General features: G+C 74.0%; 21 protein-coding genes and 1 pseudogene. 7 read left to right on the forward strand and 15 right to left on the reverse strand.

Annotation, left to right across the window (positions count from 1 at the left end; translation table 11 throughout):
- The 6 genes from RV986_RS54030 to RV986_RS54055 form a co-directional block, all read right to left on the reverse strand.
- A partial coding sequence (locus tag RV986_RS54030; protein WP_475925014.1) for a type I polyketide synthase occupies positions 1–3,840 on the reverse strand: 3,840 nt, incomplete at its 3' end.
- A gap of 319 nt (positions 3,841–4,159) precedes the next feature.
- Complete coding sequence (locus RV986_RS54035; RefSeq protein ID WP_475925015.1) at positions 4,160–4,906, reverse strand: futalosine hydrolase; 747 nt, start codon at positions 4,904–4,906, stop codon at positions 4,160–4,162.
- Positions 4,903–5,970 (reverse strand): glucose-1-phosphate thymidylyltransferase, encoded by a 1,068-nt coding sequence (locus tag RV986_RS54040; RefSeq protein ID WP_475925016.1) that lies wholly within the window; start codon positions 5,968–5,970, stop codon positions 4,903–4,905. Before RV986_RS54040 ends, RV986_RS54035 begins: the two co-directional genes overlap by 4 nt.
- Positions 5,971–6,078: 108 nt before the next feature.
- On the reverse strand, positions 6,079–13,944 hold the full coding sequence (locus RV986_RS54045) for an SDR family NAD(P)-dependent oxidoreductase (RefSeq protein ID WP_475925050.1): 7,866 nt from the start codon (positions 13,942–13,944) through the stop codon (positions 6,079–6,081).
- A complete protein-coding gene (locus RV986_RS54050; protein ID WP_475925017.1) occupies positions 13,853–21,142 on the reverse strand; it encodes a type I polyketide synthase in 7,290 nt (2,429 codons plus the stop codon). The genes RV986_RS54045 and RV986_RS54050 overlap by 92 nt, the downstream gene beginning before the upstream one ends.
- 46 nt (positions 21,143–21,188) lie before the next feature.
- The gene (locus RV986_RS54055; protein WP_475925018.1) at positions 21,189–33,635 is read right to left on the reverse strand and encodes a type I polyketide synthase; all 12,447 of its coding nucleotides are present in this window, start codon (positions 33,633–33,635) and stop codon (positions 21,189–21,191) included.
- 331 nt (positions 33,636–33,966) lie between these two features.
- Here RV986_RS54055 and RV986_RS54060 point away from each other — a divergent pair, with 331 nt between their 5' ends.
- The 5 genes and pseudogenes from RV986_RS54060 (at position 33,967) to RV986_RS54080 (ending at position 42,694) form a co-directional block, all read left to right on the forward strand.
- Positions 33,967–35,349: an NDP-hexose 2,3-dehydratase family protein gene (locus RV986_RS54060; protein WP_475925019.1), complete on the forward strand. Its 1,383-nt coding sequence runs from the start codon at positions 33,967–33,969 to the stop codon at positions 35,347–35,349.
- Complete coding sequence (locus tag RV986_RS54065; protein WP_475925020.1) at positions 35,346–36,413, forward strand: Gfo/Idh/MocA family protein; 1,068 nt, start codon at positions 35,346–35,348, stop codon at positions 36,411–36,413. The genes RV986_RS54060 and RV986_RS54065 overlap by 4 nt, the downstream gene beginning before the upstream one ends.
- Positions 36,414–36,779: 366 nt before the next feature.
- Positions 36,780–37,487: a VC0807 family protein gene (locus tag RV986_RS54070; RefSeq protein WP_475925021.1), complete on the forward strand. Its 708-nt coding sequence runs from the start codon at positions 36,780–36,782 to the stop codon at positions 37,485–37,487.
- Positions 37,488–38,137: 650 nt separating this feature from the next.
- Positions 38,138–39,372, forward strand: a pseudogene (locus tag RV986_RS54075) (RNA-guided endonuclease InsQ/TnpB family protein).
- Between the two features lie 1,042 nt (positions 39,373–40,414).
- Positions 40,415–42,694: a helix-turn-helix transcriptional regulator gene (locus tag RV986_RS54080; RefSeq protein WP_475925022.1), complete on the forward strand. Its 2,280-nt coding sequence runs from the start codon at positions 40,415–40,417 to the stop codon at positions 42,692–42,694.
- A gap of 1,138 nt (positions 42,695–43,832) precedes the next feature.
- Here RV986_RS54080 and RV986_RS54085 read toward each other — a convergent pair.
- Complete coding sequence (locus RV986_RS54085; protein ID WP_475925023.1) at positions 43,833–43,997, reverse strand: hypothetical protein; 165 nt, start codon at positions 43,995–43,997, stop codon at positions 43,833–43,835.
- 159 nt (positions 43,998–44,156) lie between these two features.
- Here RV986_RS54085 and RV986_RS54090 point away from each other — a divergent pair, with 159 nt between their 5' ends.
- Together RV986_RS54090 and RV986_RS54095 are read left to right on the forward strand one after the other, a co-directional pair.
- Positions 44,157–45,176, forward strand: coding sequence for a hypothetical protein (locus RV986_RS54090; protein ID WP_475925024.1), 1,020 nt, complete (start codon positions 44,157–44,159; stop codon positions 45,174–45,176).
- Between the two features lie 128 nt (positions 45,177–45,304).
- Positions 45,305–46,294, forward strand: coding sequence for an AfsA-related hotdog domain-containing protein (locus tag RV986_RS54095; RefSeq protein ID WP_475925025.1), 990 nt, complete (start codon positions 45,305–45,307; stop codon positions 46,292–46,294).
- On the opposite strand, the gene RV986_RS54100 is transcribed toward RV986_RS54095, so the two are convergent.
- The 8 genes from RV986_RS54100 to RV986_RS54135 are packed head-to-tail and all read right to left on the reverse strand — an operon-like array spanning position 46,274 to position 57,254.
- Complete coding sequence (locus tag RV986_RS54100) at positions 46,274–47,134, reverse strand: 4'-phosphopantetheinyl transferase family protein (protein ID WP_475925026.1); 861 nt, start codon at positions 47,132–47,134, stop codon at positions 46,274–46,276. The genes RV986_RS54095 and RV986_RS54100 overlap by 21 nt on opposite strands.
- The gene (locus RV986_RS54105) at positions 47,131–47,388 is read right to left on the reverse strand and encodes a phosphopantetheine-binding protein (RefSeq protein ID WP_475925027.1); all 258 of its coding nucleotides are present in this window, start codon (positions 47,386–47,388) and stop codon (positions 47,131–47,133) included. The genes RV986_RS54100 and RV986_RS54105 overlap by 4 nt, the downstream gene beginning before the upstream one ends.
- Positions 47,378–49,285, reverse strand: coding sequence for an HAD-IIIC family phosphatase (locus RV986_RS54110; RefSeq protein WP_475925028.1), 1,908 nt, complete (start codon positions 49,283–49,285; stop codon positions 47,378–47,380). The genes RV986_RS54105 and RV986_RS54110 overlap by 11 nt, the downstream gene beginning before the upstream one ends.
- On the reverse strand, positions 49,282–50,340 hold the full coding sequence (locus RV986_RS54115; protein ID WP_475925029.1) for a 3-oxoacyl-[acyl-carrier-protein] synthase III C-terminal domain-containing protein: 1,059 nt from the start codon (positions 50,338–50,340) through the stop codon (positions 49,282–49,284). Before RV986_RS54115 ends, RV986_RS54110 begins: the two co-directional genes overlap by 4 nt.
- The gene (locus tag RV986_RS54120) at positions 50,337–53,342 is read right to left on the reverse strand and encodes a type I polyketide synthase (RefSeq protein WP_475925030.1); all 3,006 of its coding nucleotides are present in this window, start codon (positions 53,340–53,342) and stop codon (positions 50,337–50,339) included. Before RV986_RS54120 ends, RV986_RS54115 begins: the two co-directional genes overlap by 4 nt.
- Positions 53,330–53,611, reverse strand: coding sequence for an acyl carrier protein (locus tag RV986_RS54125; protein ID WP_475925031.1), 282 nt, complete (start codon positions 53,609–53,611; stop codon positions 53,330–53,332). The genes RV986_RS54120 and RV986_RS54125 overlap by 13 nt, the downstream gene beginning before the upstream one ends.
- 53 nt (positions 53,612–53,664) lie before the next feature.
- On the reverse strand, positions 53,665–55,437 hold the full coding sequence (locus tag RV986_RS54130; protein WP_475925032.1) for an acyl-CoA dehydrogenase: 1,773 nt from the start codon (positions 55,435–55,437) through the stop codon (positions 53,665–53,667).
- Entirely contained in the window at positions 55,434–57,254 is a 1,821-nt protein-coding gene (locus RV986_RS54135; RefSeq protein WP_475925033.1) for a fatty acyl-AMP ligase, read from the reverse strand. Before RV986_RS54135 ends, RV986_RS54130 begins: the two co-directional genes overlap by 4 nt.
- Positions 57,255–57,671: the final 417 nt, after the last annotated feature.

The raw sequence follows: 57,671 nt of genomic DNA on the forward strand, positions 1-57,671 counted from the left end.
GGAGAAGAGGACGAACGCCGTCAGGTCGCGGTCCCGGGTCAGCTCGTCCAGGTGGCGGGCGGCGTCGACCTTGGAGCGGACGACCGTGTCGAACTGTTCGGGGGTGAGGCTGTCGAGGACGCCGTCGCCGAGGACACCGGCGGTGTGGACGACGGCGTCCACCGGGTGGTTCTCCAGCAGCTGGGTCACGGCCGTACGGTCCGTCATGTCGCAGGCGACCAGGGAGACTCGGGCGCCCAGGGCCGAGAGGTCGGCCTGCAGTTCGGCGGCGCCGGGTGCCTGTGCTCCGCGCCTGCTGGTGAGGACGAGGTGGCCGGCGCCGCGTTCGGCGGCCCAGCGGGCGACGTGGGCGCCGAGCGCGCCGGTGCCGCCGGTGATGAGGACCGTGCCGCTGGGCGTCCAGGGGGCGTCGGGTTCCTGGGTGAGGGGAACCAGGCGGCGGGCGAGGATGCCGCCGGTGCGGACGGCGACCTGGTCCTCGTCGGTGTCGGTGGCGGACAGCAGGGCGGCCAGCCGGGAGGCGGCGCGGCGGTCGAGTTCTTCCGGGAGGTCGATGAGACCGCCCCAGCGGTCGGGGTGTTCGAGTGCCGCCACCCGGCCCAGGCCCCAGACGGCGGCCTGGTCGAGGTGCGGCGGCGGGTCGGTGCGGCCCGCGGTGACCGCTTGCCGGGTGAGGGTCCACAGGGGTGCGGTGATGCCGGTGTCGCCGAGGGCCTGGACGAGGAGGGCGGTGGCCAGGGCGCCTTCGGGGGTTGCCGCGCGCTGTCCCGGGGCCAGGGCCAGGGTCGACACCACGCCGTTGACGGGGGCGTCTTCGGCGGCGGAGGCCAGCAGGCCGGCCAGTGTCGCGCGGTCGGCGCCGCTGGTGTGGGGCACGGTGACGAGGTCGGCGCCGCGTGCGGTCAGGGCCTCGGTCAGGGCGCCGTTCCAGCCGTCGTCGTCGAGGGCGGCCGGGGTGACGAGCAGCCAGCGGCCGGTCAGTCGTGCCTCGCCGGGCAGGCCGGCCACGGGGCGCCAGGTGACCTGGTAGTGGTGGCCGCCTTCGGCGGCGGCCGGTGCGGAGCCGTCGGCCCGGTAGGAGCGTTCGAGCCAGTAGCGGTCGCGCCGGAAGGCGTAGGTGGGCAGGTCGAGGGGCCGGGCGCCGGGGAGGAGGGCCGGCCACTCGGGTGTCCGGCCGTGTATGTGGAGGCGGCCGACGGCGGAGGTCAGGGCTTCGGCCTCGTCGCGGTCCTTGCGCAGGGCGGGGACGAAGAGCGTCTCGTCGCCGCCCGGGACGGCGGACTGGGCCAGCGCGGTGAGGGTGCCGTCCGGGCCGATCTCCACGAACCGTGTGACTCCGTGCCCGGCCAGCCAGTCGATGCCGTCGGCGAACCGTACGGCCTGCCGGACGTGGCGCACCCAGTACTCCGGGGACTCCAACTCCCCCGCGGCGGCCGCCTGTCCGGTCACGTTCGAGACGACCGCGATACGCGGCTCGCCGTAGGTGACGCTCTCGGCGACCGTGCGGAAATCGTCGAGCATCGGTTCCATCAGCGGGGAGTGGAAGGCGTGGCTGACGCGCAGGCGTGAGGTGCGGCGGCCGGACGCGGACAGTTCCTCCGCGACCGCTTCGGCCACGGCCTCGGCACCCGAGATCACCACTGAGCGGGGTCCGTTGACCGCCGCGATGGACACCTCGGACTCGTGGCCCTCCAGCAGCGGCGTGACCTCGTCCTCGGAGGCCTCGACGGCGAACATCGCACCGCCGGAGGGCAGTTGCTGCATCAGGCGCCCGCGTGCCGACACCAGACGGCACGCGTCTTCGAGCGACAGCACCCCGGCCACATGGGCGGCGGCCAGTTCGCCGATGGAGTGCCCGACCAGGAAGTCGGGGCGTACCCCCCACGACTCGACGAGGCGGAACAGGGCCACCTCGATGGCGAACAGGGCGGGCTGCGCCCACTCCGTCCGGTTCAGCGCCTCCGCATCCGTACCGGAAACCACACCCGTCAGATCGCCGTCCAGGTGTGCGCAGACGGCGTCGAAGGCCTCGGCGAACGCGGGGAAGGACTCGTACAGTTCACGGCCCATGCCGAGGCGCTGGGCGCCCTGGCCGGAGAAGAGGAAGGCGAGTTTGCCCTCGCCCTTCGCCGGGCCGGTGAGGACGCGGTCGGTGGCCCTGCCCTCGGCGAGTGCGGCGAGGCCGGTCAGCAGGTCCGTGCGGTCGGTGCCGAGGAGTGCGGCGCGCTGCGGGAGCGCGGTGCGGGTGGTGGCGAGGGAGAAGGCGAGGTCGTAGAGGTCCGTGTCGGGGTGGTCGGTGAGGTGGGTGGCGAGGCGTGCGGCCTGTTCGCGCAGGGCGTCCTCGTCGCGGCCCGAGAGCACCCAGGGCAGCAGGGGCAGTTCGGCGCGGGCGGGGGCGGGGGTCTCGGCGGCCGGTTCGGTGGCGGGGCTCTGCTCGCCGTCGGGGTTCTGCTCGCCGTCGGCGGCCTCGGTGGCGGGGGCCTGCTCGATGACGGCGTGGGCGTTGGTGCCGGAGACGCCGAAGGCGGAGACGGCGGCGCGGCGGGGGCGGTCGGTCTGCGGCCAGTCGACGGACTCGGCCAGCAGCTGGACGTTGCCGGCGGTCCAGTCGACGTGGGAGGACGGCCGTTCGACGTGCAGGGTGGGCGGCAGGACGCCGTGCCGCAGTGCCAGGACGGTCTTGATGACGCCGACGACGCCGGCGGCGGCCTGGGTGTGGCCGATGTTGGACTTGGCGGAGCCGAGCCACAGGGGGCGGTCGGCGTCGCGGCCCTGGCCGTAGGTGGCCAGCAGGGCCTGGGCCTCGATGGGGTCGCCGAGCGCGGTGCCGGTGCCGTGGGCCTCGACGGCGTCGACCTCGGTGGCGGGGACGCCGGCGTTGGCGAGGGCGGCGAGGATGACGCGTTGCTGGGAGGGGCCGTTGGGGGCGGTGAGGCCGTTGGAGGCGCCGTCCTGGTTGACCGCGCTGCCGCGGACGACGGCGAGGACCTGGTGGCCGTTGCGGCGGGCGTCGGAGAGGCGCTCGACGACGATCATGCCGACGCCCTCGGACCAGCCGGTGCCGTCCGCGTCCTCGGAGAAGGCCTTGCAGCGGCCGTCGGAGGCCAGGCCGCCCTGGTGGCCGAACTCGATGAAGGCGCCGGGGCTCGACATGACGGTGACGCCGCCGACGACGGCGAGCTCGCACTCGCCGGAGCGCAGCGACTGTGCGGCCAGGTGGAGGGCGACGAGGGAGGAGGAGCAGGCGGTGTCGACGGTGACGGCGGGGCCTTCGAGCCCCAGCGCGTAGGCGACGCGGCCGGAGACGACGGACATGGAGTTGCCGGTCAGCAGGTGGCCGCGGACGTCGTCGGGGACTTCGCGCAGTCCGCTGCTGTAGCCCTGGTCGCTGCATCCGACGAAGACGCCGGAGCGGCTGCCGCGCAGGGTGGCGGGGTCGATGCCCGCGCGTTCGAAGGCCTCCCAGGTCGCTTCCAGCAGCAGGCGCTGCTGGGGGTCCATGGCGAGGGCCTCGCGGGGCGAGATGCCGAAGAAGGCGGGGTCGAAGCGGTCGGCGTCGAAGACGAAGCCGCCCTGGCGGCGGTCGCCGCCGGTGGCCGTGTCGGCGGCGAGGTCCCAGCCGCGGTCGGCGGGCCAGTCCGTCACCGCGTCGGCTCCGGACAGGAGCAGGTCCCAGAAGTCCTCGGGCGAGCGGACACCTCCGGGCAGGCGGCAGCTCATGCCGACGACGGCGATGGGCTCGTTGTCCCTGGACTCCAACTGGCGCAGCCTGCGCCGGGTTTCGTGCAGGTCGACGGTGAGCCGCTTGAGGTAGTCCCGAAGCCGCGCTTCATTCGTCATGGACGCCCCATGCTGTTGTGGTGACGGAACGGTCGCACCGCGAGGGGGCCCGTGCCGGTGGCCGGGAGAGCCGGCGGGCACCTGGCCCTGTGCTGTTTCACCTCGTGCGGCTTGGACAGCATGTCGCGCGGCCGGGCCGTTTTCCGGCCCTGGCCGGGTTGTCTGGGGAAACCCTTGGAAATCATCACCGCAGGCCCGGGACGTGGTCGCGGGCCGTCGCCGCGGGCGCCGGGCGGGTGGGGCGGTGAAGGCCAAAAGGCCGCCCACAGGGCGGCCTTCGGGGGTGGTGACGGGGGTCGGTGCGGGGGGCGGCGGGGGCTCAGTTGTACGGCGGTGGGGCGCCCTTCTCCAGGACGGTGCGCAGGGCGGCGAAGGCCTCCTGCAGGGCGGTGAGCGCCTCGCCGATGCGCCAGGCCGAGCGGTCCCGGGGGCCGACGGTGTTGGAGACGGTGCGGATCTCCAGTACGGGGGTGTCGTGGGCGGCGGCGGCCTCGGCGACGCCGAAGCCCTCCATGGCCTCGGCCCCGGCGCCGGGGTGTGCCTGGGCCAGGGCGTGGGCGCGCTCGGCGGTACCGGTCGCGGTGGAGACGGTCAGCACGGGCGCGTGGGCGGCGCCCAGGGCGCGGGCCACGGCCGTGGCGAGGTGGGGCGGGCAGGGGTGGACGCTTCGGCCGAAGCCGAGGGTGTCGACGGGAAGGAAGCCCTCCGGGGAGTCGGCGCCGAGGTCGGCGGCGACGATGCGGTCGGCGACGACGACGGCGCCGACGGGTGCGTGCGGTCCGAAGCCGCCGCCGATGCCGGCGGCGACGACGAGGTGGTAGGGATCGCCGTGCAGGGCCGCGGCGGTCAGGGCCGCGCCGGTGGCGGCCGCGGCGGCGGCCGGTCCGACGCCCGCGGCGAGCAGGTCGGCGCGCAGCGGCCCGGGGGCGAAGCCGTCGCCGGTGCGTTTGAGGACATGGCCGGGCAGGGTGTGTTCGGTGGTGGCCGCGGCGGGGTCCAGTCCGCGGGCGGCGGCCTCGCGTTCCGCGGTGACGGCGGTCACCACGAGCAGCCGGACGGGGGTCATGAGGAGATCTGTACGCGGCCGTGGTCGCCGATGACGAACCGGTGGGTGGCGGGCAGGCGCGGGGCGAGGGTCACCTGGACGTTGCGTCCGATGAGGGAGGCCTCGACGCGGCGGATGCGGTCGAAGGAGGAGTCCCGCAGCACGATGGAGAACTCGATCTCGCTGCCGGTGATGCGGCAGTTCTCGGCGACGGAGGTGGAGGGGCCGATGTAGGAGTCGGTGATGACGCTGCCGGCGCCGATGACGGCGGGACCGACGATGCGCGAGCGGCGGACCTCGGTGCCGGCCTCGATGCGGACGCGTCCGATGATTTCGCTGGCCTCGTCGACGTAGCCGTCGATGCAGGTCTCCAGGCGTTCCAGGAGCGTGCGGTTGACCTCCAGCATGTCGGTGACGTTGCCGGTGTCCTTCCAGTAGCCGGTGATCACGGTGGAGCGGACGGTGAGCTGCTGCTCGACCAGCCACCGCAGGGCGTCGGTGATCTCCAGTTCGCCGCGCGCGGAGGGCTTGATGGCGCGGACGGCGTCGTGGACGCGGGGGGTGAAGAGGTAGACGCCGGCGACGGCGAGGTCGCTGCGGGGGTGCTGGGGCTTCTCCTCCAGGTCGAGGACGTTGCCGTGGTCGTCGATGACGGCGACGCCGAAGGCGGTGGGGTCGGGGACGCGGGTGAGCAGGATCTGCGCGTCGCAGCGGTCCTTGCGGAACTCGTCGACGACGTCGGTGATCCCGTCCAGGACGAAGTTGTCGCCGAGGTACATGACGAAGTCGTCGTCGCCGAGGAAGGGCCGGGCGATGAGGACGGCGTGGGCGAGCCCGAGGGGTTCGCTCTGCGGGATGTAGGTGACGTGCAGGCCGAAGGCGGAGCCGTCGCCGACGGCGGCCCTGATCTCCTCGGCGGTGTCTCCGACGATGATGCCGACGTCCGTGATGCCGGCCGCGGCGATGGCTTCGAGGCCGTAGAAGAGGATCGGTTTGTTGGCGACAGGGACCAGTTGCTTGCTGGACGTGTGGGTGATCGGCCGCAGTCGCGTACCGGATCCCCCCGCGAGCACGAGAGCCTTCACAGTTCCATCCAGGTGACGAGGGTTGGCCGGCCGAGTGGCCGCCGGGGCGTCCACTGGGCCGTGTGGGTGGGCGGGCGGCCGGCGTCCGTGGCGCCGGCCGCCCGCCGGTCAGGCGCCGCCGAGTTCGCTCTCCAGGAAGCGGCGCAGTTCGTCGTCCGACACTTCGTCCGGGTGGCCGGCGCCGGCCGCCTCCCGTACGGAGGGTGCGGCGGCGTCGAGCTGTTCGAGCAGCCGCTGGAGCCGGCCGCGGAGTCCGTCGTGCAGTGCGGCGTCGGCCGGCAGCTGCTGGAACTCTCCTTCCATCTGGTCGAGCCGGGCCAGAACGGTTCCGCCGGCGGCGGGGTGCGTGCCGGGTGCGGTGTCGGGTGCGGGGGCCATCTTGGCCAGCAGGTGGTCGGCGAGTCCGGTGGGGGTCGGGTAGTCGAACAGCAGGGTGGCCGGGAGGCGGACACCGGTGAGGGAGCCGAGCCGGTTGCGCAGTTCGACGGCGGTCAGCGAGTCGTATCCGAGCTGCAGGAAGCCCTGTTCGGGGTCGATGGTGTCGGCCGTGTCGTAGCCCAGGACGAGGGCCGCCTGGGCGAGCACCGTGTCCAGGACGGCGCCGGCGCGCTCGTGTTCCGGCAGGGCCGCGAGGCGGTCGCGCAGGCTGTCGCCGGATTCCGGTGCCGTGCCGGCGGCGGCCGGGTGGCCGGCGCGGGCCACCCGCGGGGTGCGGGTGGTGAGGAGGTCGCGCAGCAGGTGCGGCGCTTCTCCGTCGGGGGCGCGCAGGGCGGCCGGGTTGAGGGCGGCCGGGGCGAGGAAGGCGTCCGGCGCGGCGAGTGCGGCGTCGAGCAGGGCGAGGGCGTCGGCGCTGTCCATGGGCTGGACGCCGCCGCGTTCGACCCGGCGCAGATCGGCCGTGCCGAGTTTTCCGGTCATGCCGCTGCGTTCGGCCCACAGGCCCCAGGCGAGGGACTGTGCCGGGTGTCCCTCGGCGCTGCGGCGGGCGGCGAGGGCGTCGAGGAAGGCGTTGGCCGCCGAGTAGTTGCCCTGTCCGACGCCGCCGAAGGTGCCGGCGAGCGAGGAGAACAGGACGAACGCGGCGAGGCCGCTGTCGCGGGTGAGTTCGTCGAGGTGCAGTGCGGAGTCGGCCTTGGCCCGCAGCACGGTGTCCAGCCGGTCGGGGGTGAGCGCCTCGACGATGCCGTCGTCGAGGACACCGGCGGTGTGCACGACGGCGCTCAGCGGGCGGTCGGCGGGGACGGCGGCGAGGAGCGCGGCGAGGGCGTCGCGGTCGGCGACGTCGCAGGCGGCGACCGTCACCTCGGCGCCGTGGCCGCGCAGTTCCTCGGTGAGTGCGTCCATGCCCTCGGCGTCGGCTCCGCGGCGGCTGACCAGGAGCAGGGAGCGGACCTCGTGCGCGGTGACGAGGTGGCGGGCCACCTGCCGGGCGAGCACTCCGGACGCCCCGGTGACCAGGACCGTGCCGGGGCCGGCGAGGCCGGTGAAGTCCCCGGCGGACACGTCCTGGGCGCGGGTCAGGCGCGGGGCGAGGGCGGCGGCGCCGCGCAGGGCGGTCTCCGGTTCGCCGCCGGCCAGCACCGCGGGCAGCAGGTCGAGGGAGGCGGCGAGGCCGTCGTGGTCGAGGAGGCCGAAGCGGCCCGGGTTCTCGGCCCCGGCCGCGCGGATCAGGCCCCATACGGCGGCCTGCGCCGGGTCGGTGGCCGCGGCGTCGGCCGGGCCGGTGGCCACGGCGTGGCGGGTGGCGAACACCAGCCGGGCCGGGGCGAACGTCTCCTCCCGCAGCCAGGCGACGGCCAGTTCGAGGGCCCGGTGGGTGGTGTGCCGGACGGCTTCGGCGCGGTCGGCGGCGCCGGCGGTCGCGGGCAGGGCGACCACCACCGTCGGCGGCATCGGCATGCCGACGGCGACGACGGCGCGCAGGGCGTCGAGGCTGTCGTGGCGGCTCACCCGGCCGGCGTCGGCGCCGGCCCGGGCCGCCAGGGTGTCGTCGGCGCCGACCAGGGCCACTGCCGGGGTGGTGCCGGACCGTGTCTGGGCGGGCGCCCACCGCACGCGGTAGAGGTCGCCCGCGCCGGCGGCGGGTGCCAGCCGGCTGCTGTCGACGGGGCGCAGGGCAAGTCCGGCGATGTCGGCGACGGGGGTGCCGGTGGCGTCGGCGACCTGGACGGCGTAGTGCTGGTTTCCCTGCGGGGCGAGGCGCACCCGCAGGGCGGCGGGCCCGGCCGCGGTCACCGACACGCCGGTGAAGGTGAACGGCAGGAGTGTGGGTCCGTCGGCGTCGGCGACGAGTGCCACGGTGTGCAGGGCGGCGTCCAGGAGCGCGGGGTGGACGGTGAAGTCCTCGGTGCGTTCGGGCTGTGCGCCGTCCTGCGGGGCGATCTCCGCGTACACCTCCTCGCCCAGGCGCCAGGCGGCGCGCAGGCCGCGGAAGGCGGGGCCGTAGGCGAAGCCGTTGTCGGCGATGCGGGTGTACAGCTCGGACACGTCGAGGGGTTCGGCGCCGGCGGGCGGCCAGAGGGCCGCGTCGAACGGTCCGGGGTGCTCGGCCTTCTCGTCGCTGAGCGTGCCCTCGGCGTGCCGGACCCAGGGCCGGGCCGTCTCGCCGTCCGTGCCCTGGGGCCGCGAGTGCACGGTCAGGGCGCGGGTCGCGGAGCCGTCGGAGGGGGCGACGGTGACCTGGAGCTGGACGGTTCCGGCGGCCGGCAGGACGAGCGGGGCTTCCAGGGTGAGGTCGGCGACCTGCGCGGCGCCGGCCCGTTCGCAGGCCTGGAGGGCGAGTTCGAGGAACGCGGTGCCCGGGAAGAGGACCACGTCGCCGAGCGCGTGGTCGCGCAGCCAGGGCTGGCGTTCCGCGGACACGGTGCCGGTGAGCAGCACCCCGTCCGAACCGGCCAGCGGTACGGCGACGTCGAGCAGCGGGTGCCCGGCGGGCTCCAGTCCGGCGCGGGCGACGTCGCGGATGCCGGTGGTGGCCTCCAGCCAGTACCGGGCCCGCTGGAAGGGGTAGGTCGGCAGGTCGGTGCGGCGTGCTCCCAGCGGGGCGAGCAGTTGGGCCCAGTCGGGCATGTGGCCGCGGGTGTGCAGCCGGGCGAGTGCGGTGGTGAGGGACTCGATCTCGTCGGTGTCGCGGCGCAGCAGCGGGACGAGGGTGGCCTCGCCGGTGACGCAGTCGCCGGCCATGGCGGTCAGTACGGCGCCGGGGCCGATCTCGACGTAGGTGGTGATGCCCTGTTCCTCCAGGGTGCGTACGCCGTCGTGGAAGCGGACGGCTTCGCGGACCTGGCGCACCCAGTAGGCGGGCTCACCGATCCCGTACTCGCCGGACCCGGGCTCACCGGTCCCGGGCTCGCCGGAGGGGCGGCCGGTGACGGCGGAGACGACGGGCAGGGTCGGTGTGCGGTGGTCGAGGTGTGCGGTGAGTGCGGCGAACTCGTCGAGCATGGGGTCCATGCGGGGTGAGTGGAAGGCGTGGCTGACGTTCAGGCGCCGGGTCTTGCGGCCCTGGGCGGCCAGCGCGTCGGCGACGGCGGTCACCGCGTCCTCGTCGCCGGAGACGACGGTCGCCAGGGGGCCGTTGAGGGCGGCGATCGCGGCCCTGCCCTCGTGGCCGGCGAGCAGTTCCCGCACCTCTTCCTCGGACGCCTGTACGGAGATCATGGCGCCGCCCTCCGGGAGGGCCTGCATGAGCCGGCCGCGGGTGGCGACCAGCAGGCAGGCGTCCTGAAGGGAGAGCACCCCGGCGACGTGCGCGGCGGCGATCTCGCCGACGGAGTGGCCAAGGACGGCGTCGGGCTTCAGGCCCGCGCTCTCCACGAGCCGGAACAGGGCGACCTCGACGGCGAACAGGCCTGCCTGGGTGTAGGCGGTCTGGTCCAGGAGTGCGGCCTCGGGCGTCCCGGCCGGGGCGAACAGGATGTCGCGCAGGGGGCGTTCGAGGTGGGTGTCCATGTGGGCGCAGACCGCGTCCAGGGCGTCGGCGAAGGCGTCGTGCGCGGCGTAGAGCCTGCGGCCGGTCTCGGGCTGCTGCGCGCCCTGTCCGGAGAAGAGGAACGCCACCTTGCCGGAGCGTGCCCGGTCCACCGCCAGGCGCGGGTGCTGGCGGCCCTCGGCGAGTGCGGTCAGGGCCTCGGTGAAGGAGCCGAGGTCGCCGGCGACGACCGCGGCGCGGTCCTCGAAGGCGGCCCGTGCGGTGGCCAGGGACAGGGCGATGTCGGCCGGGCTCGCGCCGTGCGGCGAGGCGAGGTGGTCGAGCAGGCGTGCCGCCTGCTCGCGCAGGGCGGCGGTGCCGCGGGCCGACAGCAGCCACGGGACGACGGGGGCGGCGGTGCCGGTGGCCGGTGCGGCCGCGGTACCGGACCCGGACCCGGGCTCGGTCTCAAGCTGGGGCTGGGGCTTGGACTCAAGCTGGGGCTTGGACTGCGGCTCCGGCTGGGATGCGGGCTGGGGTTCGGGTTCCTGGAGGATGACGTGGGCGTTGGTCCCGCTGACGCCGAAGGAGGAGACACCGGCGCGGCGCGGGCCCTGGCCCGGGGCCCACTCGCGTTCCTGGTCGAGCAGGCGTACCGCGCCCGAGGACCAGTCGATGTGCGGCGAGGGGTTCTCGGCGTGCAGGGTGCGCGGCAGGACGCCGTTGCGCATCGCCATCACCATTTTGATGATGCCGGCGACGCCCGAAGCGGCCTGGGTGTGGCCGATGTTGGACTTCAGCGCGCCCAGCCACAGCGGCCGCTCGGCGGGCCGGTCCTGCCCGTAGACCGCGAGGATCGCCTGCGCCTCGATCGGGTCGCCGAGCTTGGTGCCGGTGCCGTGCGCCTCGACGACGTCCACGTCGGCCGGGGAGAGTCCGGCGCCGGCGAGGGCCTGGCGGATGACGCGCTGCTGGGAGGGCCCGTTGGGGGCGGTGAGCCCGTTGGAGGCGCCGTCCTGGTTGACGGCCGTACCGGCGACCGTCGCCAGGACGGTGTGGCCGTTGCGGCGGGCGTCGGACAGGCGCTCCAGGAGCAGCAGACCGACGCCCTCGGCCCAGCCCGCGCCGTCCGCGTCGGCGGAGAACGCCTTGCAGCGGCCGTCGGGCGACAGGGCGCGCTGCCGGCTGAACTCGATGAAGGTGTTCGGTGTGGAGATCACGGTGACGCCGCCCGCGAGGGCGAGCTCGCACTCTCCCGAGCGCAGTGCCTGGACGGCCAGGTGCAGGGCGACCAGGGAGGAGGAGCAGGCCGTGTCCACGGTGACCGCGGGGCCTTCCAGGCCGAAGGTGTAGGCGATACGGCCGGAGGCGACGCTGCTCGCGCTGCCGGTGGCCAGATAGCCCTCCAGGCCGTCGGGGGCGCGGCGGGCCCGGCTGCCGTAGTCGTTGTAGTTGGAGCCGATGAAGACGCCGGCCTGGGTGCCGCGGACGAGTGCGGGGTCGATCCCGGCCCGCTCGAAGGCCTCCCACGACGTCTCCAGCAGCAGCCGGTGCTGCGGGTCGACGGCGACGGCCTCACGGGGTGAGATCCCGAAGAAGGCGGGGTCGAACCGGTCGGCGTCGTAGAGGAATCCGCCGTGGCGGGCGTAGGAGTGGCCGGGCTTGTCGGGGTCGGGGTCGTAGAGGCTCTCCACGTCCCAGCCGCGGTTGTCGGGGAAGGGTGTGATGGCGTCCGTGCCGTCGGCGACCAGGCGCCACAGTTCCTCGGGCGAGGTGACGCCGCCGGGGAAGCGGCAGCCCATGCCGACGATGACGACGGGGTCGTCGTCGACGGCGGTGTGCGGGAGGGCGGGCAGGCCCTCCGCCGCGACGGCGCTGTCGTCGCCGAACAGTTCGCTGTCGAGGTGGGCGGCGAGCGCCGCGGCCGAGGGGTGGTCGAAGGCCAGGGTGACCGGCAGGCGCAGCCCGGTCGCCTCGGCGAAGCGGTTGCGCAGTTCGACGGCGGTCAGCGAGTCGAGGCCGTGGATGGCCCGGTCCTCGGGCACGGCGTCGATGTCGGTGTGGCCGAGGACGGCCGCGGCCTGCCGGCGGACCTCCAGGCGCAGGGCCGCGCGGCGCTCGTCCGGGGCCAGCCCGCGCAGCCGTGCCACCAGCGGCGGCCCGTCCTGCGTCGCGGTGTCCTTGTCGGTGCTCTCGCCCGCGGCGGCGGCCCTGCGGGCCTCGGGGAACTCGCGCAGCGCGGCGAAGGCGCGGGCGGTGATCAGTTTCCAGTCGACGTCGGCGACGACGAGGAACTCCTCGTCCTGGTCGAGGGCCTTCTGGAGGGCGGACACCGCCAGTTCGGGGTCCATGGGCGGTACGCCGTCGCGGCGCAGCCGCTGGGCGACCTCCTCGCTGACCATGCCGCCCCCGGCCCAGGTGCCCCAGGCCACGGAGGTCGTCGGCAGGCCGTCGGCGCGCCGCTGGGCGGCGAAGGCGTCGAGGAAGGCGTTGGCGGCGGCGTAGCTGCCCTGGCCGGGTCCGCCGAGTGTGCCGGCCATGGAGGAGAACAGGACGAACGCGGAGAGGTCGAGGTGGCGGGTCGCCTCGTGCAGGGCCAGCGCGGCGTCCGCCTTGGGCCGCAGGACGCCGTGGGCGCGCTGCGGGGTGAGTGCGTCGATGACACCGTCGTCGATGATGCCGGCGGTGTGCACGACGGCGGTCAGGGTGCCGCCGCCGGGCAGGTCGTCGACCAGGCGGCGCACGGCCTCGCGGTCGGCGACGTCGCAGGCGACGACCGTGGCGGGGGTGCCCAGTTCGGCGAGTTCGGCGACGAGTCCGGCGGCGCCGGGGGCTTCGGGGCCGCGGCGGCTGACCAGTACCAGGTGCTCGGCGCCGCTGCGGGCCAGCCAGCGGGAGATGTGCCGGCCGAGGCCGCCGGTGGCTCCGGTGACCAGGACGGTGCCGCTGGGTGTCCAGGCCGGTCCGTCCGGGCGCGGGCCGTCGCCGGCCCGGACGAGCCTGCGGGCGAACAGGCCCGAGGGGCGCAGGGCGATGTGGTCCTCGTCGAGGTGTCCGGCCAGGGCGGCGGCGAGGCGGCGGCCGGCCCGTTCGTCCACGGTCTCGGGCAGGTCGATCAGGCCGCCCCAGCGCTGCGGGTACTCCAGCGAGGCGATCCGGCCCAGGCCCCAGCTCATGGCCTGCAGCGGGTGGTCCAGTACGTCGTTGCGGTGTACGGAGACCGCGCCGCGGGTGGCGCACCACAGGGGTGCGTCGAGGGAGGCGTCGCCGAGCGCCTGGAGCAGGGTGGTCATCAGGACCAGGCCGGTGGGCAGGGCGCCTTCGTCGGCCCAGGGGCGTTCGTCGAGGGCCAGCAGGGACAGGACGCCGTGCACGGGTCCGTGGGCGGCCTCTTCCCGCAGGAGGTCGGCGAGCCGCTCGCGTTCGGCCTCGCGGCCGCCGATGACGAGGGTGCGCAGGCCGGCGGCCCGTTCCCCGATCGCCGAGGTCACGCCGTGCACGAGTGCGCCGTCCTGGTGTCCCTCGGGGACGACGAGGAGCCAGGTGCCGTCGAGGGTCGTGGGGGACGCGCCCCGTTCGGGCTTGGGCCGCCAGGTGATGCGGTAGCGCCAGCTGTCGAGGGTGGAGCGTTCCTGCCGGCCCCGGCGCCAGGAGGACAGCGCCGGGACGACTTCGCCCAGGGACTGTACGTCGTCGATGCCGAGGGTCTGGGCGAGGGTTTCGACGTCGCCGTCCTCGACCGATGCCCAGAAGCCGTCGTCGGCCAGGTCGATGCCGCCGAACACGACGGGGTCGGCAAGGGAGGCGTTCTGTTCGGACGACTCCAGCCAGAAGTGCTGCCGCTGGAAGGCGTAGGTGGGCAGTTCGACCCGGTGCGGGGTGAGTCCCTCGAACACCGGGTTCCAGTCCACGTCCACGCCGCGCACCCAGGCCTCGCCCAGTGAGGTGTAGAACCGGGCCAGACCACCCTGGTCACGGCGCAGGGTGCCGGTCACCAGGGCGTCGGCGCCCGCTGCTTCGACGGTCTCGGCGACGGGGACGGTCAGTACGGGGTGCGGGCTCATCTCCAGGAACGCGCCGTGCCCGGCCGTCACCAACTCCCGTACCGCGGACTCCAGTTCCACCCGTCCGGCGCAGGTTGGTGTACCAGTACCCGGCATCGGTGACCGCTTCCTCGACCCAGCTGCCGGTGACGGTGGAGAAGAACGGCACTTCGGGTGTCCGGGGTGTGACCGGGCCCAGGACGTCCAGGAGTTCGTCGCGGATGGACTCCACATGCGCCGAGTGCGAGGCATAGTCGACCTCGACCCGGCGCACCCGCACCTCCCGCACCTCCGCGAGCTCCACCAGTTCATCCAGGGCGTCGGCATCGCCGGAGACCACCACCGAGGTCGGGCCGTTGACCGCGGCGACCGACACCCGGCCGCCCCAGCCCGCGATCAGCTCCTCCGCCCCGGTGCGGGGCAGGGCCACCGACACCATGCCGCCGCGTCCGGCCAGCGCGATGATCGCCCGGCTGCGCAACGCCACCACCCGGGCACCGTCGGCCAGGCTCAGCGCACCCGACACCACCGCGGCGGCGATCTCACCCTGCGAGTGGCCCACCACCGCGGCCGGACGTACTCCGTACGACTCCCACAGCGCCGCAAGCGACACCATCACCGCCCACAGCACCGGCTGCACCACATCCACCCGCTCAAAACCCGGAGCACCCTCCACGCCCCGCACCACATCCACCAACGACCAGTCCACGAAAGCGTCCAAAGCTGCCGCGCACTCGCCGAACCGCGCCGCGAACACCGGTGACGAGTCCAGCAGTTCCACCGCCATGCCCACCCACTGCGCACCCTGCCCCGGGAACACGAACACCGAGTCGATGTCCTCGCCGGGGTTGTGGGTGGTGCCGCGGACGAGTGCGGGGGTCGCCTCGCCGTCGGCGAGGGAGGTGAGGGCGGCCAGGAGTTCGTCGCGGTCGGTGCCGACGACGACGGCGCGTTCTTCCAGGGCGGCGCGTCCGGTCGCCAGGGAGTGGGCGACGTCGACGGCGCCGGGGTCGCTGTCTGTGAGGGCGGACACGAGCCGGTCGGCCTGGGCCTTGAGGGCCTTGTCCGAGCGGGCCGTGACGAGCCAGGGGACGGCCGGGCCGTCCGCCGTGGGGGCGGGCCGCGGTGCGGCTCCGGTTTCCGGCTGCTCGATGACGATGTGGGCGTTGGTGCCGCTGACGCCGAAGGAGGAGATGCCGGCGCGGCGGGGGTGTCCGTTCTCCTCCCAGGGCCGTGCCTGGGAAAGGACTTCGACGGCGCCGGTCTCCCAGTCCACGAACGGTGACACCGCGTCGGCGTGCAGGGACTTGGGCATCGTGCCGTGCCGCATGGCCTGCACCATCTTGATGACGCCGGCCATGCCGGAGGCGGCCTGGGTGTGGCCGATGTTCGACTTCACCGAGCCCAGCCACAGGGGGCGGTCGGCGGGCCGGTCCTGGCCGTAGGTGGCCAGCAGGGCCTGGGCCTCGATGGGGTCGCCGAGTTTGGTGCCGGTGCCGTGCGCCTCGACGACGTCGACATCCGCCGTCGACAGGCCGGCGTTGGCCAGCGCGGACCGGATGACGCGTTGCTGGGAGAGTCCGTTGGGGGCGGTGAGGCCGTTGGAGGCGCCGTCCTGGTTGATCGCCGAGCCGCGGACCACGGCCAGTACCGGGTGGCCGTTGCGGCGGGCGTCCGAGAGCCGTTCCAGGAGCACCATGCCGACGCCTTCGGCCATGCCCATGCCGTCGGCGTCGGCGGAGAAGGGCTTGCAGCGGCCGTCCGTCGCGAGTCCGCGCTGCCGGCTGAAGCCGACGAGGCCGATGGGTTCGCCCATGACGGCGGCGCCGCCGGTGAGGGCGAGGGAGCACTCGCCGGAGCGCAGCGACTGGACGGCCGTGTGCAGGGCGACCAGGGCGGAGGAGCAGCCGGTGTCCATGGTGACGGCCGGGCCCTCCAGGCCGAGGGTGTAGGAGATGCGGCCGGAGGCGATGCTGGTGACGGTTCCGGTGATCAGGTGGCCCTCAAAGCCTTCCGGGGCCTGGCCGCGGGAGCCGTATCCCTGGTGGGAGACGCCGACGAAGACGCCGGTGGGAGTGCCGTGGAGGCTGTCCGGGGCGATGCCGGCCCGTTCGAAGACCTCCCAGGCGGTCTCCAGCAGGAGGCGCTGCTGGGGGTCCATGGCCATCGCCTCGCGCGGCGAGATCTCGAAGAAGGCGGCGTCGAAGTCGGCCGCGTCGTGCAGGAATCCGCCTTCGCGGGCGTAGGTCGTACCGGCCCGGTCCGGATCGGGGTCGTAGAGGTTGTCGACGTCCCAGCCGCGGTCGGTGGGCAGCAGGGACACCGCGTCGGTCTCGTCCTGGATGAGGCGCCACAGGTCGTCGGGGGAGGTGACGCCGCCGGGGAAGCGGCAGCCCATGGACACGATGGCGATGGGCTCGTCGTCGTGCGCGGCGGCCGCGGGGGGGACGGCGGCGGGCGGGGAGTCGGCGGCCGTGTCCTCGGGGACGAGGCGGGTGCGCAGGAGCCGGACGAGGTCGCGCACGTTGGGGTGGTCGAAGACGATCGTCGCCGGAAGGCCCAGGCCGGTGGCGGAGTTGAGGCGGTTGCGCAGTTCGACCGCGGTCAGGGAGTCGAAGCCCATGTCGCGGAAGGCGCGGGTGACGGCGATCTCCGCGCTGTCCGCGAAGCCGAGGACCGCGGCCACCTCGCCGCGGACCAGGTCGGACAGGGCCCGGTCGCGTTCGGCGGGAGACATTGCGGCCAGCTCCGCGCGGAAGGTGTCGGCGCGGCTGCCCGCGCTCGCGACGACGGCCTCGTCGGCCTTCATCACCTCGGTGACCTCGGGCACCTCGTGCAGGAGCGGTCGCGGGTGGGCGGCGGTGAAGACCGGGACGAACCGTTCCCAGTCGATGTCGGCGACGGCGAGGAACGTGTCGTCGTGGTCGAGTGCCTGCTGCAGTCCGTCGACGGCCAGCTTCGGGTCCATGAAGGGGATGCCGCGCCAGCGCAGCTGTTCCCGGACGATGTTGACCGCCATGCCGCCGCCCTCGGGGCTCCAGATGCCCCATGCGAGGGAGGTACCGGTCAGGCCGCGGGCGCGGCGGTGGTCGGCGAGGGCGTCGACGTAGGCGTTGGAGGCGGAGTAGGCGCCGTGGTCGCCGCTGCCCCAGGTGCCCGCGACCGAGGAGTAGAGCACGAACGCGTCGAGGCGGTCGTGGTCGAAGACGGCGTCGAGGTTCACCGCTCCGAGGAGCTTGGCGCGCAGGCCCTCGGCGAAGAAGTCCATGTCCGTGTCGGCGAGCGGCGCCAGCATGCCGACGCCGGCGGTGTGCACGACGGTGCGGATGGCGGGGCCGTCGGCCTCGACCTGTTCCACGAGCCGGGTCAGGGCCTCGCGGTCGGCGACGTCGCAGGCGGCGATGGTCACGCGGCAGCCGAGGGCGGTGAGTTCGTCGCGCAGTTCGGCGGCGCCGGTGGCGTCGAGGCCGTGGCGGCTGGTGAGGACCAGGTGTTCGGCGCCGTTTCGGGCGAGGAGGCGCGCGGCGTGGCCGCCGAGCCCTCCGGTGCCGCCGGTGACCAGGGCGCTGCCGCTGGTGCGCCAGGCGCGGGCTCCGGGGCGGCCGGAGAGCGGGGCGCGGACCAGGCGGCGGATGTAGGTGCCGGAGGGGCGCAGCGCGATCTGGTCCTCGTCGCCGGCGGCGGCGAGGGTGGCCACGAGTGCGGCTCCGGTGCGCGGGTCGAGTGCGGCGGGCAGGTCGATCAGGCCGCCCCACAGTTTGGGCTGTTCGAGGGCGAGGACCCGTCCGAGGCCCCAGACGGCGGCTTGGAGGGGGTGCTTGACGGTGTCGCCGCCGATGCCGGTGGTGGCCGACTCGGTGGTCAGGAACCACAGCCGGGTGTCGGTCCCGGCGTCGAGGAGGCCCTGGACGAGGGAGAGCGACTGGGTGAGGCCGACGGTGGGTCCGTCGTGGCCGGGTGCGAAACGTTCGTCGAGGGAGAGGAGGGACACCACGCCGCGTACGGGTGTGGAGGCGTCGGCGGCGGTGATGTCGGTCAGCTGCTCCGCCACGGCGGTCCGGTCGAGGTCCGTCTCGCTCATCACCAGGGGGACGGTCGCGGCTCCGGCCTCGACGAGGAGGCGGGACACGGCCTGGACGAGCGTGTCGTCCTGGTGGGTCTCGGGGATGACGATGAGCCAGGTGCCGTCGAGGGTCGTGGCGGCGGGTGTGGCGGCGGGCTCGGGCCGCCAGGTGATGCGGTAGCGCCAGCTGTCGAGGGTGGAGCGTTCCTGCCGGCCGCGGTGCCAGGAGGACAGGGCCGGGACGACCTCGCCGAGTACGGACGGGTCGTCCAGGCCGAGGGTCCGGGCGAACTCCTCCAGGTCGCCGTCCTCGACGGTCTTCCAGAACCGCTCCCCCACCGGATCCACCACCCCGGCCGAGATCTTCGGCAACTCCAGCCAGTACCGCTGCCGCTGGAAGGCGTAGGTGGGCAACTCGACCCGGTGCGGCCCGTACGGAGCGAAAGCCGGGTTCCAGTCCACGTCCACGCCGTGTGCCCAGGCCTCGCCCAGCGAGGTGTAGAACCGGGCCAGACCACCCTGGTCACGGCGCAGGGTGCCGGTCACCAGGGCGTCGGCGCCCGCTGCTTCGACGGTCTCGGCGACGGGGACGGTCAGTACCGGGTGCGGGCTCATCTCCAGGAACGCACCGTGCCCGGCCGTCACCAACTCCCGTACCGCGGACTCCAGTTCCACCGTCCGGCGCAGGTTGGTGTACCAGTACCCGGCATCCGTGACCGCCTCCTCGATCCACTCGCCGGTGACGGTGGAGAAGAACGGCACCTCCGGCACCCGGGGCGTGACCGGGCCCAGGACATCCAGGAGCTCGTCGCGGATGGACTCCACATGCGCCGAGTGCGAGGCATAGTCCACCTCGACCCGGCGCACCCGCACCTCCCGCGTACCCGCGAACTCCACCAGCTCATCCAGGGCGTCGGCATCACCGGAGACCACCACCGAGGTCGGACCGTTGACCGCAGCCACCGACACCCGGCCGCCCCAGCCCGCGATCAACTCCTCCGCCTCGATGCGGGGCAGGGCCACCGACACCATGCCCCCACGCCCGGCCAGCGCGATGATCGCCCGGCTGCGCAACGCCACCACCCGCGCACCGTCCGCCAGACTCAACGCACCCGACACCACCGCAGCAGCGATCTCACCCTGCGAGTGACCCACCACCGCGGCCGGCCGTACTCCGTACGACTCCCACAACGCCGCAAGCGACACCATCACCGCCCACAGCACCGGCTGCACCACATCCACCCGGTCGAACCCCGGAGCGCCTTCCACGCCCCGCACCACATCCACCAACGACCACTCCACAAACACATCCAAAGCCGCCGCGCACTCACCGAACCGCGCCGCGAACACCGGTGACGAGTCCAGCAGTTCCACCGCCATGCCCACCCACTGCGCACCCTGCCCCGGGAACACGAACACCGAGTCGATGTCCTCGCCGGGGTTCTCGGCGAGGCCGCGGGCCACGGTGGCGGGCTGGTCGCCGCGTGCGGTGGCCCGCAGGGCGGTGAGCAGTTCGTCGCGGTCGGTGCCGACGACGACGGCGCGTTCCTCCAGGGCGGCGCGTCCGGTCGCCAGGGAGTGGGCGACGTCGAGGGCGCTGAAGTCGCCGGTCCCGATGCGGGCGGCGAACTGTTCGGCCTGGGCCTTCAGGGCGGTGTCCGAGCGGGCGGACAGCAGCCAGGGAAGGGCGGCGGGGGTGCCGGGGTCGGCCGGGACGACAGGCTCGGCGGCCTCGGTGTCCTCGGCGGCCTCCTGTGGTTCCTCGTCCTGGGGTGCCTGTTCCAGGACGACGTGGGCGTTGGTGCCGCTGCCGCCGAAGGAGGAGACACCGGCGCGGCGGGGCCTGCCGGTCTCGGGCCAGTCGATGGCTTGCGTCAGGAGTTTGAGGGGGCCGGCGGACCAGTCGACGTGGGAGGTCGGCTCGTCGACGTGCAGGCTCTTGGGGAGGAAGCCGTGGCGCAGGGACTCGACCATTTTGATCACGGCGGCGACGCCGGAGGCGGCCTGGGTGTGGCCTATGTTCGACTTCACCGAGCCCAGCCACAGGGGACGGTCGGCGGAGCGGTCCTGGCCGTAGGTCGCCTGCAGGGCCTGGGCCTCGATCGGGTCGCCGAGCTTGGTACCGGTGCCGTGCGCCTCCACGACGTCGACATCCGCCGCCGACAGGCCGGCGTTGGCCAGCGCGGACCGGATGACGCGCTGCTGGGAGGGACCGTTGGGGGCGGTGAGCCCGTTGGAGGCACCGTCCTGGTTGATCGCCGAGCCGCGGACCACCGCCAGCACCTGGTGACCGTTGCGCCGGGCGTCCGAGAGCCGCTCCAGGAGCAGGACACCGACTCCCTCGCCCCAGCCGGTGCCGTCCGCGCTCTCCGCGAACGGCTTGCAGCGGCCGTCGACCGCGAGTCCGCGCTGCCGGCTGAACTCCACGAAGTTGCGGGTGGTGGCCATGACGGTGGCGCCGCCGGTGATGGCCATGGAGCACTCGCCGGTGCGCAGGGCCTGCACGGCGAGGTGCAGGGCCACCAGGGACGAGGAGCACATGGTGTCGAGGCTGACCGCGGGGCCTTCGAGGCCGAAGCTGTAGGAGAGGCGGCCGGAGAGGACGGCGGCGGAGCCGCCGGTCAGCAGGTGGCCCTCGACGTCGTCGGGCGCGTTGGTGCCGTCGACGGCGTAGCCCTGGTTGCTGGAGCCGATGAAGACGCCGGTGCTGCTGCCGCGCAGGGTGTTCGGGTCGATGCCGGCCCGTTCGAAGACCTCCCAGGTGGTCTCCAGCAGGAGGCGCTGCTGGGGGTCCATGGCGAGGGCCTCGCGCGGCGAGATGCCGAAGAAGGCGGCGTCGAACTCGGCGGCCTCGTAGAGGAAGGCCCCTTCGCGGACATAGCTGGTGCCGGTCCGGTCGGGATCGGGGTCGTAGAGGGCGTCGAGGTCCCAGCCGCGGTCCGTGGGCATGGCCGCGACGGTGTCGGTGCCCTCGGTCACCAGCTTCCAGAGGTCCTCGGGCGTGCGGGCTCCGCCGGGCATGCGGCAGGCCGTGGCCACGATGGCGACCGGCTCGTGCTCGCGGGTCTCGAACTCGGCGAGCCTGCGGCGGGTCTGCCGCAGGTCCGTGGTGACCCGCTTGAGGTAGTCGCGGAGCTTGTCCTCGTTGTTGTCCATGGCAAAGTCAGCCCTTCGAGAATCGGGAGCCATGACGGGGTTCCGCTCAGGAGATCCCGAGTTCCCTGTCGATCAGGTCGAACATGTCCTCGTCGGAAGCGGCGATCAGTTCCTCGTCGACCGTCGCCTCCTGCGGCTCTTCGGATGCCGCCCAGCTGTCGAGCAAGGTGCGCAGTGCTTCGGTGAGGGCCTGCCGTGCGGCCGGGTCGGACGCCTGCCGGTAGGCGGCGTCCACCTGTTCCAGGCCGGCGGGCACGTCACCGGCTCCTTGGCCCGCGGCCGGCAGCAGTTCCGCCTCCAGGTGGTCGGCGAGGGCGTTCGGCGTCGGGTGGTCGAAGACGATGGTCGCCGAGAGCCGGGTGCCCAGGGCCGCGCCGAGCCGGTTGCGCAGTTCCACCGCGGTCAGGGAGTCGAAGCCCATGTCGCGGAAGGCGCGTCCCGGTTTGACGGTGTCGGAGGGACCGTGGCCAAGGACCGCGCCCACCTGGGTGCGGATCATGTCGACGAGGCGGCGTCGGCGCTTGGGTGCGGGCAGTGCGGCGAGTTCGGCCAGCAGAGCGGCGGCCGCGGTGGCTTCGCCGGCCTGCGCCTCGGGTTGCGTGGCGCTGCGGGCGGCGAGGAGTTCCCGTACCTCGGGCACCTCGTCGATGAGCGGACGGTGTCCGTGGGCGCAGTAGGCGGGGACGAAACCGTCCCAGCGGATGTCGGCGACCACGAGTGTGGTCTCGTGCCCGGCGACGGCCTCGCGCAGGGCGCGGACGGCGCGTTCGGGAGCCATCGCCGGGACACCACGGCGCAGCAGCTGCCCGGCGACCTCCTCGTCGACCATGCCGCCGCCCGCCCAGGCGCCCCAGGCGACCGAGGTGGCGGGCAGCTGCTGGGCGCGGCGCCGTTCGGCGAGGGCGTCGAGGTGGGCGTTGGCGGCGGCGTAGGGGGCCTGTCCTCCGTTGCCCCAGACGCCGGCGCCGGAGGAGAACAGGACGAAGGCCTCCAGCGGGTGGGCGGCCAGCAGTTCCTCCAGGTTCCGCGCGCCGAGCACCTTGGCGTGCATGATGCCGGCGGTGTCGTCGAGGGTGAGGTCGCCCAGCGGGCGTGCCGTCTCGACGGCGCCCGCCGTGTGGACGACCGCGGTGAGCGGGAACTCCTCGGGTACGGCGTCGAGCAGTGCGGCGAGCGCGTCGCGGTCGGCGACGTCGCAGGCGGCGATGGTCACGCGGCAGCCGAGGGCGGTGAGTTCGTCGTGCAGTTCGGCGGCGCCGGGCGCCTGGGGGCCGCGCCTGCTGGTCAGCAGGAGGTGTTCGGCGCCGTCCTGTGCCAGGGAGCGTGCGACGTGCGAGCCGAGGGCTCCCGTGCCGCCGGTGACGAGGACGGTGCCGCGGGGCTGCCACGGGTCGCCGTCGGCCCTGGCCGCGGGCAGCGGTGTGCGGATCATGCGCCGGACGCTGACGCCTGCCGGGCGCAGCGCGAACTCGGTTTCCCGGCCGCCGTCTTCGCGGGCCGCCGTGGTGAGCAGGGCCGGGAGGCGGTGTACGGCGGACTCGGTGTGGGCGGCGGGCAGGTCGACGAGGCCGCCGCAGCGGTCGGGGTCGTCGAGACCGATCACCCGGGCGAGTCCCCACACGGCTGCCTGCGCCGGGTCGGGAGCGGTGTCGCCGTCGCCGGTCGACACTCCGCCTCGGGTGAGGCACCACAGCCGGCCGGGGATACCGGCGTCGTCGAGTGCCTGGACGAGTGTCACCGTTGCGAGCAGGCCGTTGGACACGCCCGCGCTCTGCTTGCTCTCCGCGTCGTTGAGGGCCAGCAGGGACACGACGCCGGCCGGTGAGACGTCCGCGGGAAGGTCCGTGAGCAGCCGCTCGGCCAGTTCGCCGCGCTGGGCGGAGTCGGGCACGGCGAATTCGACGGTCCGGGCGCCGGCGGCGTGCAGGGCGCCGGCCGTGGCCGCGACGAGGTCGTCGTCCCGGTGGGTCTCGGGGACGGCGAGGAGCCAGGTGCCGTCCAGGGACACGGCGGACGCGCCCTGTTCGGGCCAGGGCCGCCAGGTGATGCGGTAGCGCCAGCTGTCGAGAGTGGAGCGTTCCTGCCGGCCCCGGCGCCAGGAGGACAGCGCGGGAACGACCTCGCCGAGCACGGACGGGTCGTCCAGGCCGAGGGTCCGGGCGAACTCCTCCAGGTCACCGTCCTCGACGGTCTTCCAGAACCGCTCCCCCACCGGATCCACCACCCCGGCCGAGATCTTCGGCAACTCCAGCCAGAAGCGCTGCCGCTGGAAGGCGTACGTCGGCAACTCCACCCGGCGCGGGGTGAGGCCCTCGAACACCGGGCTCCAGTCCACCCCCACACCCCGTACCCAGGCCTCGCCCAGCGAGGTGTAGAACCGGGCCAGACCACCCTGGTCACGACGCAACGTGCCCGCCACCAGCGCATCCGCACCCGCCGCCTCGACAGTCTCCGCGATCGGGACGGTCAGTACCGGGTGCGGGCTCATCTCCAGGAACGCACCGTGCCCGGAACCTGCCAACTCCCTTATAGAGGACTCCAGTTGAACGGTCCGGCGGAGATTGGTGTACCAGTACTCGGCATCGGTGACCGCTTCCTCGATCCACTCGCCGGTGACGGTGGAGAAGAACGGCACTTCGGGTGTCCGGGGTGTGACCGGGCCCAGGACGTCCAGGAGTTCGTCGCGGATGGACTCCACATGCGCCGAGTGCGAGGCATAGTCCACCTCGACCCTGCGTACCCGCACCTCCCGCGTACCCGCGAGCTCCACCAGCTCATCCAGGGCGTCGGCATCGCCGGAGACCACCACCGAGGTCGGACCGTTGACCGCAGCCACCGACACCCGGCCGCCCCAGCCCGCGATCAACTCCTCCGCCTCGGTGCGGGGCAGGGCCACCGACACCATGCCGCCGCGTCCGGCCAGCGCGATGATCGCGCGGCTGCGCAACGCCACCACCCGGGCACCGTCGGCCAGGCTCAGCGCACCCGACACCACCGCGGCGGCGATCTCACCCTGCGAGTGGCCCACCACCGCGGCGGGCCGTACTCCGTACGACTCCCACAACGCCGCGAGCGACACCATCACCGCCCACAGCACCGGCTGCACCACATCCACCCGGTCGAACCCCGGAGCGCCTTCCACGCCCCGCACCACATCCACCAACGACCAGTCCACAAACACATCCAAAGCTGCCGCGCACTCGCCGAACCGCGCCGCGAACACCGGCGACGAGTCCAGCAGTTCCACCGCCATGCCCACCCACTGCGCACCCTGCCCCGGGAACACGAACACCGGGGAGGTGGGGCCGCCGGATGCGGCGGTGCCGGAGGTGACGAGTTCCGAGCCGATCAGCAGGGCCCGGTGGTCGAACAGGGAGCGGTGGTTGAGCAGGGACCAGGCCACGTCGACGGGGTGTGCGTCGGTCTCCCGCAGGTGGGACAGGAGGCGGTCCGCCTGGTTCTTGAGCGCGGCCTCCGAGCGGGCCGAGACCGGCAGGGGGACGGCGGTCCCCGCCGTGGGCGGCAGGTCCGTGCGGGCGGGACCGGCGGCGGGGGGGACGTGCTCGATGATGACGTGGGCGTTGGTGCCGCTGATGCCGAAGGACGAGACGGCCGCCGTGCGGGGGCGGTCGTACTCCTTCCAGGGCCGTGCCCGGGACAGGATCTCGACCGCGCCGGCCGACCAGTCGACCATGGGCGTGGGTGCCTCGCCGTGCAGGGACGTGGGCAGGACGCCCTCGTGCATGGCCTGCACCATCTTGATGACGCCGGCCATGCCGGAGGCGGCCTGGGTGTGGCCGATGTTCGACTTCACCGAGCCCAGCCACAGGGGCCGGTCGGCGGAGCGGTCCTGGCCGTAGGTGGCCAGCAGGGCCTGGGCCTCGATGGGGTCGCCGAGCTTGGTGCCGGTGCCGTGCGCCTCCACGACGTCGACATCGGTCGGTGCCAGGCCGGCGTTGGCCAGCGCGGACCGGATGACGCGCTGCTGGGAGGGACCGTTGGGGGCGGTGAGCCCGTTGGAGGCACCGTCCTGGTTGATCGCCGAACCGCGGACCACCGCCAGCACCTGATGACCGTTGCGCCGCGCGTCCGAGAGCCGCTCCAGGAGCAGGACACCGGCCCCTTCCGACAGGGCGAAGCCGTCGGCGGCGGCGGAGAAGGGCTTGCAGCGGCCGTCCGCCGCGAGGGCGCGCTGCCGGCTGAAGGCGACGAACGGGCTGGGTCCGGACATCACGGTGACGGCGCCCGCCAGGGCGAGGTCGCACTCTCCCGCCCGCAGGGCGCGTACGGCCATGTGGAGGGCGACGAGGGAGGAGGAGCAGGCGGTGTCGACCGTGACCGCGGGGCCTTCGAGGCCCAGTGTGTAGGCGATGCGGCCGGAGGCGACGCTCGCCGCGGCGCCGGTGGCCAGGTAGCCCTCGGTCTCCCCGGCGGCGGCGCGCAGTTGGGCGGCGTACTCCTGGTCGGTCATTCCCACGTAGACGCCGGTGCTGCTGCCGCGCAGGGTCTTCGGGGTGATGCCGGCGCGTTCCAGCGTCTCCCAGGCGGTCTCCAGCAGGAGGCGCTGCTGGGGGTCCATGGCCATCGCCTCGCGCGGCGAGATGCCGAAGAAGGCGGCGTCGAACTCGGCGGCGTCGTGCAGGAAGCCGCTTTCGCGGACGTAGCTGGTGGCGGTGCGGTCGGGGTCGGGGTCGTAGAGGGCGTCGAGGTCCCAGCCGCGGTCGGCGGGGAACGGTGAGATGGCGTCGACCTCGTCGCGCACCAGCCGCCACAGGTCCTCGGGGGAACGTACGCCCCCGGGGTAGCGGCAGCCCATCGACACGATCGCGACCGGTTCGTCGTCGGCGGCGGTGTGTGCGGCGGGGACGCGTGCGGTCTCGGCGGGGGCCTGCCGGGAGCCGAAGGCCTGCTCGGCGAGGAAGTCGGCCAGTGCCGTGATGCTGGGGTGGTCGAAGACGACGGTGGTGGGCAGCGGCAGGCCGGTGGCACGGCCGAGGCGGTTGCGCAGTTCGACGGCGGTGAGCGAGTCGAAGCCGAGGTCCTTGAAGGCCAGTTCGGTGTCGACGGTGTCCGTGTCGGTGTGTCCGAGTACGGCGGCGACCTGTCGGCCCACCAGGTCCTGCAGGGCCGTTCGGCGCTGTGCGGGGTCGAGCCCGGCGAGGTGCTGGAGCAGGGCGGGCTGTGCCTCGGAGGTCTTGCTCTCGTCGTCGGCGGGCTGTGCCTCGGGCAGTTCGGCCAGCAGGGGGCTGGGCCGGACCGAGGTGAACACGCCCGCGAAGCGCTGCCAGTCCACGTCGGCGAGCGCGACGAGTGTCTCGTCGTGGTCCAGCGCCTGCTGGAGGCCGGTGACGGCGGTGTCCGGATCGATGACGGGCACCCCGCGTCGGCGCAGGACGTCCTGAACGCTCTCGGCGATCATGCCGCCGCCGGCCCAGGGGCCCCAGGCGACCGAGAGGACGGGCACGCCGTCCGCGCGGCGCTGCTCGGCGCGCGCGTCGAGGATGGCGTTGGCGGCGGCGTAGGCGCCGTGGTCGGCGACGCCCCAGGTGCCGGAGATGGAGGAGAAGTAGACGACGGCGTCGAGTGCGGCCGGGTCGAGTGCGGCGTCGAGGTGGTCGGCGCCGAGCACCTTGCCGGACAGGGTCGAGACGAGGTCGGTGATCCGGGTGTCGGCGAGTGAGCCGAGGGCGCTGATGCCCGCGGCGTGCAGGACCGTGCGGACGGGCGGCACGCCGTGCTGTTCCAGCTGCCGGATCAGGGCGGCGACGGAGTCCGGGTCCGCCATGTCGCAGGCGGCCACGGTGACCGGGGTGCCCTGTTCCTGGAGTTCCTGGCACAGGTCGGCGATGCCGGGTGTGTCGGCGCCGCGGCGTCCGGTCAGGACGAGGTGTGCGGCGCCGTTGCGGGCGAGCCAGCGTGCCATGCGGGCGCCGAGGGCTCCGGTGCCGCCGGTGACCAGGACGGTGCCGCGCGGCTTGAAGGAGCGGGCGGCGGGGGCGTCGTCGTACGGGGCCCGGACGAGTCGGCGGCCGAGCGCCTGGCCGGCCCGGACGGCGATCTGGTCCTCACTCCCCTCGCCGGCGAGGAGGTCGACGAGCAGGTTCAGGGTGGGTTCGCCGGCTGCCTCGGGGAGGTCGATCAGGCCGCCCCAGCGCTTGGGGTGTTCCAGAGCGGCGACGCGGCCCAGTCCCCAGAGGCCTGCCTGGACGGGAGCGGCGGGTGCCTGGTCGTCGGCCGTGGCGACGGCTCCGCGGGTGGCGCACCACAGGGGTGCCTCGATGCCGGCGTCGCCCAGGGCCTGGACGAGCGCGAGGCTCAGGGCCAGTCCCCGTGGCACGGACGCGTGGTCGGGGTGCGGACGCTCGTCGAGGCCGGCCAGGGAGAGGACGCCGCTGAAGACGGCGGTCTCGGCCCGGAGGCGGCCGCTCAGGTGCTCGCGGTCGGCGTCGGCCGTGCCGAGGGTCAGGACGCGTACGTCTGCGGCTCGTTGGGTGAGGACGGTGAGGGCGGCCCGGGACAGCGGGTCGTCGTCGAGTGTCTCCGGGACGACGAGGAGCCAGGTGCCGTCGAGGGCCGCACCGGTCGGTGTAGGGCTGGGCAGGGGCCGCCAGGTGATGCGGTAGCGCCAGCTGTCGAGGGTGGAGCGTTCCTGCCGGCCGCGGTGCCAGGAGGACAGCGCGGGAACGACCTCGCCGAGCACGGACGGGTCGTCCAGGCCGAGGGTCCGGGCGAACTCCTCCAGGTCACCGTCCTCGACGGTCTTCCAGAACCGCTCCCCCACCGGATCCACCACCCCGGCCGAGATCTTCGGCAACTCCAGCCAGAAGCGCTGCCGCTGGAAGGCGTACGTCGGCAACTCCACCCGGCGCGGGGTGAGGCCCTCGAACACCGGGCTCCAGTCCACCCCCACACCCCGTACCCAGGCCTCGCCCAGCGAGGTGTAGAACCGGGCCAGACCACCCTGGTCACGACGCAACGTGCCCGCCACCAGCGCATCCGCACCCGCCGCCTCGACAGTCTCCGCGATCGGGACGGTCAGTACCGGGTGCGGGCTCATCTCCAGGAACGCACCGTGCCCGGAACCTGCCAACTCCCTTATAGAGGACTCCAGTTGAACGGTCCGGCGGAGATTGGTGTACCAGTACTCGGCATCGGTGACCGCTTCCTCGACCCAGCTGCCGGTGACGGTGGAGAAGAACGGCACTTCGGGTGTCCGGGGCGTGACCGGGCCCAGGACGTCCAGGAGTTCGTCGCGGATGGACTCCACATGCGCCGAGTGCGAGGCATAGTCCACCTCGACCCGGCGCACCCGCACCTCCCGCACCGCCGCGAGCTCCACCAGCTCGTCCAGGGCGTCGGCATCGCCGGAGACCACCACCGAGGTCGGGCCGTTGACCGCAGCCACCGACACCCGGCCGCCCCAGCCCGCGATCAACTCCTCCGCCTCGGTGCGCGGCAGGGCCACCGACACCATGCCGCCGCGTCCGGCCAGCGCGATGATCGCCCGGCTGCGCAACGCCACCACCCGCGCACCGTCGGCCAGGCTCAGCGCACCCGACACCACCGCGGCGGCGATCTCACCCTGCGAGTGGCCCACCACCGCGGCGGGCCGTACTCCGTACGACTCCCACAGCGCCGCGAGCGACACCATCACCGCCCACAGCACCGGCTGCACCACATCCACCCGGTCGAACCCCGGAGCGCCTTCCACGCCCCGCACCACATCCACCAACGACCAGTCCACAAACACATCCAAAGCCGCCGCGCACTCGCCGAACCGCGCCGCGAACACCGGCGACGAGTCCAGCAGTTCCACCGCCATGCCCACCCACTGCGCACCCTGCCCCGGGAACACGAACACCGGGGAGGTGGCGGTGGCGGTGCCGGTGACGGTCAGGTCGCCGAGTGCTTCGGTCAGGGACGGCAGGTCGGAGGAGCCCAGGGCGAAGGCCCGGTGTTCGAAGTGGGAGCGGCCGGTCAGCAGGGACCAGCCGGTGTCGGTGACAAGGGTGCCGGTGACGGGTGTGCCGGTGGCGGCCGTGGAGACGGATTCGGCGAGCCGGGCAGCCTGTTCCTGGAGGGCTTCGGGGGTGCGTGCCGAGAGGAGGAGGGGCACGACGATGTCGTCGGGCGGGGCGGTGGCGGGTTCGGCGGCCGCGGGTTCGGGCTGTTCGATGATGACGTGGGCGTTGGTGCCGCTGATGCCGAAGGAGGAGACGCCGGCGCGGCGGGGGCGGTCGGGTTCGTGCCAGGGGCGGGCCCGGTCCAGGAGTTCCACGGCGCCGGTGGACCAGTCCACGAAGGAGGTCGGTGCTTCGCCGTGCAGGGACTTGGGGAGCAGGCCTTCGCGCAGGGCGAGGACCATCTTGATGACGCCGGCGACGCCGGCGGCGGCCTGGGTGTGGCCGATGTTGGCCTTGAGGGAGCCGAGCCACAGGGGGCGGTCGGCGGGCCGGTCCTGGCCGTAGGTGGCCAGCAGGGCCTGGGCCTCGATCGGGTCGCCGAGTTTGGTGCCGGTGCCGTGCGCCTCGACGACGTCGACATCGGTCGGTGCCAGGCCGGCGTTGGCCAGCGCGGCGCGGATGACGCGCTGCTGGGAGAGTCCGTTGGGGGCGGTGAGGCCGTTGGAGGCGCCGTCCTGGTTGATCGCCGAGCCGCGGACCACGGCCAGTACCGGGTGGCCGTTGCGGCGGGCGTCCGAGAGCCGTTCCAGGAGCAGGATGCCGACTCCCTCGCCCCAGCCGGTGCCGTCCGCGTTCTCCGCGAACGGCTTGCAGCGGCCGTCCGGCGCGAGTCCGCGCTGCCGGCTGAACTCCACGAACATGCCCGGGCCGGACATGACGGTGGCGCCGCCGGCGAAGGCGAGCGAGCACTCGCCGGAGCGCAGTGACTGGACGGCCATGTGGAGGGCGACGAGGGAGGAGGAGCAGGCGGTGTCGACCGTGACCGCGGGGCCTTCGAGGCCCAGTGTGTAGGCGATGCGGCCGGAGGCGACGCTGGTCGTGGTGCCGGTGAGGACGTGGCCCTCGACCGCTTCGCCCGCTTCGTGCAGGCGTGGTCCGTACTCCGGGGCCGTGATGCCGATGAAGACGCCGGTGGCGGTGGACTGCAGGCGGCGCGGGTCGAGGCCGGCGCGTTCGGCGGCTTCCCAGGCGGTCTCCAGCAGGAGGCGCTGCTGGGGGTCCATGGCGAGGGCCTCGCGCGGCGAGATGCCGAAGAAGGCGGCGTCGAACTCGGCGGCGTCGTGCAGGAAGCCGCCCTCGCGGACGTAGCTGGTGCCCGGCCGGTCGGGGTCGGTGGCGAGGAGGGCGTTCATGTCCCAGCCGCGGTCGGCGGGGAAGGGTGAGATGGCGTCCGCCTCGTCGCGTACCAGCCGCCACAGGTCCTCGGGGGAACGCACGCCTCCGGGGTAGCGGCAGCCCATCGACACGATCGCGATCGGTTCGTCGTCGGCGCGGTGTGCGGTCTGCGCGGTGGTGTCGGCGGTGGTGCCGTCGCGTTGCTGGTCGAGGTGGCGGGCCAGGCGTGCCGGGGAGGGGTGTTCGTAGACGGCGGTGACGGGCAGGTTCAGGCCGGCGGCCTGGTTGAGGCGCTCGCACAGTTCGACGGCGGTGACGGAGTCGAAGCCGAGGTCCTTGAAGGTGCGTGCGGGGTCGATGGCCCCGGCGCCGAAGTGGCCGAGGACGACGGCGGCGTGCTCGCGCACGAGCCGGAGGCTGTCGCCGTGGCCGTGGCCGTGGGTGGTGGGGGTGGTGGGTGCCGGGGGGTGGTGGGGTGCGGGTGCCGCCGGGATCGTGAGGGGGTGTGCGGGTGTGTCCGGGGTGGTGTCGATCCAGTGGCGGCGGCGCTGGAAGGCGTAGGTCGGCAGGTCGACCGTACGGGGGTGGTGGCCGGCGAAGGCCGGTGTCCAGTCGACGTCGGCGCCGCGTGTCCAGAGTTCCGCGAGGGAGGCGTAGAAACGGGCCGGCCCGCCGTCGCCCCGCCGCAGGGTTCCGGTGACGACGGCGGGCTCGCCCTGGAGGGTGGCTTCGGCGGTCTCCTTGACCGGGGCGGTCAGTACGGGGTGCGGGCTGACCTCGATGAACGTGGTGTGTCCGGCGGCGGCCAGCGCCCGTACGGCGGGTTCGAGGAGCACGGGGCGGCGCAGGTTGGCGTACCAGTAGGCGGGGTCGGTCTCGGCGCCGTGCAGCCAGTCGCCGGTGACCGTGGACAGGAAGGGGATGTCGGGTGTGCGCGGGGTGATCGGGGCGAGGAGGTCCAGCATGTGGTCGCGGACCGTCTCGACGTGCGTGCAGTGGGAGGCGTAGTCGATGTCGACGCGGCGTGCGCGGATGCCCTGGCGTTCGGCTTCGGCGGCCAGTTCGTCGAGGGAGGCGGTGTCGCCGGAGACGACGACCGAGGAGGGGCCGTTGAGGGCGGCGACGGTGATGCGCTCGTCCCAGGGGGCGATGAGGCTGCGGGTCTGCGGTTCCGGCAGGGCCAGGGACAGCATGCCGCTGACGCCTTTGAGGGGCTGGAGCACCTTGCTGCGCAGGGCGACGGCCAGGGCGCCGTCCTGAAGGCTCAGTGCGCCGGCGACGCAGGCGGCGGCGATCTCGCCCTGGGAGTGCCCGACGACCGCCGCCGGCTGCACGCCGTGTGCGCGCCACAGGGCGGCCAGGGACACCATGACGGCCCACAGGACGGGCTGGACGACTCCGGTGCTGTCCATGGGGGGTGCGTCGGGGTCGCCGCGCAGGACGGCGGAGAGCGAGAAGTCGACGTGCGGGGCGAGCGCGGCCTCGCATTCGGCGAGGCGTTCGGCGAAGGCGGGTGCGGTGGCCAGGAGTCCGGCGGCCATGCCCGCCCACTGGCTGCCCTGGCCGGGGAAGACGAAGACGGGCCGGTCGACGGTCGCGGACGTGGGGCCGGCGGGTATGGCGGTGGTGAGGCGCTGCAGGAGGGTGTCGGGGTCGGCGCCGGCGACGGCGGCCCGGTGTTCGAAGGGGGTGCGGGTGGTGAGCAGGGACCAGCCGACGTCCACCGGGTCGGTGTGGGCGGCGGGGTGTGCGGCGAGCCGTTCGATCTGGGCGCGCAGGGCTTCGGGGCTGCGGGCGGACAGCAGCCAGGGCACGACGGGCTGTTCGGCGCCGGCCGGGCGGGCGGCGGCCGGGGCGGGCGGCGGTGCCTGTTCGAGGACGAGGTGGGCGTTGGTGCCGCCCATGCCGAAGGAGGAGACGCCGGCGAGGAGGGGGCGGGCGGGGTCGGCCGCGGTCCACTCGGCGCTCTCCAGCTGGACGCGCAGGCCGAGGGCGCCGAGGTCGATGGCCGGGTTGGGCGTGGTGTGGTTGAGGCTGGGCACCAGCTGTCCGTGGGACAGGCACAGGATCACCTTGAGCAGGCCCGCGATGCCCGCCGCGCCCTCCAGATGGCCGATGTTCGTCTTCACCGAGCCGACGGCCAGCGGGGTGCTGCGGGCGGGGTCGGTGCCGAGGGCGGCGCCGAGGGCTGCGGCCTCGACGGGGTCGCCGACGCGGGTGCCGGTGCCGTGGAGTTCGACGTAGTCGATGCTGCCGGGGTCGACGCCGGCGCGGGCGCAGGCGCTGCGTACGACGGCTTCCTGGGCCGCGGCGTCCGGGGTGGTGAGGCTGGCGCCGGTGCCGTCGTTGTTGACGGCTCCGCCGCGGATGACGGCGTGGATGCGGTCGCCGTCGGCCAGGGCCCGGGAGAGCGGCTTGAGGACGACGAGGCCGGCGCCCTCGCCGCGGACGTATCCGTTGGCGCGGGCGTCGAAGGTGTGGCACAGGCCGTCCGGGCTGAGGCCGCCGAACTCGGCGGCGGCCCGGGTGCTGCCGGGGACGAGGTTGAGGTGGACGCCGCCGGCCAGGGCGAGTTCGCAGTCACCGGCCCGCAGGCTGTCGCAGGCGAGCTGGACGGCGACGAGGGAGGAGGACTGGGCGCTGTCGACGGTGAGGCTGGGTCCGCCGACGCCGAGGACGTAGGAGAGGCGGCCGGCGATGAGGCCGCGGTTGAGTCCGGTGAGGGTGTGGTGGCCCACGCCCTCGGTGCCCTGCCGGTGGACGAGTTCGGCGTAGTCGCTGACGTCGGCGCCGACGAAGACGCCGGTGGCGCGCGGTGCCCGGGCCGCGTCGCAGCCGGCGTTCTCCAGTGCCTCCCAGCCCAGTTCGAGGACGAGCCTGGCCTGCGGGTCCATGGCCTCGGCCTCGCGGGGCGAGATGCCGAAGAAGGCCGCGTCGAAGTCGCCGGGGGTGTCGATGAAGCCGCCGCGGTGGGGGATGGTGGTGCCCCGGCCGGTGGTGATGGTGTCGTCGTGCGGTGTGCCGGCGCGGCGGTCCTGGGGGGTGTCGGTGATGGCGCTGCGGCCCTCGGCGAGCAGGCTCCAGTAGGCGGCCGGGTCGCTCGCGCCGGGCAGCCGGCACGCAAGGCCGACCACAGCCACGGGCTCGTGGGCCGAAGCGGCGGTGCGGGCGTCAGCGGGTACCGGCTCGTTCATGGGTGGCACTCCAAACACCAAGGCGACAGGGTCGGGGGCAGCCCTCACGGTTGCACGGCCTCAGGCGCGCTCAGTGCTCCTGCCAGGTGCTCTAGGGGAACTCCTAAGCGGTGCCCACGGGCCGGGAAGTGCCGTCCGCGGGCCCCTGGACCTGCCTCATAGCGAGGAGGCCCGGGGCCGGGCAAGAGGAGCAACTCTAGGCGTATGCCCGAACTTGGCGAGGCACGCTCGAGGGGCGGCAGCCGACTGCCGTGAGGTCTGCCCCGTGTGTCCGGCGGCGTCGTGCGTGCGGGTCTACCGATGTGCTCCTGAAGGGGAAGAGGCGGATTCCATGACCGCGACAAGCCTGGTGCTGCCGTCACACGACGCGGGCTCTCGCATCGTGTCCCGGCTGGCGGTGTCAGCGGCGGCCGAGAGCGGGGTGCTGAGCAACGCGGAGTTCTTCACCTGGCTCGAGGAGCGTCAGCAGGAACAGCACCAGCAGGTCGAGCGGGTGCCGTTCGCGGCGCTGCGCGGCTGGCGCTTCGAGGACCGGACCGGCGACCTGCGCCACGACAGCGGACGTTTCTTCTCGGTGCACGGGCTGGCGGTGCGCTCGGACTTCGGGCCGGTGCGGGCATGGTCGCAGCCGATCATCAGCCAGCCGGAGATCGGCATCCTCGGCATCGCGCTGCGGGACTTCGACGGGGTGCCGCACCTGCTGATGCAGGCGAAGTCCGAGCCGGGCAACGTCAACGGTGTGCAGCTGTCGCCGACCGTGCAGGCGACGAAGAGCAACTACATGCGGGTGCACGGCGGTTCGGCGGTGCCCTACCTGGACTTCTTCCGCAGGCCCGAACCCGGGCAGGTGGTGGCGGACGTCCTGCAGTCGGAGCAGGGGTCGTGGTTCCTGCACAAGCGCAACCGGAACATGATCGTGGAGGTGGGCCCGGAGGCGGAGGCCGGCGAGGACTTCGTCTGGCTGACGCTGGGCCAGGTCAACCATCTGCTGCGCCACGACAACCTGGTGAACATGGACGCCCGTACCGTCCTGTCGTGCCTGCCGGAGTGGCGCCTGCCCGGCGCGGCGGCCGGTGCCGGGCCGGCCGGCCGCACGGACCGGGAGATCCGCGCCTGGCTCACCCGGCGGCGGGCCGAGCACGAGGTCGCTGTCACGCCGCTCCCGCTGGCGGACACGGAGGACTGGCTGCGTACGCCGGACGCGGTGACGCACCGCGAGGGCCGCTACTTCGACATCGTCGCGGTGGACGTGTCCTCGCACCGGCGTGAGGTGCCCGCCTGGTCGCAGCCGCTGCTGGAACCCCACGGCACGGGCATCGCGGCGCTGTTCGTGAAGCGGGTCGACGGGGAGCTGCACGCCCTGCTGCGCTCGCGCGCCGAGCCGGGCTTCCTCGACGTGGTGGAACTGGGCCCGACGGTGCAGTGCGTGCCGGAGAACTACGCGCAGCTGCCCGAGCCGGACCGGCCGCCCTATCTCGCCGAGGCGCTGGCACGCCGTCAGGACGCCCGCTACGACGTGGTGCTGTCGGAGGAGGGCGGCCGGTTCCGGCATGCGCAGAGCCACTACATGATCATCGAGACGGACGGTGACCTCCCCGCCGTCTCGGACGAGTTCCGCTGGGTGACACCCCGCCAGATAGATGAACTGCTGTGCTACAGCCACCACTTGAACGTGCAGGCCAGGACACTGGTCGCGGCACTGAGGACGCTGTGAGCGCCGCCGGGAGCCGGCCGTTGCGGCTGGGCGCGCTGGGCACGTCGTCCATCGCGCGGCGCCGGGTGCTGCCGACGGCGGTGGCCGCCGCGGAGGTGGAGCTCGTCGCCGTCGCGGGCCGCTCGGCACACAAGACGGCCGATTTCGCACGGCAGTTCGGCTGCGCGGCGGAGACGGGCTTCGTCTCGCTGCTGGAGCGCCCGGACGTGGAGGCGGTGTACATCTCCACGCCGACCGCGCTGCACCACACCTGGGCCGCGCAGGCCCTGCGCGCGGGCAAGCACGTCCTGGTCGAGAAGCCGATCGGGGTGAACGCCCACGAGGCGCGCGAGCTGGCGGACCTGGCACAGGAGCGGGGGCTGGTGCTCCGCGAGAACTTCATGTTCCTGCACCATCCCCAGCACGCCTTCGCCGCGGACCTGGTGGAGCGGGGGCGGCTGGGCCGGCTCACCACGCTGCAGGCCGCCTTCTGCATTCCGCCGCTGCCCGCCGACGACATCCGCTACACGCCCGGCATGGGCGGTGGCGCCCTGCTGGACGTCGGGGTGTATCCGCTGCGCGCCGCCCAGTTGCTGCTGGGAACGGGACTGCGGGTGGCCGGGGCCGTGCTGCGCACCCGCGCCTCGGACGGACTGGACCTGTCGGGTCAGGCGCTGCTGGTCTCCCCCTCCGGTGTCCTCGCGGAGGTGACGTTCGGCTTCGAGCATGCGTACGCCTCGACGTACTCGCTGTGGGGCGACGCGGCGCGGGTGTCGGTGACGCGTGCCTTCACCCCGCCGCCCGCGCACCAGCCCGTGCTCGTGCTGGAGGAGCAGGACCACGAGGAGCGGTTCACCCTGCCGGCCGCCGACCAACTGCACCGCTGCCTCGCCGAGTTCGCCGCCGCGGTGCGCCGCGGCGACGCGGGCAGCAGCCCGGAGGAGGCCGAAAAGCGCCGCTCCGCGGTGGCGGGCATGGACCTGGTCGACATGATGAACAAGCTGGCCGTGCGTGTACCCGTGAACGACCGTCAGAGAAACAGAAAAGAAACACAAAAGAAAGCGTCCCTTTTCCCCGGCCGATGATTCCCTGGCGGCGCGACGGACAGAATATACCGTCCGCACTTGCGCATCCGCCCGGAAAGCCTGCAGAGCCCGAATCGTACGATCGGCAATCGGGAGGCAGCCGAACCGGGGTACCCGCAGACCCCCTGTCCGAAAGGGCCGGGAAACCGCCCCGCGGACGAGTCCGGCCCTTCCGGCGCCGCCGCCGGGGCACCCGCCCCCGCGGAGCGTCCGGCACCCTCCGCGCCACCGCCCGACCGACGCCGAACCGGACACGAACGGGGCGCGCAGGCACCGGCGGACGTCTCCGGCCACCGCACACGACCAGCGCACCGCCCCGGGTCCACCAGCCGACACGGATGCCGACCGCACTCTAGGAGTGTCCGCATGACTCCCCCCACCTCCCCCGCCTCCGCCTCCGGCACCCCGCTGCCCCCGACCGCCGAGGGCCAGGACGACACTCCCGCACCCGCGCCGGCCCCCCGCGCGTCATGGGGCTTCGTCGTCACCGTGGTCTGCGACATCGTCCTGCCGGTCGGCCTCTACTACCTGCTGCGCGGCCTGGACTTCGGCGAGCTCACCTCGCTGCTGATCAGCGGATCCGCGCCCGCCCTGCACACGCTGTACTCGGCCGTCCGCCACCGCAGGCTCGACGCCATCGGCATCTTCACCGTCGTCCTGCTCGTCGTGAGCGCCGTCGCCTCGGTGCTGACCGCGAGCCCCCGCGTCGCGCTCGCACGCAACAGCCTGTTCACCGCCCTCGCCGGCGGGTGGCTGCTGGTCACCCTCTTCACGGCCCGGCCGTTCACCTACCAGGCCGTCAAGGCACTGCTCCCCGGCCGGGAGGACCGGCTGGAGAGCCTGTGGGACCAGGACTCCGCGTTCCGCCGCATCTGGCGCGCCCTGACCGTCATATGGGGCGCCGGGCTCATCGTGGACGCACTGCTGCGCCTGCTGATGGCCTACACCCTGCCGGTCGACACCGTGCCCGCGCTCGACGGGGCTCTGTACGCGGCCACGTGGATCGTGCTCCAGGCCATCACACAGGTCTGGCTGCACCGCTCGGGCACCTTCAGGAAGATCTTCGCGAAGTAGGAGCGCCGTCCCCCCTGCCGGCCTGCCGCCCCGTCCCGCGCGGCGGGCAGCGCGGGACGGGGCGGCAGGCCCGCACGGGGACGGCAATCACCGTGCCGATTTCCCTGCTTTCGGACCGGGACGCGCCGGCGCATTGGCCGCCCGGGCGTTCCCGTTTCCCCCGCGCACCACGTACTCCTGCCCGGTGAGTCCCGCAGCAGCGAAAAGCACGGGCCGGAGCACGCGGACCGGAATCCTTCCGCCCGCCGCAGGGGACCCGCCGTATTCCCACCTGCGCCACGCGCCCATTCCGGCTTGATCATCGCGCATCGCGCCGCGGCGCCCCGCCCGACCCGTCGCCGCCCGTCCGACCCGTCGGTCGGCGAGAGGGGCAGGAGACGGCCAGAGGGAAGCGGCAACGCCCCCCGCCCGTACCTTTTCAGCGAATTCTTGCGAGGAACCCCGGGCGTTTACGCCCGGGGGGAATCGCATCCCCGTGGCTGCGGCGCGGAGTGCCGCGGTGTCACTGTGTCTGTTCGGCCGCGGAGCGGGCGGGTGCCTTCTCCGGCGGAGCCGGGTGGTGCGAACGCATGGCCGGTCGGTTCGCTCAATGTGATGAACGGACCCGAACGTGTGGTGGCGTCTCGCACGGGTGCCTACGATCGGTGATCGTGAAGCTGGTCGTGCAGGTCAAGCTGGAGCCGACACCGAAACAGGCGGCGGCACTTGAGGCGACCCTTCACGCCTGTAACGAGGCCGCCACCTGGGTGAGCGAGATCGCCTTCGAGCGCGGGGAGTTCAAGAACTTCGCCCTGCGCAAGCTCACCTACGACGAGGTCAAGTCCCGCTGGGACCTGGGCGCGCAGGCCGCCCAGCACGTCATCAAGAAGACGTGTGACGCGTACACCGCGCTGAAGGCGAACCTGAAGGCCGGGAATCCGGGGCGGTTCGGCTCCCGCCGATACTGCCGGGCCGCCGAGAAGCCGATCTCCTTCCGCCCGCAGGGCGCGCAGCCCTACGACGACCGCATGCTGTCCTGGCAGATCCCGGACCGGACGGTGTCCATCTGGACCACCAGCGGCCGGGTCAAACACGTGGCCTTCACCGCCTCACCCGAGCAGCTGGCCACGCTGGCCCTGTACCGCAAGGGCGAGTCGGACCTGCTGGAGCGGGACGGCATGTGGTTCCTCAACGCGACCTGTGAGGTCCCCGAAGCGCCGCTCAACACCGGTCCGGTGGACTTCCTCGGCATCGACCTGGGGATCGTGAACATCGCCACCACCAGTGACGGCGAGATCATGGCCGGACGCGAGCTGAACCGCACCCGCCTGCGCGAGCGCGGCCTGCGCACCAAGCTGCAGAGGAAGAACACCCCGTCCGCCAAGCGGCGCCCGAAGAAACGGCGGCGCAAGGAGGCGCGACGGGCGCGGGACATCAACCACAAGTTCGCCAAGCATGTGGTGGCCGAGGCTGGGGGTACCTCCCACGCCCTTGAGGCAGTGGGGGAGGGCCACCCACTCCTCCTGGTCGTTCGCCCAGCTGGGGGCGTTCATCGCGTACAAGGCCCGCCGGGCGGGGGTTCCGGTGGTGTACGTCGATCCGGCGTACACCTCGCGCACCTGCGCCGAGTGCGGGTACATCGACAAGGCGAACCGGGTCTCCCAGGCCTGGTTCGCGTGCCGGAACTGCGGCGTCGTTGATCACGCGGACCGATGGGGGCACCTCCCGCTCGAGCGAAGCCGAGAGCGGGGGAGGCTCCCGCAACATCCGCGCCCGCGCGTGGGAGTTGTGGCGACGCGGGGCCCAGTCAACGGCCCCCGCCCCACCCCGGAAACCCGGGAGCAGGGCTGGACGCAAACGCAGCATCACCGCCAGTGATGCCCGTTGTGCAAGCCCGGCGCTTTAGCGCCGGGTAGTTGACCCTTGGTCCATACCGTTCGAGCCTGCTCCTGACCCTGCGTCACGCCCCGGCCGAGCACCGCAAGGCCCCGCCCCGAAGCCGAACACCGGTTCCGCTCCGCCGACCGGCCGTCCGGCGGCGGGGGCCCGCCGCCGGACGGACCACGGTCCGTGACACGGCGCCCGGCCCCGCGCGCAGATCCCGGCGCCGTAGACGGCCGGCCGCGGGGCCCGGACGGTGAACTCCCCGAGTCGGGGCGGTGCCGGAGAGGATCCCCGGCGCCGCACGGCCGGCCGGGAAGGGCCCCGCACTCCCCCGCCCCGGCCCCGTACGTCCCCCATGCCAGCCGGTACGTCCTCCACGCCCCAGCCTGTACGTCCTCCACGTCCCGGGCCCGTACGGTCTCCCCGTCCCGGTCGGGAGCACTGCGTTGCCGGCGGCCGGGGCGAAGACGCCGAGGGCATCGGTGAAGGACCGGTGAAAGTGTCGGTGGGGCGTACGGGAGGAGCTGTCCGGGCGGGGTGATGAAGACGCCGGTCACAGCGGATCCACTGGCTTAACCAAGCCGAATACGTGCGCACACAGGTCACGGGCCACGGCCGCTTCTGCCGGCTCATGCCGAATCGGGCGAGAACGTGTCCGGTCATCGGTGCCGCGGTCCGGACGCCGCCCGGCGATTTCCCTGTCACAGGCTCCCGGCCGACTTGCCCGAACCGCCTCGCGGACGTCAACGAGTCTTGTTCGAAAGCCCGGTTGCCCTTGCGGACGGAAGAGCCGAGCCGACTTGAGACCGAGTCGAGATCTCCTCGAGAGGAAGTGGAAATACCGGACCGCACTTGCCAATTTTTGACCGCTTGGTTCTGGCCTTGTCGCCACTTTGTGCATTCGGGTGTTTCGCCACCTGTCAGGGAATTCCCCGACACCGGCTCACCCCACCCCACCCCGACCTGCACTTCCTGCCGTGCACACACCGGTCAGCCGCAGGCGCTTGGAACGCGCCCGGCGATGCGTCAGCCTTCCCGTCAGCCGTAGCGACGAAGGAGGACCCGTGCCGCACGGGCACGCAGGACAGCCGGGGCACACCGCCCGGCAGGGCGCACACGCGCACGAACTGGCTGTGCTGATGGAGGAGTTGGAGCGTGCCCGTACCTCGGCCGGATGCGTGCGGCTGACCGGCGAACCCTGGATCGGCAAGACCCGCCTGGCGCTCCGGCTGGCCCGGGCGGCGGCCCGCCAGGAGTGGACCGTCGCCTGCGGCAGGGCGGCCCGTGGCGGTACCGGCCGGCCCTTCCACGCGCTGGTGGAGGCGCTCGACGACCGGCTCGCCGCGGCGGACCCCGCGGTCCTGGGCAGGCTGGGGGCCGCCCGCCTGCGCGTGCTGGCCCAGGTCTTCCCGGCGCTGGGCGGCAGGCCCCCCGCCGACCTGGGGGGCACCGACGTCCACGCGGTCGCGCGGGCGGTGCGCGCGGTGCTGGAGGAACTGGCCGGGCAGCGCGGGCTCCTGCTCGTGCTGGACGACGCGCACCGCGCGGGAGGGGAGGTGGCCGAGTTCGCCGAACACCTGCTGCGCCGCCCGCCGGACGCGCCCGTGCTCACGGTGCTCGTCCACCGCGGCAGCGGGCCGGCCGCCCGCAGGCTGGCCTCGCTCGACGGCGCCGTACGCCACCTCGCGCTGCGGCCGCTGCCGCGGGAGGCGGCCGCGGCGCTGCTGCCCGCCGGGCTCGGCCCGCTGCACCGGGAGCTGATCCTGCGGGACGGGGCGGGGGTGCCGGGGCTGCTGCGGGCCCTGTCCGACGGCGCGGCGCCCGACGCCGGGGCGGTGCCCCACAGCAGCCTCGAACTGGCCTGCGGCCCCTCCCCGTTGCCGCCCGCCGCCCAGACGCTGGATCTGGGCGTACTGTCCCCGCTCGCCCGGCGCGCGGCGGCCGCGGCCGCCGCGGCAGGCGATCCCTTCACCCCGGAGATGGTGGCGGGCACGGCCCTGCTGTCCGCCGAGGAGGCCCTGCGCGCGGTGGACGAACTGCACGGCGAGGGCATCGTCCGGCCCGGCTCCCGGGCGGGGTGGTTCCGTTTCTGCCGCCCCGCGGCCCGGGCCCTGCTGTACCGGACGGCGGGGGCGGCTCCCCTGCGTACGGCTCCCCTGCCCGCGGAGCGCCGGCCGGCGGCCACCGCGGAGGACGCCGGCGCGGCGCTCACCGTACTGCTGGAGAGCGCGGTGATGCCGACGGCCGGGGAGGCGGAACTCCTGGAGGCACAGGCGCGTGTCACGGTGTTCGCGCAGCCGGCCCGCGCGGCGCTCGCGGCACGCCGGGCGGCGGAGCGTCCCGGCGCGCCGCCCGGCGCGCGGCTGCTGCTGTGCCAGGCGCTGGTGCTGTGCGGACGGCCCGCCGAGGCGCTGGCCGAGTACGCGCGGCTGTGGCCGAGCCGCGAGAGGGACGGGCCCCCGGCCGGGGCCGCGGTGTGGGCCGAGGCCGCGGTGTGGCGGGCCCGGGCGCTGCGGCTGCTGGATGCCCGCGCGCAGGCGAAACGCGTGCTGCGCGCGGTGCCGGCCGAGGGCCGGGCCGCGGTCCCGGCGATGCAGGCCGAAGTGGCCGCGCTGCTGCTGGAGTCGGGGCCCGCGGCGCGGGCCGCCGCGCTCACCGCCGCCCGCCGTGCGGTGCGCCGGGTGCCGCCGGGTGATGTGGCCGCGCACGGCCACGCCCTGGCCCTGCTGGCCGCCGCCCATGCGGCGCAGGGGGCCGCCGGCGCGGCCCGGGAGGTGGCCGGGGAGGCCGGGCCGCTGCTGTCCGGGCTCGGCCGGGAGGGGGCGGCGCCGGTCGTGGAGGCGTGGCGCTGGCTGGGCGAGGCCTCGGCGTGCGGTGACGGGCGACGGGCCCGGCGGTTTTTCCAGCACGGTTTCGACCTCGCCCTGCACCACGGGCAGGGGCATTTGCTGGGACCGCTCGCACTGGGGCTGGCACGGGCATGCCGGGATTCCGGCGACCCGGCCGCCGCGGCCGCTCACGCCCGTTTCGCGGCCGCGGAATTCGACCGTCTCACGGCATACGATTCGGCAGCCGCCGCACAGGATTTCCTTGAATCCGTCGGACAGGCCGGGGACAAGAATTCGGAAAGCGTCCGTTGTATTCCGCTGAGTGTCCGCGAGAGGGAAATCGCGATGCTTATCGGCCCGGGTCTCACAAATCAGCAGATTGCGGCCCGGATGAACATCAGCATCAAAACCGTGGAAACCTACATGGGGCGCATCTTCAAAAAGCTGGGGGCGAAGTCCCGGGCGCAGGTCGTTTTTCTCCTCTCTGCCGGTCCGGTGTCCGGGACGAATTCCTGACGTGCGGCAGCGCCGTTCCCCTGCCGTTCACCCGGGCGCGGCGCGGCCCGGGGGCGGCGGCGCGGGGGACGGCTGCCGGGTCACTGTCCGTGCACCCGCGCGGCCGTGCCGGGGGGCGGCGGTCGCCAGGGCCCGGCCGGACGGACGGCGTCCGGGGAGCCGGCACCGCGGTCCTGGCGGACCCGCCGGACGGGTCCGCGGCCGGCGCACCGGACCGTGCCGTGTCCCGCCGGTGCGGTGACGCCGCGGGCGGGGAAGGGGCGTTGCCGGTACGGCGGCCTCCCGACCCGGCCCGGGCCCGCGGCCGGTGCGGGGCCGATGCCGCGGTCCCGCGGCCGGTGCGGGGGCCGCCCGCGGGCGCTCGTGGACGGGGGCGCGGGGCCGGTGATCAGGCACGGCGGACGGCGGGACGCCGCACCGGACCGGGACGGGGCCCGCGGCCGCCACCCGCCCGCGGGGTTTCCCCGGCCCGGCCGCGGCAGGACCGGGGAACCGGCCGTGCGGCTGCTGGGGCTGGGGGAACGCCTGTGGCGCCGGCCGGCCCGCGCGACGGGGCGCGGTGGCTGTCGTACCAGGTGGGGCGGCAGCCGCCCGGGCCGTCCGGCAGGCGGTGCCGCCGCGGCCCCGCCCCCCGGGCCGCCGGGCCGCCGGGGCTCCCGGACGCCCGTCAGCGGCGGCGTCCCGGCCCTGCCCGGCCGGAGGAGACGGCCGGGCGTGCGCGCACGCCCGGCCGCGCCCCGGTGCGGGGACGCACTGCACCGTCCCGGTTCAACGTGCCGGTTCACCCTGCCGGCGGTCCACAGCGGGGGTGCACGGCGGGGGTGTACGGCGGGGGTGTACGGCGCCTGCGGGCCCGCTCCGGGGGCCGTGCCGCCGGGCCGCGCTTCCCCGGCCCCGGGGGCGGCATCCGCCGCCGGCCGCCGGGGGCCGGGCGGGCCGGGCCGCCCGCGGGACCGCCACGGCCCCGGACGGCAAGGAGGCCCGCCGGGGGTGTCCGGCGGGCCTCCTGGACCCGGGGGGCCGAGGGGTGGAGCAGGGGCGGCGGCGTGCCCCGCCGAGCGGGGGGCGGGGCTCCGCACGCGCAGACACCGACGGGCGGACCGAGGACATCCGGTCCGCCCGTGTCACGAGTGGTGCGTCAGCCCCACTGGTCGTCGCCGGGGACGGCCGCCGTCACCATGGCGGAATGCGTCAGTCCGGGCGCCGACACCGCGGCCGGCCCGTGCGCAATGGCGGCGGTGGCCGTATTGGCTGCCCCGAGCGAGCAGATGACTCCAACGACAGTCAGAAGTCCAGCTGTCATGATTCGATACACAGTCTTACCCATGTCTACCCCCAAGTTTGGCAGTCGGCGTTCGGTGCATGAGCAACACTTCCGCATCAAGGTTTTCCGCCCAACCCATTCCTGGTGTCGTAAAGTTGCCTGACAAGAAGTTCCGTCACACGGGAGTGTGGGCCTGCAATGACCGAAAGCGCTCTCCCGACCGGTGCATTAGCCACGCTGGATGACGCCGAGGCGCGGGCGTACCGCAATGCAGTGCTGCTCGGCCGCTTTGTCCGCGAGGAGATGGCGACCGCCCTCGGCGTCTCCCTCGAAAAGGCGGCACAAGTCGAGCAGCGCCTGACGGCGCTGAGCCTGCTGCGTCCCATGCCCGGCGAGCCGGAGCTGCTGGTGCCGGTGAGCCCCGACACGGCGGTGGCCGACCTCGTGGGGCCGGCCGAGAGCCGCATACGGGACCTGCAGCGGGAGGTCTCCGAGATCCGTGACCAGATGGGCGCGCTGCGCGCGACGTACTTCGAGAGCCGTCAGCAGCGCAACCAGACCGAGGCCTTCGACGTGATCAGCGACATCAACGCGCTGCAGGCCGTGCTGGACGAGCAGGGCGAGCGCTGCCGCATCGAGATACTCACCGCCCAGCCCGGCGGTGCCCGCCCCTCCAGCCTCCTGACCAGCGCCCGGCCCAGATCCCTGGAACGGCTGGATCGCGGGGTGCGGATCCGTCACCTCTACCAGCACACCGCGCGCAGCGACCTCGCCACCACCTCCTATGTGCAGGCGGTGACCGCGCACGGAGCGGAGGTGCGCACCACCGACGAGCTGATCGACCGGATCGTCATCTACGACCGGGAGGTGGCCTTCCTTCCCGAGCAGCACGTGGACGGCCGGGCGCCGGGGGCGGTGGTGGTGCGCGAGCCGACGCTGGTGGCCTTCATCTGCCGGGTCTACGAGCATCTGTGGGCCGGGGCCACCCAGTTCGTGCCCGGGACCGAGGACAGTGCCGAGATCACCGACGACCTGAAGCGGTCGATCATCAAGCTCATGGCGCAGGGCTACAAGGACGAACTCGTGGCCCGCCGGCTGGGCATGTCGGTGCGCACCTGCCGCCGGTACATCTCCCAGATCATGCTGAGTGTCGACGCCACCAGCCGTTTCCAGGCCGGTGTGCAGATCGCCCTGACGGGTCTGCCGGACCTGGAGTAGTCCCGTCGGGCAGTGCCTGCCAGGCCACAACCTGCCACCCGGCGGGCGTGGTCCGCGGGGTGCGGTGCACGGCAGTCTGGTTCAGTCCAGCAGCACAGAACCAGCACACAGCCCAGGAGGGTGAGCCGTTGGAGACTTCCCGGCCCGCGCCAGCGGGGCACGGATACGGCAGCCGTCATCTGGTGCACCGGCCGCAGCACTTCGGTCCGCAGACGCCGGACAGCCCCGACGACCGGGGGCAGGAGTTCGTTCTCACCGGTGAACTGCCCACCGCCCACCCGCTGTTCAACGACGGCCATGACCGCTTCCACGACCCGCAGGCGGCCATGGCGATGGTCAGCCAGGTCAGCGGGGGGATCGGCCAGGCCCACTTCGGTGTCCCGGACGACCGGGTGGCGGTCTTCTACCGGTTCGGCCTGGAGACCGGTGACGTGGGCGCCTGGCGCCGCCACTCCGGTCCCGGCACGCTGACGGTGACCATGCGGGTACGGCCCGACAAGGTGATCTCCGGCGTTCCGCGGGCCCTGGAGTTCGACACGCTGCTGGAGATCGACGGCGCCGCGGCGGGCACCGGGTCGGCGAATCTGCTCTTCCTCGCCCCGATGGTGCACCGCAGTCACCGTGAGCACTCCCGGCACACCGTCCTCGCCGCGGCAGGGCGACACGCCGAGCACGAGGCCGCCGCGGACGGGGCGCCGTGCCCCGGTCCCGCGGAGGTGGGGCGCGCCAGCGCCGCCAATGTCCTGCTGCGCTCGCCGGTGAGCGTCGAGGGACACCGGCTGTCCGCGGCGGTGCGTCCGCCCTGCACCTGGCCGGCCGGGCTGGCCCGGGAGGACGGGGCCCCCGCGTCCGCGCTGCTGCTCGAAGTGCTGCGCCAGACGGCGCTGCTGACCGCCTACCGGCTGCACCGCCTGGACCCGCGGCACTGCGCGCCGGTCGCGCTGCACACGCACTTCCGGGGCCACGCCGAGCCCGATCTGCCGCTGCGGTGTGTCGCGGTCGCGCAGCCGGCCCGGCAGGACGCCCTGGGGCGGCCGCTGGTCCCGCTGGCCCTGACCCTGACCCAGGCGGGGCGGGCGGTGACGGAGGCGGTGATCTCAGTTGTCGAGGATCTGTGACCACTCCCGCTGTTCGGCGTCCAGTGCCTCCTGGATGGCCGCCGCGGCCTCGGCGTCGAGCATCGTGGTGATCTCCGTGTCCAGGGTGCGGCCCATGCCGGCGTCGTACACCGCGATGCTGACGACGAACGCGGTGGGGCCGCTGTCCAGGGTGAGGGTGCGCAGGGTCCACTCGTCGCCCGCTCCCGCGGTGCCGTCCGGCCGGTTCACCTGGGTGGGCCGGCTGTCCGGGCCGAAGCCGAACTCGCTGAAGCGGAACTGGATGCCCTGGCCGATCGCCTTGCTGTAGGCCTCCTTGAGTGTCCACAGCCGTACCAGGCTCGGATTGCGCTCCGGTTCCGGCAGGTCGGCGAGCATCCGCTGTTCGTGCGGTGTGCAGATGTGCCGGGCCAGGCCCCGCGCGTAGATGCTGCGGTCCGCGCGTTCGGCGTCCACGCCGATCAGCCCGCGGCTGGTCAGGCCGACCAGCAGCAGGTCGTCGGTGTGGCTGAGGCTGATGTCGATCTGGTCGCAGCCGCGCAGATAGGGCCGTCCGGTCGGCCCGTAGGCCAGTTCCAGGTCGACCGCCTCGGCGCGCAGCGCGGCCGCGGCCGCGTGTTTGAGCAGCCGGCGCGAGGCCGCGTAGCGTCCCCGGATCTCCGGGTGTCCGATGTCCCGGTAGCGCGACCAGTCACGGCCCAGCACCGCCCGCAGCGCGGGGCCGTCGGCGGCCTGCGGGCGCCAGTCGGCGAGCCGGCCGTGGACCACCGCCGTGCCGTAGCGCCGCAGGTCCTCGCGGACCGCCGACCAGTCGGTGCCCTCCGCGGTCACACCGATCAGGTCCCCGCCTGCCGCGTTCATCGGGTGTCTGTCCCGTCGGTCGTGACCAGTGAGTGGATTTCGCGCAGGCTGCGGGCCTGGAGCACGCGGCTGACCGGGACGCTGCGGCCCGTCTCGCGTTCCAGGAGCATCACCAGGCGCAGCAGGTGCACCGAGTCCCAGTCGGGCAGCAGGTCGAAGTCGGCGGCGGCCTGTTCCTCGGTCAGGTCCAGGCCGAGCCCGTCGCGCACCGCGTCGAGGAAGCCGGCGAGGCCGGCGGTGCTGTCAGGGCTCATCGGTGTCTCCTTCGAAGTCGGCCTGCACGGTCAGGTGACCGGGCGCTGCGGGGATGGCGGCGAGGTCGTGCCGAAAGAGTGTCTCCACCCCGTCGTCCGGTGTCTCGGGCACGAAGCCGAGTGAGGGGTAGAAGCCGCGGGAGCGCGCGTTGGCGCGGGTGGCGCGGTAGCGGGCGCGGACCGCGGGCAGGCCGCGGCCGCGGGCGTGCGAGAGCACCGCGCTCAGGCAGCCCTGTTCGATGCCGCGGGCCAGTACCCGGCAGCTGAGGAGCATGTTGTCGATGTACAGGCCGTCGGCGCCGTCGCGGACGAAGACCGCGCCCACCAGGCCGCTGTCGCCGTAGCGGTCGCTGACGCGTACCGCGAGCGGGCGGGGGCCGGTGTCCGGGCCGGAGATCCGCTCCGGCCCGATGCGTTCGCCGGTGAGGTTGAACTGGTTGGTGCGCAGGGAGAGTTGTGACACGCGGGGCAGTTCGTGGGGGCGGGGCGGGGAGATGCGGACGACGATGGCGAGTTCGCGCAGGTACTCCTCGTGGGAGCCGGTGCTGCCGCGCAGCCGGGTGCGGGCGGCGGCGGCCCGGTACTGCCCGGTGCGGCCCCGGTCGTCGTCGGTCACGTGCGGGGTGTCGAACCAGCCGTCGGCCAGCAGCCGGGTGACGTGCCAGGCGGGCTCGTCGCCCAGCGGGACGACGGCGGTCTCGGGCAGGCGGTGGCGGATCAGGGCGCGTTCGGCGGCGCTGTCGTCGGCGAACACCAGGGCGTCGGTGGCGATGCCCAGGTCGTGGGCGATGGTGTGCAGGGCGGTGTCCTTGGGGTCCCAGCCGGCCTGCACGCTGACGAAGTCCTCGGCGCGCAGGGTCATGTCGGGGTGGGTCTGCAGGACGTCGCGGACCGGGCCGGGGTCGTTCTTGCTGCTGACGGCGAGCAGTACGCCCTGGGCGGCGAGCTGTCTGGCCACCCGCTGGAGGGCGGCGTAGGGCTCGCCGCGCAGGGTGGGGCCGCAGTCGATGCCGTCCGGTCCGTCCTCCCCCAGCACTCCGTCCCACAGGGTGTGGTCGAGGTCGAGCACGAGGCATTTCCTGGTCATGCCGCGCCGGGCGCGCAGCACGTGCACGGCTTCGCGGGCCAGTGCGGCGAAGACGGCGGCGCTGAAGGCGCTGCGGGTGTAGAGGGCGAGGCGGGCGTCGGTGGCCGGTCCCGCGGAGGCGATGAGCGGGTCGAGGTCGACGACGGCCAGGGCGGGGTGCTGGGCGGTCAGCCGCAGCAGGCGGGCGTTGAACTCCCGCCACACCGCGCCGAGCAGCGCGCGCTGTTGCTGGTCGATGATCTGGTGGGTGAGGTGGCGGGGCAGTGGCAGGGTGTTGAGGACCAGGGCGCCGGTGCCGTGTGCGGTGTGGGCGGCGGCGACGCTCTGCAGGCGGTCCAGCAGCCGGGCGCAGGCCTCTTCGGCGTCGGTGACCGTCCAGGGCAGCGGAAGCTGTTCGGCGACCGCGTCGGCGCCCAGTACGCACAGGGTCAGTTCGGGCCGGCAGCGGCGCAGTTCGCTGTGTTCGTCGGTGAGGTCGCGCAGGTAGGCGCCGTGGTCGCCGGTGACCGGGCGGGCCAGCAGGCCGTGCCGGGCGAGTTCGGCGACCAGCGGGTCGGTCAGCTGGGCGGTGGCGGAGTGGCCGGTGACGGCCACGGTGACGGCGGGGGTGTGCGGATGGTGGGCGAGGACGTCCTCGGGGCGCAGCCGTGCCAGCAGGCTTCCGCAGCGGGTCAGTTCCTCGGCGGTCTGTTCCTCGGAGCGGTCGGCGGCGTCGGTGAGGCGGGCGAGCAGCACGGCCACCTCGGGGTAGGCCGCGGCCAGCGTGCCGGCGCGGTGCAGGGTGCGCAGTTCGTCCAGGGCGGTGGTCATCGGGTGCGCCCTGCTTCCCCGGGCCGGGAGGGCCGTTCCAGTGCCAGCCCCGCCTTGATCCATTTGCTGGACTCGACGACGACGGACAGGGCCCGCTCCCCCGGTTCGAGCTGGGGCAGGAGGCGGTCGAGCTGGAGCAGCGGCAGGGCGTTGCCGGTGTTGCCGGTGTCGCGCACGCAGGACACCTCGCGGCAGCCGGGCGGCAGGCCCAGGCCGGCGACGATCCGGTCGGTCATGTGTCCCGACAGCTGGGGCGGCAGGATGAAGTCGACCTGCTGCGGGCTCCAGCCGGCCGTGCTGAGCAGTTCCCACAGGATCTCCCCGGCCAGGGCGGGGACCTGCTCCTCGATGGTCTTGTAGTCCTCGAAGAGCATCTGCCGGTGGGGGTCGGGGGCGGCGGATCCGTGCCAGTCGACGACCTGTCCCGGTGCGCGGCCCAGGCCGGCGAAGCGGTGCAGCAGGCCGCGGACGGCGACGGCCTCGCCCTGCGGGTCCGCGGTGACCACCGCGGCCGCGGCTCCGTCGCCGAACAGGACGTAGTTGACCAGTTCCTGGGTGGCCAGTGCGGAGGCGTCCTGCCCGGCCTCCAGGAACCGGGCGGTGACGTCACCGGCGACGACGAGGCCGGCGCGGTGGCCGCCGGCCAGCAGGGCGCGGGCCACGTCGAGGGCCTGGACGGCGCCCGAGCAGCCGGCCTGGAGCTGGTAGGTGGGCAGGTGGTTGAGGCCGAGGCGGTCCGCGGTCTGGTTGGCGGTGGTGGGCAGCAGGGCGTCGGGGGTCGCGGTGGACAGCACCAGGAAGTCCAGGTCGGCGGTGTCCATCCCGGCGGCGGCCAGTGCCCGGACGGCCGATTCGGCGCTCAGGTCGGCGAGGGTGTGGGTGACCTTCCCGGTGGCCGGGTCCCAGGCGAAGTGGCGGGTGCGGGTGCCCACGAAGAGGTCGATCCAGTCCTCGCTGATCCCGAAGAGGCCGCTGAGGGCCGCGTTGTCGACGGGTTCGGCGGGCAGCGCGCTGCCCGTGCCGGCGAGGTGCAGGGGTGCGGTGCGTGTCGTCATACCGTGACCCCCGTGCCGGTCAGCTCCCGTACGAGGACGGCGAGTGTGCCCACGGAGCGCAGTGCGGGCAGCAGTTGCTGCATGGTCAGGCCCGTGGCCTGGGGCAGCCGCTGCTCGATCCGGTCCTTCAGCTGCATGATCATCACCGAGTCGAAGCCGAGGTCCTCGTAGATGCGGGCCGCGGCGTCGACCTGGTCGCGCGGGTAGGCGCCGACCTCCACGACCGCGTCGATGACCGCGGACAGTGCGTCGTCCCGGCGGCCGTCGGCCGGGTCGTCAGGTGCGGCGCAGCGGTGCGCGGCCGGGTGCGGTGCGGCGGGGGCGGCCGGAGCCGCGGGCCGCCCGGATGCCTGGGCCGGGAGGGACACCTGGACGGAGGCGGGGACAGGGCTCAGGTCGGCGGCGGGTTCCTGGGCGGGGGCGGTCTGCCAGAAGCGGCGCGCGCTGGAGAAGACGTAGGGGGCGAGGCGTTCGGTGCGGCGGTGGGCCGGCTCGTAGAGGGCGTCCCAGCGCGGCTCGACGCCGCTCAGGTAGAGCCCGCCCACCGCCTCGGCCAGGTCGGTGGCGGTGGCGCCCTGGCCGGGGGCGGGGTGCAGCAGCCGGATGCCGGTGGGCAGGTCGGCCCGCCCGGCCAGGCGCAGCAGGTGCCCGGCGGGGCCGAGTTCGACCAGGCAGGTCGGGGCGGTCTCGGCCACCAGGGCGGCCAGCGCGTCGGCGAACCGCACCGGCGCTGTGGCCAGGTCCGCCCAGTAGGGGGCGTCCAGGAGCTCGTCGCCGAGCATCCGGCCGTGGCGGGCCGAGGCCAGGGCGATCCGGGCCGGGGCGGCCGTCACCGGTCCTGCCAGGCCGGCGGCCCGGGCCGCGGCGGCGGCGGCCGCGGGGCCCTGGCAGGCGTGTTCGACGGGGAGCCTGCGGGTGCGCAGCCCGCGTTCGGCCAGTGCCCCGGCAGCCTGTTCCAGCACGTCCGCGGTACCGCAGACGACGGTGTCGCGCGGGCCGTCCACGGCGGCCAGGAACAGCCCCGGGTGGGCGGCGAGGACGTCGGCGATCTCCTCCTCGCCGCCGCGCACGGCCAGCAGGCCGCCGTCCGGCAGGCCGTCCGCGGCGGCGGCGTGGGCGGCGACGAGGCGGGCGGCGTCCGGCAGCGCGAGCACTCCCGCGGCGACGGCGGCGGCGTACTCGCCGCTGCCGTGGCCGAGGACGGCGTCGGGCACCACGCCCAGTTCGGCGAGGGTCTGGGTGAGGGCGTGGGCGACGGCGAACAGGGCGGGCTGCGCCCAGCGGGTGCGGTGCACGGCGGGGTCGGCGGCGAGGATCAGGTCCCGTACCGAGGCGCCGGTGTGGGGGCGCAGGGCGTCGTCGGCGTCGTCCAGGTGGCGCCGGTAGGCGGCCGATTCGCGGTAGAGGCCGGCCGTCATGCCCGGCTCCTGGCAGCCCTGTCCCGGGTAGAGGAAGGCGACGGCCGCGGGGCGCAGCGCGCGGTCGCTGACGCGTGAGCGGGTCTGCTCGTCGTCGGCGGCGGCGGCCAGGGCGGCGGCGAGTTCGGCGGTGTCGCGGGCGGTGAAGGCGGCCCGGTAGGGCAGGCCGGTCTTGGTCTGGTTGCTGGTCCAGCACACCGGGGCGGCGTCCCCGCGCGGCCGCCGGGCCAGTGCCTCGGCCTGGGCGGCCAGATTGCGGCGCAGTGCCTCGGGGGTGTCGGCGGAGAGGGTGAACACCCCGGCGGTGGCCGGAGCGCGGGTCGCGGCGTGCACCGCGCGGGGGGCGGAGGAAAGGACGGCGTGGGCGTTGGTGCCGCCCATGCCGAAGCTGCTGACCCCCGCCAGCACCTCGCCGGCCGGCAGCCGCAGGGGGGCCTTGAGCAGGGCCAGCCCCCGCTCGGCGAGCCGCAGGCGGGGGTTCTCGCGGACGGCGAACCGGCTGGCGGGCACGATGCGGTGGTGCAGCGCCAGCGCCGTCTTGATCAGGCCGGCGATGCCCGCGGCCCCCTCGGTGTGGCCGATGTTGCCCTTGACCGAGCCGAGCGCGCACGGCTCGTCGCGGGGCACCGCGTGCACCTCGCCGAGGGCCGCGCACTCGATGATGTCGCCGAGCGCGGTGCCGGTGCCGTGCGCCTCGATGAAGCGGACCTGGTCCGCGCCGACGCCCGCCCTGCGGTACGCCGCGGCCACCACGGCCTGCTGGGACCAGCGGCTGGGGGCGGTGACCCCGTTGCTGCGGCCGTCCTGGTTGACGGCGGTGCCGCGGATGACGGCGTAGACGCGCTGGCCGTCGGCGAGCGCGTCCTCCAGCCGGCGCAGCACCACCACGCCGGCGCCGTCGCTGCGGCCGATGCCGTCGGCATCCGCGCTGAACGGCTTGCACCGGCCGTCCGGGGCCCTGAGGCCCATCTGCTGGTAGACCATGCCGAGCGCGGGGCTGAGCACGATGTTGACACCGGCGGCCAGTGCGGTGGAGCACTCGCCGGACAGCAGCGAGTTGACGGCGAGATGCACGGCGACCAGCGAGGAGGAGCAGGCGGTGTCCACCGCGAGGCTGGGGCCCTTGAGGTCGAGGTGGTAGGAGATCCGGTTGGCGGTCATGCCCGTGCTGCTGCCGGCGCCGAGCTGCGGGGTGACACGTGCGTAGTCGCCCATGTGCAGCTGGGCCCACTCGCTGCCCATCACGCCGACGAAGACACCGGTGTCGCTGCCCGCCAGCCGGGACGGGGAGCGGCCCGAGTCCTCCAGGGCCCGCCAGGCGCACTGCAGCAGGAGCCGTTGCTGCGGGTCCATGGCGGCCGCCTCGCGGGGCGCGATGGTGAAGAAGTCGTTGTCGAAGACGGCGACGTCGTCGGCGAAGCCGCCCCGGACGGTGTCGTCGAAGCCCGGGCCGCCGCGGCCGGCGGGCAGCGGGCCGATCGCGTCGCCGCCGCGCATCAGCAGCTCCCAGTAGGCCTCGATGCCGTGGGCCGCGGGAAAGACGCAGTCCAGGCCGACCACCGCCACGGCGTTCACCGCTGCCACCGGTCCGCGTCCGCGCCGCGCACCGTCAGATGGGCCGCCAGGTGGGCCACCGTCGGATGGTCCCAGACGAGCATCGGCTCGACCGCGATGCCGAAGTCGTCCTCGATGTCGCCGCACAGGCTCAGCGCGCACACCGAGTCCATGCCGTACTCGGCCAGTGGCACCGTCGGGTCGATGCTCTCGGGCAGCCGGTCCAGATAGACCGAGAGGTGCGCGGTCAGCCACTGGTACAGCGGTGCCTCGGTGTGCCACGGCGGGGAGGGAGTCATCCCTACGGCTCCTTGTTTCTGGGTTTCTGGGTTCCGGTGCTGCGGGCCCGTGCTCAGCCCGGAAGCGGTGTGTTGTACAGGTCGAAGCTGCGCCGGTCCCCGTAGCGGGCCAGGACTTCCTGGTGGACCCGTGCGGTGCACTCGGCGGGCAGGTCGGCGGCGGGGATCCCCAGCCGCTGGGCGATGCGGTGCAGGGCGGCGGCGGCCCAGGCGGGGTCGGCCAGGAAGGGGTCGGGGCCGCCCTGGTTGTGGCGCCACACGCCCAGGACGCAGGCGGCGGCGAGCACCAGCACGTAACGGTCGGTCAGGGCGAACCAGGAGGGGCCCACCGGATGGGCGGCGTCCACCGGCGGCAGCGCGAGCACCCGGCTGCGCAGTTCGTGCAGTTCGACGGTCATCTGCCCGGCCAGCTCGCGCAGGGTGCGCTCGGCGGGGGTGGCGCCGGGCAGCGACGCGGCGGTGGCCAGCAGGGTGGCGCTGACGCTGTCGCGGCCGCAGGCCAGGGACAGCCGGCCGTAGTCGAACGGCGGCAGCGGGGCGCCCGGGCGGAACAGGGTGGCGGGCGCCTCGGTGCCGGTGAACCAGGACTCCTCGGCCAGGGCCCGCAGTTGCGGGATGATCGTCGCCTGGCAGGCGGCGGTGCCCGCGTGGCCGAGGCTGACCACCGGCACGTCGCGGATGTGTTTCTGGAAGATGCCGACGGTGCCCTCGCGGGTGTAGATCTGCGAGCCGAGCACGGTCGCCAGGTCGTACATGGTCTCGCTGAGCACTCTGGGCAGCAGCAGTTTGACCGCCGCGGAGTAGACGCTGGTCTCGGCGGGCAGCAGGTGCAGGGCCCGGGTGGCCACCACGGCCATGCAGTCGTAGAGCAGCAGGTTGACGAAGGCCGCGGCGAGGGTGCCCGCGGTGTGCTGCGGGTCGGCGGGGTCCAGCCCGGAGCGGCCGGGCCCCTGGTTGCGGTCCACCAGGACGGCGGTGCGCAGGCCGGTGTCCACCGCCGCGGACACCAGGGAGGCCATCAGGGTGCGGCTGACCTGGAAGGAGCGCAGGGCGGTCGGCACGCCGCTGCCCAGCGGCCCGAGCAGGGTGTGGTGGCCGACGGTGCACGCGTCGAGTTCCACGCCGGCGAAGTAGCAGCCGCGCAGGCCCAGGGCGGCGGGCCGGCGGGTGACCCGGTAGCGGTCGGCGGGCAGGGTGTGCGGGTCGAGCAGGAGCGCCGAGTGGCTGCCCGTGGTGCCCGGCTGGGGTTCGGTGCGGCAGAACAGCACCAGGGCGTCGGCGCGGTGCAGGTTGTTGATGACCGGTTTGGCGCCGGTGACCGACAGGCCCTGGGCGTGTGGCTGCGCGCGCACCCCGCTGCGGACGAAGTCGTTGGTGTGGGCGGTCTCGTGCTGGGCGATGGCCGCCTTGGAGCCCGCCAGCAGCAGGCCCGCCAGCCAGGACCGCTGCGCGGCGCTGCCCTGCATCCACACGTCGGAGGCGGCCATGAAGGTGGTCATGCCGTAGCCGGCCCCGAGGGCGACGTCCCGGCGGAAGACCGGGCGCATCACCCGCAGCAGGGTCTCGGCGGAGTCGAAACGCCCGCCCAGCTGCGTCGGCACGAACTCGCGGCTCATGCCGAAGTCGTCGAGCAGCCCCTCGGCCTCGGCGGACAGCACGGCACGCCGGTCGGCCTGCAGCAGCGCCCGGTAGCCGACCGGGTTGGACGGGGAGGCCGGGTCGCCCAGCAGCGCCTCCAGCCGCGCGACCCGGGCCGGGGCCTGGCTCTCGGGCAGGCCGGGCAGGAGCGGCTGGGTCAGCAGCGCCGACGTCGGCGCGGCACTCACCACGAGCCGCTCCGCACCGTGTCGCCGGCCGGCCCGCCGCCCGCCGGTCCGGCGCCGTCCGGTTCGGCGCCGTCCGGCGCGGACCGGGTGCGCAGGGCGTGCACGGCCGGGTCGAGGACCTCGTAGAGCGGGGAGAGCTCTCCCTGGAGGAACAGTGTGCGCATCAGGGTGCGCTGGATCTTGCCGCTGGTGGTGCGGCGCAGGGTGCCGGGGCGCAGGAGGACGACATTGCCGGCCGGTACGTCGAAGCTCTGCCCGACCAGGGCCTGGACATCGCGGGCCAGCGACCGCAGGCGTTCGGTGCCCGCGCGGGGGGCGCGTACCTCCTGGATCACGACGAGCTGCTCGCGGTCCGCGCCGACGGTGAACACCGCGCCGTGCCCGGCGCCGAAGGCGGGGCCGATCTCGCGGATCGCCCACTCCACGTCCTGGGGGTAGATGTTGCGCCCGTTGAGGATGATGACCTCCTTCAGGCGTCCGGTGATGTACAGCTCGCCGTCGTGCACGGCGCCCAGGTCGCCGGTGCGCAGGAAGCCGCCCGACTCACCGAGCGCGGCATGGAAGGTACGGGCGGACTCCAGTGGCTGGCGCCAGTATCCCTGGGCGACGCTGTCGCCGCGCAGCCAGACCTCCCCCACGCGTCCGGGGGGCACCTCCCGGCCCGCCAGCGGGTCGACGACACGCAGGTCGAAGTCGTGCACCTGTCCGGCGCCGACCAGGGTGCGGGCGGGTGCGTCCGCGGCCGGGGCGCGCAGTTCGTCGTGTTCCAGGGCGGCCGCGTCCACGGCCAGCCGGCGGGCGGGCACGCCCGGTTCGCCGCCGGAGACCACCAGGGTGGCCTCGGCGAGCCCGTAGCCGGGGTAGAGGCTCGCCGCGCGCAGGCCGGCCGGGGCGAAGCGGCGGGCGAAGGCGTCCAGGGTCTGGGCCCGTACCGGTTCGGCGCCGCACAGGGCCAGCCGCCAGCTGGACAGGTCGAGTTCGCCGACCTGGGCATCGGTGACGCGGCGGGTGCACAGGTCGTAGCCGAAGTTGGGGCCGCCGCCCACGGTCAGGCCGTACTGGCCGATCGAGCGCAGCCAGCTGACGGGCCGTTTGATGAAGGAGACCGGCGGCAGCTGGACGGACCAGGTGCCCAGCCACAGCGGGTGCAGCACATGGGCGATGAGGCCCATGTCGTGGTAGTGCGGCAGCCAGCTGCTGAAGCGGTCGGCGGCGGTGGTGCCCAGGAGGTGCTGCAGCGCCTCCTGGTTGGCCAGCAGGTTGCGGTGGGTGACCATCACCCCGCGCGGGCTGCTGGTCGAGCCGGAGGTGTACTGCAGGAAGGCGAGGTCGTCGGGGCCCGTCCGCGGGGCCTGCCAGGCATCGGCGGCGGCGGCCGTGTCGTCGAGGTCGGTGGCGAGGCAAACCGTTTCTCCGCGGCCGGAGACGGCCAGCCACAGCGAGGTGTCCGCCGCGTGCTCGGAGTCGGTCAGCACCAGCCTGCCCAGGGTGTCCCTGAGGATGCCGGACACCCGCTGCAGCCGCTCGCCCCGGTCCCCGGGCAGCGGCGCGGGCACCGCGATGGCACCGGCGTACAGGCATCCGACGAACGCGACGAGGAAGTCCGTGCCGGGCGGGTACAGCAGCAGCACGGGCTGGCCCTGGACGCCGTACTCGCGCAGCCGCACCGCCAGGGCGCGGGCCCGGCGGTCGAGCGCGGAGTAGGTGAGATGTTCGGCGCCGCCGGGACCGCGCAGGAATATCTGGGCGTCCGTGTCGCCGCGTTCGGCGACCCGCTCCCGGATCAGCTGGGTGAAGGTGGTGAATGCAGCGGTCAACGTCAGCCCCCTCGTGTCGCATTCGAGGCGGGGCACAGGAGGCCCCTTCTGCCGCCGAAGCACGCCCATCGTGAGATCGCGGGCTAAAGCGCCGCTTGCGATGCGCTCCCGTTTCACAGAAATCAGGGGTACGGCTGTCCGATTTTGGGGAGTGGGTGCCGCCTACAGTGAGGCAGCACGGTCTGGCTTCGGACTTCCGCCGGCCGCCCGGCCAGCGGGTTTCACCACACCCGAGGGGGCCGCCGCGCCCGCTCGGGGCCGGGGCCCCGGACACCGGCGAGCGGCGGCGGGGCCAAATCCCGCTGCCCCGGGCCGACGGGGAACACGGGAACAGGGCCGCGGGACGGCGGGGACTGCCGACAAGGGGCCCGGGCGCACAGGCCGTCCCGGTCCCGCCCGCCGGCCGGCGCGACCGAG

The sequence above is a fragment of the Streptomyces sp. RLA012 genome (assembly GCF_056270325.1).

Excerpts from the sequence above, each read along its gene's own strand:
- RV986_RS54035 (WP_475925015.1), bottom strand. The coding sequence starts at position 4,906 with ATGACCCCCGTCCGGCTGCTCGTGGTGACCGCCGTCACCGCGGAACGC.
- RV986_RS54045 (WP_475925050.1), bottom strand. The coding sequence starts at position 13,944 with ATGAGCCCGCACCCCGTACTGACCGTCCCCGTCGCCGAGACCGTCGAA.
- RV986_RS54050 (WP_475925017.1), bottom strand. The coding sequence starts at position 21,142 with ATGGACAACAACGAGGACAAGCTCCGCGACTACCTCAAGCGGGTCACC.
- RV986_RS54055 (WP_475925018.1), bottom strand. The coding sequence starts at position 33,635 with ATGAACGAGCCGGTACCCGCTGACGCCCGCACCGCCGCTTCGGCCCAC.
- RV986_RS54060 (WP_475925019.1), top strand. The coding sequence starts at position 33,967 with ATGACCGCGACAAGCCTGGTGCTGCCGTCACACGACGCGGGCTCTCGC.
- RV986_RS54070 (WP_475925021.1), top strand. The coding sequence starts at position 36,780 with ATGACTCCCCCCACCTCCCCCGCCTCCGCCTCCGGCACCCCGCTGCCC.
- RV986_RS54085 (WP_475925023.1), bottom strand. The coding sequence starts at position 43,997 with ATGACAGCTGGACTTCTGACTGTCGTTGGAGTCATCTGCTCGCTCGGG.
- RV986_RS54090 (WP_475925024.1), top strand. The coding sequence starts at position 44,157 with ATGACCGAAAGCGCTCTCCCGACCGGTGCATTAGCCACGCTGGATGAC.
- RV986_RS54100 (WP_475925026.1), bottom strand. The coding sequence starts at position 47,134 with ATGAACGCGGCAGGCGGGGACCTGATCGGTGTGACCGCGGAGGGCACC.
- RV986_RS54105 (WP_475925027.1), bottom strand. The coding sequence starts at position 47,388 with ATGAGCCCTGACAGCACCGCCGGCCTCGCCGGCTTCCTCGACGCGGTG.
- RV986_RS54110 (WP_475925028.1), bottom strand. The coding sequence starts at position 49,285 with ATGACCACCGCCCTGGACGAACTGCGCACCCTGCACCGCGCCGGCACG.
- RV986_RS54115 (WP_475925029.1), bottom strand. The coding sequence starts at position 50,340 with ATGACGACACGCACCGCACCCCTGCACCTCGCCGGCACGGGCAGCGCG.
- RV986_RS54125 (WP_475925031.1), bottom strand. The coding sequence starts at position 53,611 with ATGACTCCCTCCCCGCCGTGGCACACCGAGGCACCGCTGTACCAGTGG.